Origin of the sequence: Bradyrhizobium sp. JYMT SZCCT0428 (assembly GCF_018131075.1) — a bacterium.
GTDB lineage: Bacteria > Pseudomonadota > Alphaproteobacteria > Rhizobiales > Xanthobacteraceae > Bradyrhizobium.
Window position 1 is genome coordinate 1 of sequence record NZ_JAFCLS010000059.1, and the last position, 42,850, is coordinate 42,850.

36 protein-coding genes, 1 tRNA gene and 2 pseudogenes are annotated in these 42,850 nt (G+C 59.2%); 26 read left to right on the forward strand and 13 right to left on the reverse strand.

Going from position 1 to position 42,850, the window contains the following annotated elements:
* The first annotated feature begins 801 nt into the window (after nucleotides 1–801).
* Together JQ575_RS45895 and JQ575_RS45900 are read left to right on the forward strand one after the other, a co-directional pair.
* On the forward strand, nucleotides 802–1,236 hold the full coding sequence (locus JQ575_RS45895) for a beta family protein (RefSeq protein ID WP_212038220.1): 435 nt from the start codon (nucleotides 802–804) through the stop codon (nucleotides 1,234–1,236).
* Nucleotides 1,194–1,796 (forward strand): beta family protein, encoded by a 603-nt coding sequence (locus JQ575_RS45900; protein WP_283842687.1) that lies wholly within the window; start codon nucleotides 1,194–1,196, stop codon nucleotides 1,794–1,796. The genes JQ575_RS45895 and JQ575_RS45900 overlap by 43 nt, the downstream gene beginning before the upstream one ends.
* Here JQ575_RS45900 and JQ575_RS37530 read toward each other — a convergent pair.
* A complete protein-coding gene (locus JQ575_RS37530) occupies nucleotides 1,746–2,354 on the reverse strand; it encodes a sce7726 family protein (protein ID WP_212038222.1) in 609 nt (202 codons plus the stop codon). The two genes, JQ575_RS45900 and JQ575_RS37530, sit on opposite strands and share 51 nt — an antisense overlap.
* 256 nt (nucleotides 2,355–2,610) lie before the next feature.
* Here JQ575_RS37530 and JQ575_RS37535 point away from each other — a divergent pair, with 256 nt between their 5' ends.
* Nucleotides 2,611–2,823, forward strand: coding sequence for a hypothetical protein (locus JQ575_RS37535; RefSeq protein WP_212038223.1), 213 nt, complete (start codon nucleotides 2,611–2,613; stop codon nucleotides 2,821–2,823).
* A gap of 664 nt (nucleotides 2,824–3,487) precedes the next feature.
* On the opposite strand, the gene JQ575_RS37540 is transcribed toward JQ575_RS37535, so the two are convergent.
* Nucleotides 3,488–3,820 (reverse strand): hypothetical protein, encoded by a 333-nt coding sequence (locus tag JQ575_RS37540; RefSeq protein WP_212038224.1) that lies wholly within the window; start codon nucleotides 3,818–3,820, stop codon nucleotides 3,488–3,490.
* A gap of 145 nt (nucleotides 3,821–3,965) precedes the next feature.
* Here JQ575_RS37540 and JQ575_RS45225 point away from each other — a divergent pair.
* The 9 genes and pseudogenes from JQ575_RS45225 to JQ575_RS37580 form a co-directional block, all read left to right on the forward strand.
* Nucleotides 3,966–4,216, forward strand: a pseudogene (locus JQ575_RS45225) (hypothetical protein); the annotation flags it as partial.
* 156 nt (nucleotides 4,217–4,372) lie between these two features.
* Nucleotides 4,373–7,900 (forward strand): pesticin C-terminus-like muramidase, encoded by a 3,528-nt coding sequence (locus JQ575_RS45905; protein WP_212038225.1) that lies wholly within the window; start codon nucleotides 4,373–4,375, stop codon nucleotides 7,898–7,900.
* 84 nt (nucleotides 7,901–7,984) lie between these two features.
* Nucleotides 7,985–9,121, forward strand: a complete 1,137-nt coding sequence (locus tag JQ575_RS37550; RefSeq protein ID WP_212038226.1) for a calcium-binding protein — start codon at nucleotides 7,985–7,987, stop codon at nucleotides 9,119–9,121.
* A 145-nt stretch (nucleotides 9,122–9,266) separates the two neighbouring features.
* A complete protein-coding gene (locus JQ575_RS37555; protein ID WP_212038227.1) occupies nucleotides 9,267–9,536 on the forward strand; it encodes a hypothetical protein in 270 nt (89 codons plus the stop codon).
* A gap of 426 nt (nucleotides 9,537–9,962) precedes the next feature.
* Entirely contained in the window at nucleotides 9,963–10,208 is a 246-nt protein-coding gene (locus JQ575_RS37560) for a PilZ domain-containing protein (RefSeq protein ID WP_212038228.1), read from the forward strand.
* A 356-nt stretch (nucleotides 10,209–10,564) separates the two neighbouring features.
* Nucleotides 10,565–10,783, forward strand: a complete 219-nt coding sequence (locus tag JQ575_RS37565; protein ID WP_212038229.1) for a hypothetical protein — start codon at nucleotides 10,565–10,567, stop codon at nucleotides 10,781–10,783.
* 24 nt (nucleotides 10,784–10,807) lie between these two features.
* Nucleotides 10,808–11,056 (forward strand): annotated as a pseudogene (locus tag JQ575_RS46730) (DNA-directed RNA polymerase subunit alpha C-terminal domain-containing protein); the annotation flags it as partial.
* 15 nt (nucleotides 11,057–11,071) lie between these two features.
* Nucleotides 11,072–11,260, forward strand: coding sequence for a cold shock domain-containing protein (locus JQ575_RS37575; RefSeq protein WP_212038230.1), 189 nt, complete (start codon nucleotides 11,072–11,074; stop codon nucleotides 11,258–11,260).
* Nucleotides 11,261–11,344: 84 nt separating this feature from the next.
* Entirely contained in the window at nucleotides 11,345–12,181 is an 837-nt protein-coding gene (locus tag JQ575_RS37580) for a calcium-binding protein (RefSeq protein WP_212038231.1), read from the forward strand.
* An 85-nt stretch (nucleotides 12,182–12,266) separates the two neighbouring features.
* Here the strand turns inward: JQ575_RS37580 and JQ575_RS37585 are convergent, their stop codons facing one another.
* The 4 genes from JQ575_RS37585 to JQ575_RS37595 form a co-directional block, all read right to left on the reverse strand.
* Nucleotides 12,267–12,578 (reverse strand): hypothetical protein, encoded by a 312-nt coding sequence (locus tag JQ575_RS37585; protein ID WP_212038232.1) that lies wholly within the window; start codon nucleotides 12,576–12,578, stop codon nucleotides 12,267–12,269.
* 123 nt (nucleotides 12,579–12,701) lie between these two features.
* Nucleotides 12,702–12,980 (reverse strand): carboxymuconolactone decarboxylase family protein, encoded by a 279-nt coding sequence (locus JQ575_RS37590; RefSeq protein ID WP_312016091.1) that lies wholly within the window; start codon nucleotides 12,978–12,980, stop codon nucleotides 12,702–12,704.
* 262 nt (nucleotides 12,981–13,242) lie between these two features.
* Nucleotides 13,243–13,377 carry a hypothetical protein gene (locus JQ575_RS45910; RefSeq protein ID WP_283842688.1) on the reverse strand — a complete coding sequence of 45 codons (135 nt, stop codon included), beginning with the start codon at nucleotides 13,375–13,377 and terminating at the stop codon, nucleotides 13,243–13,245.
* 65 nt (nucleotides 13,378–13,442) lie between these two features.
* Nucleotides 13,443–13,853, reverse strand: a complete 411-nt coding sequence (locus JQ575_RS37595; RefSeq protein ID WP_212038233.1) for a hypothetical protein — start codon at nucleotides 13,851–13,853, stop codon at nucleotides 13,443–13,445.
* Nucleotides 13,854–14,083: 230 nt separating this feature from the next.
* On the opposite strand from JQ575_RS37595, the gene JQ575_RS37600 reads away from it, so the two are divergent.
* Together JQ575_RS37600 and JQ575_RS37605 are read left to right on the forward strand one after the other, a co-directional pair.
* Nucleotides 14,084–14,317 carry a hypothetical protein gene (locus tag JQ575_RS37600; RefSeq protein WP_312016092.1) on the forward strand — a complete coding sequence of 78 codons (234 nt, stop codon included), beginning with the start codon at nucleotides 14,084–14,086 and terminating at the stop codon, nucleotides 14,315–14,317.
* Between the two features lie 11 nt (nucleotides 14,318–14,328).
* Nucleotides 14,329–14,808 carry a hypothetical protein gene (locus tag JQ575_RS37605; protein ID WP_212038235.1) on the forward strand — a complete coding sequence of 160 codons (480 nt, stop codon included), beginning with the start codon at nucleotides 14,329–14,331 and terminating at the stop codon, nucleotides 14,806–14,808.
* A gap of 690 nt (nucleotides 14,809–15,498) precedes the next feature.
* Here JQ575_RS37605 and JQ575_RS37610 read toward each other — a convergent pair.
* From JQ575_RS37610 to JQ575_RS37620, 3 genes are all read right to left on the reverse strand, one after another.
* A complete protein-coding gene (locus JQ575_RS37610) occupies nucleotides 15,499–15,813 on the reverse strand; it encodes a hypothetical protein (protein ID WP_212038236.1) in 315 nt (104 codons plus the stop codon).
* Between the two features lie 34 nt (nucleotides 15,814–15,847).
* Nucleotides 15,848–16,042: a hypothetical protein gene (locus tag JQ575_RS37615; RefSeq protein WP_212038237.1), complete on the reverse strand. Its 195-nt coding sequence runs from the start codon at nucleotides 16,040–16,042 to the stop codon at nucleotides 15,848–15,850.
* A gap of 96 nt (nucleotides 16,043–16,138) precedes the next feature.
* Nucleotides 16,139–17,269 (reverse strand): FAD-binding oxidoreductase, encoded by a 1,131-nt coding sequence (locus JQ575_RS37620; protein ID WP_212038238.1) that lies wholly within the window; start codon nucleotides 17,267–17,269, stop codon nucleotides 16,139–16,141.
* A 639-nt stretch (nucleotides 17,270–17,908) separates the two neighbouring features.
* On the opposite strand from JQ575_RS37620, the gene JQ575_RS45915 reads away from it, so the two are divergent.
* Nucleotides 17,909–18,043, forward strand: a complete 135-nt coding sequence (locus JQ575_RS45915) for a hypothetical protein (RefSeq protein WP_283842689.1) — start codon at nucleotides 17,909–17,911, stop codon at nucleotides 18,041–18,043.
* A 158-nt stretch (nucleotides 18,044–18,201) separates the two neighbouring features.
* A complete protein-coding gene (locus JQ575_RS37625; protein ID WP_212038239.1) occupies nucleotides 18,202–18,777 on the forward strand; it encodes a hypothetical protein in 576 nt (191 codons plus the stop codon).
* Between the two features lie 196 nt (nucleotides 18,778–18,973).
* On the opposite strand, the gene JQ575_RS37630 is transcribed toward JQ575_RS37625, so the two are convergent.
* The gene (locus JQ575_RS37630) at nucleotides 18,974–19,873 is read right to left on the reverse strand and encodes a LysR family transcriptional regulator (protein ID WP_212038240.1); all 900 of its coding nucleotides are present in this window, start codon (nucleotides 19,871–19,873) and stop codon (nucleotides 18,974–18,976) included.
* A 103-nt stretch (nucleotides 19,874–19,976) separates the two neighbouring features.
* Between JQ575_RS37630 and JQ575_RS37635 the strand changes: the two genes are divergently transcribed.
* Both JQ575_RS37635 and JQ575_RS37640 read left to right on the forward strand, forming a co-directional pair.
* A complete protein-coding gene (locus JQ575_RS37635) occupies nucleotides 19,977–20,390 on the forward strand; it encodes a GFA family protein (protein WP_212038241.1) in 414 nt (137 codons plus the stop codon).
* Nucleotides 20,391–20,592: 202 nt separating this feature from the next.
* Nucleotides 20,593–21,594, forward strand: coding sequence for a nitronate monooxygenase family protein (locus JQ575_RS37640; protein WP_212038242.1), 1,002 nt, complete (start codon nucleotides 20,593–20,595; stop codon nucleotides 21,592–21,594).
* A gap of 400 nt (nucleotides 21,595–21,994) precedes the next feature.
* Here the strand turns inward: JQ575_RS37640 and JQ575_RS37645 are convergent, their stop codons facing one another.
* Nucleotides 21,995–23,833: a di-heme-cytochrome C peroxidase gene (locus JQ575_RS37645; RefSeq protein WP_212038243.1), complete on the reverse strand. Its 1,839-nt coding sequence runs from the start codon at nucleotides 23,831–23,833 to the stop codon at nucleotides 21,995–21,997.
* Nucleotides 23,834–23,936: 103 nt separating this feature from the next.
* Complete coding sequence (locus tag JQ575_RS37650; RefSeq protein ID WP_212038244.1) at nucleotides 23,937–26,816, reverse strand: AAA family ATPase; 2,880 nt, start codon at nucleotides 26,814–26,816, stop codon at nucleotides 23,937–23,939.
* Nucleotides 26,817–27,452: 636 nt separating this feature from the next.
* Here JQ575_RS37650 and JQ575_RS37655 point away from each other — a divergent pair.
* Both JQ575_RS37655 and JQ575_RS37660 read left to right on the forward strand, forming a co-directional pair.
* A complete protein-coding gene (locus JQ575_RS37655) occupies nucleotides 27,453–27,671 on the forward strand; it encodes a hypothetical protein (RefSeq protein ID WP_212038245.1) in 219 nt (72 codons plus the stop codon).
* Between the two features lie 862 nt (nucleotides 27,672–28,533).
* Entirely contained in the window at nucleotides 28,534–34,227 is a 5,694-nt protein-coding gene (locus JQ575_RS37660; protein ID WP_212038246.1) for an alpha/beta fold hydrolase, read from the forward strand.
* Nucleotides 34,228–34,794: 567 nt separating this feature from the next.
* Here the strand turns inward: JQ575_RS37660 and JQ575_RS37665 are convergent.
* Nucleotides 34,795–34,869, reverse strand: a tRNA-Asn gene (locus JQ575_RS37665).
* A gap of 270 nt (nucleotides 34,870–35,139) precedes the next feature.
* Here JQ575_RS37665 and JQ575_RS37670 point away from each other — a divergent pair.
* The 6 genes from JQ575_RS37670 (at nucleotide 35,140) to JQ575_RS37695 (ending at nucleotide 42,500) form a co-directional block, all read left to right on the forward strand.
* Nucleotides 35,140–35,319 (forward strand): hypothetical protein, encoded by a 180-nt coding sequence (locus JQ575_RS37670; RefSeq protein WP_212038247.1) that lies wholly within the window; start codon nucleotides 35,140–35,142, stop codon nucleotides 35,317–35,319.
* Between the two features lie 137 nt (nucleotides 35,320–35,456).
* Nucleotides 35,457–36,041 (forward strand): protein-L-isoaspartate O-methyltransferase, encoded by a 585-nt coding sequence (locus JQ575_RS37675; protein ID WP_212038248.1) that lies wholly within the window; start codon nucleotides 35,457–35,459, stop codon nucleotides 36,039–36,041.
* 287 nt (nucleotides 36,042–36,328) lie between these two features.
* Nucleotides 36,329–37,735 carry a TolC family outer membrane protein gene (locus tag JQ575_RS37680; protein WP_212038249.1) on the forward strand — a complete coding sequence of 469 codons (1,407 nt, stop codon included), beginning with the start codon at nucleotides 36,329–36,331 and terminating at the stop codon, nucleotides 37,733–37,735.
* Between the two features lie 369 nt (nucleotides 37,736–38,104).
* The gene (locus JQ575_RS37685; protein ID WP_212038250.1) at nucleotides 38,105–38,857 is read left to right on the forward strand and encodes a PopZ family protein; all 753 of its coding nucleotides are present in this window, start codon (nucleotides 38,105–38,107) and stop codon (nucleotides 38,855–38,857) included.
* A gap of 237 nt (nucleotides 38,858–39,094) precedes the next feature.
* Nucleotides 39,095–41,974, forward strand: coding sequence for a valine--tRNA ligase (locus JQ575_RS37690; RefSeq protein ID WP_212038251.1), 2,880 nt, complete (start codon nucleotides 39,095–39,097; stop codon nucleotides 41,972–41,974).
* Between the two features lie 139 nt (nucleotides 41,975–42,113).
* Nucleotides 42,114–42,500 (forward strand): VOC family protein, encoded by a 387-nt coding sequence (locus tag JQ575_RS37695; RefSeq protein ID WP_212038253.1) that lies wholly within the window; start codon nucleotides 42,114–42,116, stop codon nucleotides 42,498–42,500.
* Nucleotides 42,501–42,850: the final 350 nt, after the last annotated feature.

The window sequence follows — 42,850 nt, forward strand, 5'->3', positions numbered from 1 at the left end:
GAATCGGAATTAAGAGAACGTGGAAGCGAGTAGGCGCAGCCTTCGTAGCGCGGGTCGGGATGCAGGGTTCGAAAGCAGTGGTACGCATGCGGCTTAGATAGGCGAGGGCGCCGAGAATGCGAATCCGCAGTTATGCCGGTTCCTGCGTTCACAAGTGTACTGACGCTTGCTCGCTTCGAGGTCCATATTGGCGCGCGTTAAGGTCAACACGGCTCCAGTCGCTTCCCCGCGCTGGAGCCGTTTTTTTAGCAAGCACCCTCGCCGAGCGGCATTTGTTTTTTGCCACCGCGATTGCCACCGGACGGCTTAGTACAAGCAATAATTAGACGGTACTGCGAGTATGGCCGAAGGCTCTAAAGCTCAACAAAATCACACTGATTTAGACGTGTTGGGATTGGTCGGGATCGGTCAGGTAGAACTGCAAAACCGTGTACACCAGTTCAATTCTGGTCGTGGCCTCCATCCATATATTCAATGACTTAGGTCATTTCGCTCTCTCCCAATATCGAACCATTTTTTAGGATCAGGGACCCTATGGGGCTCCGAGAGAAGCAACGTGCTAGCTACAATCCCGCAAGATCGTTTCAAATTGTCTTGAATTTGCGACCACTGATTACCATCTGCCCATGATGTCCAGCCGGGCATAAAAATAGGCCGAACCGATGCTTGGAACATCGGCCGGCCCTTAACTCCCGCGGGTAGCAGGAATTGGTAGTATCGCTTGGACATCATGTGGGTAAGTGCCCCCCGTCTGTCAACCAACGATTTTGCTGCCCGTCCATCACATGAGGACGAGCAACTATGCATGCGAATTATACCTACCGGCCGCTTTTGCGGAGCAGGACCGGCGAAGCCATCGCCCTGAAGAACCTTACGCCGCCGGCGAAGTCACGCCTTTCTCCGATCATCAGCTTGGTGGCGAAGCCGCCCGGCGGCTTCGCCGAAGACATTGCAGCGGCTTGGGGCGGCGGCCGAATGGCGCTGGACGGCGCCTATAACGTCTCGTTGAGCGGGTCGATTGCTTCGTTCAGCAACCACTTCGGCGCGATTGGCACCGGCGGTGTCCAACTCATTCCCTCGATAGAACTGGGCGAAACTGGCCAGTATCTGCATGCCGTGAAAACGCTCGTTGGCTCATTCGCACCGGGGCTAGTCCTGAAAGTGCGTTTAGAAGAATTGATCAACGCAACGGCATGGCCCGTGGATGGTCCACGAAGGACGTCGATTTGGTCGTAAATCTCAAAGAAGTGCAGGGTCTTGATCCCGGTTTACTTCACCCTGTGGTGGTGTCGGCCTTGAGCAAAAACATCGCCGCCGGCCAGTGGCGCTCGGTCACCCTCGCAGCATCTTCGGCGCCGAAGGACCACGGCGGCCTGCCGTCCGGCCGGTCAACGGTTCCCCGCCGATGCTGGCATGTGTGGAATACGGCGGCGAATGCAATGTCGTTTTCGCTCGATTTCGGAGATTACGCAGCGGGCACGCCGGACCTCACCGATCCCCCCGGCATGGCGATGACCAAGGCCACCGTCAGCGCGCGCTACGCCGTCGATGGCGAGTGGGTCGTTCTGAAGGGGAAGCCGACCAACGGGAAGACCGGCATCACCATGCCGACGCAATACAAGGGTCATGCGGCTGCCTTGGTCGCTGAACCAAAGTTCGGCGGCTTGCCGGTCTGCTGGGGCGACGACAGGATACTGCAGATCAACGCTGGTTCTGCGACGCCCGGAAACCGGACGACGTGGGCATCAATCGGCGCCAGCAGGCACCTGTCGCTGGTCGCCGCGAGACTGCCCTAACCATCCCTGACGGGCCTTTAGCGCCTCGCGAACGTGCGCCGAAAGCGCACGTTCGCTTAGGCTTTGGGCAAGCGCGTCCTGAAGGAAGTCGGCAGATTTCGAGCGCATGCCTTTGGCGATCCCGATCTTTTCGAGGATCAGCAATTGTTCGGACTTCCAAAGCAGCCGGGCGATTTGCTTTTTATCGCGGTAGGGGTTTTCGATCGCCGGTCTGACTTCGGTTAGCGATAAATGGCCATCATGGTGAACGGTGACGCTGGTTAACCCCCAGAAGGCCGAAATTAAAGGCTTGGCCTTGTGGATATGCTTTTCTGCCGCGACCAGAGTGATGCGATCGAAGACTTGCTCGTAGAGTTCGGCTTGACCGTCCAGTCGCGACAGGGTGTCCCGCTCGCTTTTCAACTCAAAGCCGTGCATTTCGCCGTTGATCACTGCGATATCAATGCGCGCCGAGCCATTCCAAATGCCCATTTCTTCGACGATCCGCGTCGTCGGATCGTGAGAATGCTCGTTTAGGAGCGCGCTCAGCACTATGCTTCTAACGTCGGGATCACGCATTGGCGGGACGCTAGCCTATTTCGTTTAAGAAATCTGCCCATCGCTGTCTCTGTCAGGTCGGTCATATCCCCCGACTTAGCACCGTCGTCCCCGGCGGCTGGCGCTGAACGCCGGCGCCGCGGGCTTTTCGTTATCGAGGTGCGCTTCGGCGCGGCGCGCCGCAGAACCGGTAATTCCAACCGGTGGGCGAGGGCTACGAGCACTATGTGATCCACCGCACAGATGCATTCGACACGGGCGGAATATATTGTGGCGCATGAAAGCCCAATTCGTCAGGGAGACCGCGCACGACTTCGCAGAAGCGCTTCGGGTAAACCCCTCGGCTGCGCGGGACGTGCGCGAACTGATCGCTGTGCTGAACCTCAGCTACGCCGACTTCGTTTCGGCGGAAGTACCCGCGGCTAACCTTCAAAAGATCACGCAATATCTAACGGGGCTCGACAGTGGGCAGCCCAACATCGGGCGATGATCGCAAAGCCCCAATGTGAAGCCCGACATTGGTCGACGACAACAGATCATCGAATTTGTCAGGCGGATATCGTTGTCCGGCGGTGTCCGTGATGTGCACTTCCCAACCGACGTCTAGCAGGCCGCGAGCTTTTGTAACGGCTACCAGCGGGTCTAACCGCATCGTCTGCGCGATATGCCCGTCCTTCGACGCGTGGATTGTGAAGGTCATTTAAGCCTCACGCGTCGAGCAATTCGACAAGATAAACCTATCCCGCAGCGCAACGACCAGCAGTCGATCGGCCTATGGTGCAGTGCAGACGCTGCCTGCCCGCGAACAGTGGAAAAGCCGGCGGCGCGATCCGGGGTTTTCGATAATCACGATTTGAAGTCCAGCGTCGTGCGTCAGCGCCTCGATAATGCATTTTGCCCTATGCTTGGCTTCGTTGGTATCGACCTGTCTCTCTGGGTGGGCTTTTTGGCAATCGCAGATTGTGGAAGGGCGTGTACTTGATGCTGGTCGGCCATAAATTCTCTCTCACGCAAAAACGTGCCCAGCGATCAGACGGGCAGCATGGCCGATCCGTTCACAGCCACGACGCCCTGTAGGATTGGAGCGGACGACTATCTGACCCTAGGTCCGGCGGCGATCGCAACGCGCTAGACGCCGGCCGGGAGACCGATGCTCATGGCCTGATTTCTTCGACGTCTAACCGACGCGTGAATTTAACGAGCCGCATCGTTATATTGTTGGCCTTTGCGAGACCGCGCGCTGCGGGCATCATGCTTTCGAGCCTCGCGGCATCGGCCGCGATCAGCGGCGCATAGTCACCGGTGGTCAGCTTGGCCTGCGCCACGACTTCCCGGCCGGCGTCGTCGACGTATGTCACCAACCAGAGTTGGTCTAGTCGCTGGATGCCGTCGGGCGAGGTCATCTTGAAATCGACCTGACGTTGATCGCCTGAAGAACTTAGGAACGCGGCCGTCGTCAACATTGCGAGTTGCGGGATGATATTCATTGCGGTTGCCTCTCCGGAAGACGACGGCCAAGGCTAGCTTAGCGCGCTTCTTTTCCACAGCCACGAAGTCGAGTAGCGAGAGCCGCATTCGTCCCTACTAATAGAGCCGTTTGCCTAAGCTGTCGGGCCGCGCTTTGATGGCGGGATGGCCCCGAAACATCATCCGACCCCGCTGTCTGGCGGCGACCGTAAGGCGCTCTCGAAAGAGTTGACCAAGGCGCGCGCGATGACCGGCATATTGGCGCGCCAGTCGGATGAGAAGCGCGCGGCCGGCGCCGCGCTGATCCGGGAAGCCGACTACCTCGCCTGCCAAGCTGAAACAAACGGATGTGGGCTGACGGCAGGCCGATCGACCCGTCGCCGACGGTCGATCAGGCGATCAATGATGGTACACCCGTGGCGAAGCCCACCTACCGACATGGCTGCTAACGGAATGCCCGGAACCTGTGCTCCCGTGAAACCCCGGTTTTGACAAGCGATGCTGCCTGTGGGAGCGTCAACGCTATTTCGCCTTTTAAATTAATTGGTTCGTCAATTTGACCAGGTGGTTTGATGGCTTATCCAAATGCATTTCCAACTCTCACCGCAAAACCAATAGTTCTGACGGCCGGCTCGACTTATTCCTTTTCAGAATTGTTCACTTACACCTCAGCCGTTGGCAACACCGGTGATCCGATCGCATATGTTGGTGCATACACAACTGGTAGTGGTAATTATACAATCACCGGCTATCACACGTATGACGGTTATTATGCCTATACTATTGAGGGAAATAATACCACGTTTCGACCGGAATGGGGCTCTTTTTGGAGCGGGTCAATAACAGTCTCCAGCGGAGCGGTTGGCTCGATTTCTTTGGGTTTCAGTTACAGCCTTGGTTTCTTTAACAGCGATTACAACAACAGTCCTTGGCTTTACGCAGCGGGAGGGGGTGGCGGAAGCTGGTCGATTTCGGCGCCCTTCTTCACTACGAGTGCTGACACAGTCAACTTTAACAATCTTGCTGCGACGCAGATCGCAGCTGCCACAACGAATTCAAATTCAATTTACAACGCCCTCGACGGCAACGACAACGTCGCCCTCCCAAACTCCACGACCATTCCTGGGGTGACTGGCGTTAGCTGGAATTTCAATACGCCCTTCAACGCCGGCGCCGGAAACGACACAGTTACTGGTGGCTTGGGCAACGACAATATCAACGGCGGGCTTGGGAACGACATCATCTACGCTGGCGGTGGAAATAATACCATCGACGGAGGTGGCGGCACAGATACGATCATTCTAGACGGCAACGGTCATGACAGCATCGTTTTTAGTGCAAGCAATCAGGTCGTCAAGCTCCAACGCGGAACCGCGGGCCCGATCGTTGCAACGATCAATGGCTTTGTGGCCGGTGACGAGATTGATTTTAGCAATAGAGCGAACCTCACGCTTTCGGCTGCATATGGCATCCCAGGCGAAGTCGACGTTTATTCGGGAAAGACGCTGGTCGCGACCCTCACGTTCAATGGTAGCGTGGACGTAGACGCTTTGCAGCCGGTAAGCGACGGGAACGGTGGCACGAGAATTATTGTCGATACGACCAACGTCCCCCTGAATGATCCGCAGCCAGCCGGATATTCGATTAACTGGAGTTTTGTGCATTCCCACGAGGGCGGAAACCTGCTCACGCCTTACGTGCCATTGTCCAGTCCAGGCGTGGTCGCCGGTCGGTCCGGCATTACGTTGGGCATAGGCGTTGATCTAAGCAGCGGCATAATTTCTCAGAGTGACTTCGCTTCGTTGTTTCCCGATTACGCGAGCAACCCCAATCTAAAGTTTCTCTACGGCGCGACGAACGCTAGTACGAGCAAGTCAGCTGCTTTGGCCTATTTGGAGACAGGAGAAGTCGAGAAGAAGTCTCGTATCGAGACGTCCATGTCGGTGAGCGTCACACAGTCGCAAGCCAACAAACTGACTGCTTTCGCAGAGAGTGAAACGCTAGCGGATTTGATCACTGCTTGGCAGGGGTCCTCGCTATGGGGTGGAACTGCAGTCGTTCCAATAAGCGCCTTGCCCGCCCAAGCGCAAACCGTTCTGGTGGACGTTGCATTTCAATACGGCCCAACAAATTTGCGAACAAAGACGCCCTCCTTTTGGCGTGACATGATTGAAGCCGCGAAGACGATCTCGGCTGCAGCGCCCAACGGGTCAGCCAGCGCGTGGACTACCGTGTATAGTGAGTTGACGCATTTCGGCGACGACTATGCCAGCCGGCGTCTCGACGAAGCCGCGCTTATCCTGCAGATACCTGGCATCACCATCACTGTTCCACTGCCTGCCATTATTGAGCCAAATCTTGTCGCATCGAACGTCTCGAGCTTCTCTTTCGCGATTGCGGACGCAACCACCCAATATGCGTTCGATCCACTCGGTGACAGCGTTTATACGCTCAACGCGGAGCCTGGTTCGCCAGATTTCAGTTCGATCGAACTACCTGCTTCGAGCGCCGCCCAGTATTCTGTGATGTATCAAATTGCATCGACGTGGTCCGCCCCGCAGATCGCGCAGCCGCTTCAAACCATCAATCTGCCGGCGGGCGTTCGGGCTCTTCGAGTTACACTTCTCGACGCGAATGGGTTCACAGAAACTGATCCGGAGAGCTTTACTTTTTACACAACGTTCGCTTCAGCTGGAACGTTCTCGGGCGCAGTTACCTCGCAGGTCGCGGTGTCTCCGACCGCGACGTTCGGACAACTTCGCTTGGGCTCCGCCGGTGCCATCACGTTGTCCGGTGGCGCGTCCGCACTCTCCGGCATTGCTAGCGTCGTCGCCCAAAACAACAACATTGACCTAGGCGTAGCTACGTTCGGTGCGGATACTTGGAGTTTTCAAGGAAGTGTTTCCGGGGGACTGGATGGTATCGCGGTGAAAGTGACCGACGGGGGGAGTTCGACAACAACCGTCGGTCTAATTAACCTTCAGACACTGTCATTTGGTGCCAGTGGAGTGACCGCAAACTTCACCGGGGCAGGAATTGCTGGCACAAATTTCACGATCGATGGCGGAGGTTTTGGCAATGACCTTTTCGTTGTCACGGGAACGTCGATCAACCTGGCTGGCCGCGCCTTTGTGAATTGGACGGCGACCGACAGAGTTTACCTGATTGGCTCGGCATCATCCTCAAACTCGCTCGTCGCGGGCTCGACCAACACCTTGATAATTGGAGGTGCCTTGGCTGACGTCCTTAGCGGCGGAGGGGCCAGCGACAATATTTATGGTGGCGACGGCAACGACACCGCCAGCGGCGGCGGAGGTAACGACGTCCTTGTGGCGGGCAACGGAAACGACACCGGCGACGGCGGCGACGGCAACGATTACATTTATGCGGGTGGGGGCATAGATGTGCTGACGGGCGGCGCTGGGCTCGACGTGCTGCTGGGTGAAGGCGGCAATGACAGCATCTATGGCGGGACCGGCTTCAATTACCTGTTCGGCGGCGACGGCAGCGACATTCTAGTTGGCTCAGGCGGCGCGGGACCGGGTGACGTCAATGTTATGCTCGGTGAAGCCGGCGCGGACGCGCTCTATGGCGGAGCCGGCACCAATTATCTCTACGGTGGCGCCGGCATCGACAATATGTTCGGCGGCTCGGGCCTGAACATCTTCATCTCGTCTGGTGAGACCGACGGCAACTTAATCTACGGCGGTTCAGGCCAGAACTATGTCTATGGTTCCAATGGCGGCGATACCGTCACCGGTGGCGCGAGCGTTGACGTCTTCCTCATGGGAACGGGAGCGGACTTCATCACCGGCGGTGGTGGCGTCGATTACGCCTGGGGCGGCGGCGGCTCTGACACGTTCACAATCAACGATACCACGTCAGAGCTTATGGTGATCCAAGACTTCAACACCGGTGGCGTGAACGACGTGCTCAGCTTCGTCGGCACGTCCCTTCACTCCTTCGCTGACGTACAGGCCGCATCGTTCTATGCAGCGGGCATTAACACCACGATCATCATCGATGCTGGGGGGAACGCGGCGTGGCTTATCGGAAAAGCCCCGGGCGACCTCGACACGACTATGTTCAGGTTCGGCTAAAAAACGCGACGTTTTGCGTCATTCGTACGCGATTGCTCAGACATAAACTTCACCCGTGCAACTTGTTATCCATTGGGGAATGAAATGGTTACGTACATTGGAACACTTGGAAACGACAATCACATCGCAACCGAAGATATCCAGTATGGGCTGGATGGAAACGACACACTGGGCCTTTCGACTTTTGGCAATACCGTTCCGATTTATCTGTACGGAGGCTTAGGAAACGATCAAGTGCTTGGAGCCGGTAGTTCGCAACCCAACCACTTATATGGTGAAGACGGCGACGACATCATCCAAGGAAGTGGCGGTCAAGGATATATGTATGGTGGCGACGGTAACGACGTAATCAATACCTCTCTTGTGAACTCCGCTACCATTATTGGAGTTTTGGGCTACGGCGGAAGTGGTGACGACGTCATCACGGGTGGACGCGCATTCGAACACCTGATGGGGGACGACGGCAACGATGTGATCTACGGAATGAAAATGGATGACACGTTGGATGGAGGCGGCGGACAAGACATTTTGTATGGGGGCGACGACAACGACATACTGACGGGAAATCTTGGCGACGATCTTATCTACGGAGATATCGGAAATGATCTTTTGTATGGAGGTCTGGGTAACGACACGCTGAGAGGTGGTGACGGCAACGATACCTTGGTCGGTGATGGCGGCGTCGAAATTGGCGCGCAGGGGGAAGCGGGTGACGACGTCATTTATCTTGCGTCCGGCGATGGATCGCAAGCTTATGGCGGCTCCGGCAACGACGTCTTGATCGCCACTCAAGGCCGGGTCATTCTTCAAGGTGACGACGGCAATGATGCGTTGTTTGGAGCCGCAGGCAACGATTACGAATACGGCGGAGCCGGCAACGATATCATGTACGGCGGTGATGGTGTCGACGTTCTGCTTGGCGGCGCCGGCAATGACTACTTCGACGGCGGTCAAGGCGTGAACTATTACTTTGGTCAAGGCGGTAGCAACACATTTGTTGCCAATGACATCGCGAGTGTTCAAGTCGTTCAAGATTGGAATGCTGCCACCGACAGCGTGTTGCTGACCGGCTCCGGCTTCGCATCGTTTGCCGACGTGCTCTCTCACTTCTATCAGAACGGTGCATACTTCGTGGTTCAGATAGACACTGACACCGCGGTCTGGTTGAACGGTGCGACAGCTGGAGCGTTGACGGCTTCGAACTTCTCGATCGTGAGTTAACGGCAAGCAATACCCGCCGGGGCATGTCCCCGGCGGGGTCTCTCTTGCCCGGTTAGCTAACTTTAACGGTGTGTGAGCGGCTTCAAAATGGTTTAAGCTTTACGGATTGGCCCCAAGTTTAACGAGTAGAACATGGGTGCCACCGATGGCGACAATTGCAAAGGCGGACGCGGAAGCGCGCAAGGCTGCCCGCAACCGAGTTCTCGAAACCGGTTTGATCAGGTTCGAACAACTATCCGTGCCTTGCGTCCTTCGCAACTTCTCGGAAGCCGGCGCAGCCTTAGACGCCGGCCCGTACAGCCTAATCTCCGACCATTTCACTTTGATCGTTGTCGGCAAAAAAGAAATCCTACCCATGCAGCGTCATATGGCGAAAGGGAACGCGCCTCGGCGTGTCGCTCTGCTGATCGGGTGACCGGCGGCGAACGATGATGCGCTCGACGAGCAGACGATGGACGGCCGCAAAGGATGCCGCGCTGCGCACCCTCGGGAAAGAGGCGGTCGAGATCGCCTCAGTACTTGACACCGCAGGCAATCTACGCCCGGCTACAGCGTCTTTATCGCAGGCTTGAGGTATCGCGCGCGGGGGAGCGACTGGGTGACAGCCTCAATTTAGATACTGGCGGATCAGTATGAAACGCAACGCATGAGACGATGACTGTCGACAATTGCAAGCGCCAGCTTCCTTTCCGCCTGTTTTCGCGCCTCCGCCATGATCATGACCGCCCTCAAGTGGGGCGCGTTAAGCTAACAAATCAACCTTACCGCGCGATCAGTGAGGAGACGTTCTGACGTCCATGCTATGGAATTATTCCAATTCTTCGAGCCCATTGATGACGTCATGGCCAACGACAAGAGCCAAAACGGATCACGAAGCCCAAAGCTGGGCCTGATTTGCTTTGGTCAATCGAAAATCGATTGTACAATCCTCAGCCTTAGCACGTTTGGAGCAGCGCTCGACGTGGCGTCGTTCAACGAAAAAATTCCCGACGAGTTCACGCTGCTCGTTTTTGGTGAATATATCGAACGACGATGTGCCATCGTTTGGCGCAGAGACCGTCGGATCGCTGTGGTTTTCAGCAGATGAACTGTTCGGAAGCGGTTGCGAAGCTGGGCGACGGCCGAAGCCGCCGCCTCCAGTGTCCGGACCCGCTACGCTTTGACGCGCGCGGAAGCGGCGATCTTTGCAAACCGTCCTTCGCAATCTGAACATCGCGGCAAAGGCCACCAAGCCGGGAATTTCCGTGTAAAAAGCGGTGGCCTACCGCGGGTGACAAGCTTCACCGACGACGTCGCGGTTGGTCGGACAACGCGCAGCGCCCCAAAAACATTGTCAAAAAGATTGGCGCTACGGAACAGGCTTTCCGAAAACGCATTTATCGAGTACGAGATCAAATATTGCGCTTTCGCGATCTGTAACTATTGCCCATGAGCGTTTAATCGATGCCCTTCGAAAGCAAGACTGCTTTTCAACTTCAGCAGATGATCGCCGAAATGGTTGGCTTTCATCCGGACAACATCGACGTTGTCAGGCTGGGCAACGACGGAGGCTTCAAAGCTATGCTGATCGGCAGCGTGGGCGCCGTCAGCAGGTCGAGAGCGCAGGCGGACATTGAGAGCGCTTGTCGTCAATTGCGCCTGAAATATCGATTGACCCTTTAATGAACGAAGTCGAACCGGCGCCGGAACTGCCAGAATACGCAGATCGACCGCGTCAGGTTTCCGACGCGCATACGCAATGCCTTGAACGCAGCCGGCCTGAAGACGATCGGCGAGATACGCGAAGCGTCGGACAGAACGCTATTAAGTTTTCAAGATCTAGGCAGGGGGTCGCTCGCCTATCTTCGCAAGACGTTGGACCTATCATCGTCGCGCGGCGGCGGGCATTTTCCGGCGGCAGGTCGCCCCTTGCGACCCGCCCAGCGTTCGGATTAGGCTGGTGGCGGTACGGTGAAATGGTTCAATCCGGTGAAGGGCTTCGGGTTTATTCAGCCCGACAGCGGCGGCAAGGATGTTTTCGTGCATATTTCGGCCGTCGAGAAGGCGGGCTTAGCACGCTCAACGAAGGCGCGAAGGTCAGCTAACGAAGAAAAAGAAAACCGCGGTAAGACATCAGCGGAAAATCTCAGGGTTGGATAGTCGCGAGTACCTTTAAGCGAGATCGATCTATTGGCGCGCGTCGGGCGAAGCCGCCCGACCGCGACGTTGAAGGAAAGTTTCTTCATGAAATTTTATGGCGGCTCCGGAAACGATACGCTGATTGGTTTGCCTGAAGACGATGTGCTAATCGGATTTTCCGGCAACGACTTTGGCTATGGTGGAGCGGGCAGCGATTACATCTATGCAGGCGAGGGCAACGATGTTCTGTCCGGTCAAGGTGGAAATGACGTATTGCTGGGGGAAGACGGCAACGATTACATAAATGGTGGTGAAGGCGTCAACTATCTGTTCGGCGGCGTCGGCAATGACACCCTGCTAGGATCGGGCGGAACGACGGCCGCAGACATCAACGTGATGCATGGAGAAGACAGCGGTTTCGACGTCATGTTCGGTGACGTCGGCACCAATTATTTTTATAGCGGGGCTGGTCTCGACAGCATGTTCGGCGGCGCCGGCTTGAATATTTTCATTTCATCCGGGGGCGCCGACGGGAACCTTGTTTACGGCGGATCGGGCCAAAACTATGTTTACGGCTCCGATGGCGGCGATTGGGTTATGGGAGGCGCGAGTGTCGACGTATTCGTACTGGGTGCGGGGGTAGATTATATCGTTGGCGGTGGCGGCGTAGACTACGTCTGGGGCGGTGGTGGCGCCGATCAATATTATATACACGATGTGCATCGAGAAGTATTGGTTATCGAAGACTTCAACAGCGGCGGTGTCTTCGATGTAATAAACTTTTTTGGAACGTCATTGCACTCATTTGCCGACGTGCAGGCGGCATCGTTTTATGACGCAGGCATTGATACCACGATCATTACAGACGCGGCCGGAAATGCTGCTTGGTTGATTGGTATCGCGCCTGACCAATTGAATGCGTCGATGTTTAACTTCACTTAGCAAGAGCGCATTTCGAATGCGTCGAGATTGAATGTCGACTACGCGGCGGTAGCGTGGGAATAAAAGCCATCAGCGACACTTTCACTCATCGTCGGTTCGCCCGGGCGCGGTGTCGATCGATCGCGGCTCCTACAATCCACAACAACAATGCGATAATGATCACGCTGACAGCGAAGAACACCGCGTGATTGCCGTAGTAACCAAACTTATCCGGCATAAAGATCGAATGTCCCGGGTTGCTGGTGGGGCGGAGCGCGAGGTCGAGCGCCGTAATTGGCATCACGACCAGCATCAGCCCGAGATTGGCAAGTCCGTCCGGCGGTAGCCGAGCGAAATCAAACCACGCAAGCAGTGCAATTACGAGGTAAAGCGCCGGAAGGACAAGCTTGAATTTCATCGTCTTGGAAATCTCAGGCCGTTAGCCTACCGAGCCTTCAACGTTTCATCCGCTGCCAAGAAGGATTGGCGCCCAGCTGGGGTGCCGCAGTAGGCCGTGATGTGGACCAGCACTTCCTTGAGTTCATCGACGCTGACACCGCTGGGCAAGCGCGGCGTTTGTGTAGATGCCGAGTTCCTGAAAGCGGCCTAACCCTGCGAGGATGCCCAAGGTCAAAATGCTTCTTGATTTCTGGTCTAGGCCCGGCCGGCTCCAAGCGTATCCCCAAGCTAATTCGATAACGGCCCGTTGAAAGGTCATCATGAATTCATCGGAGCCAGCGATGTTGGCCTCGACATACTCTTCGCCCAAAACATGCTTTTGAGCTTTCAAACCTTTCTGAAACAATTCGTCGCCAGCCATTGCGCCCTCCATTCCTTTGTTGATTTAGGACCGAATTTCCTCTGACAGCTTTTGCGATGGGAAATGCTCGCCCCGCTCCCAAAGGTCGCGTATTTGCGCTCCGTCGTCATACGGCCCCAGCGCGGGGATGGACGCTGAGGCCGTTGTGCGGCGACGCTATCGGCGGTCTAGCGTCGTACCGAGCCTAAGCGCGATGGACCGATTTTCAAATTAATTCGATCAGCGCAACGCGCCCGGATGAGTTTTCACAACGTAACTGTGGCTAGGGATCGATGGGAAGGGTGCTGGCGGGCCGGTTGCAGACAGCGCAATAGATCACGTCGCCCAGCGCTGTTTTGACGATTTTGAAGCCCTCAGGCAGGCGCTGAACCGTGTCCACGACATCGTCGCTGGTCATGCTGGCAATGTCGGTCAGTGCGCAAACGGGGCATCTAACGGCTACTGCCCACCGATGCGATATTTTCATTTTGCAGCGGTCGATGGCTGACGTCGCCTTGCACGGACCGCCCTCACGCGTCGCCTGCGGCCGACGATGTGCATCGGTAGTGGTGCGGAGGTTGAATACGACGGCAGTTCCACCGCAGGGGCGCTTTTCGGCGCCTCAACAGCCGGGGCGGCTGCGGCCGGGTTCTCGATTAGGGCTAGCAGCGTCCGGCCGGCCTCAGTGATCTGCCACCCTTGGGCATCCCGGATGACCAGCGACTGGCTGAAGATATCCAAGCCGGGCGCCCGCGCCAGCAGGCGCTTCGTGCGATCGGTCCATTCCGGGCCGCTGCAAATGAGGATCGCCACCGCGCGTTTCAAGTCGTCGATCGACAAACGGCCGCCCGGATGGCCCGCCAACACTTTCAATACCGTGACCTGAAAACTCACGAAGCGCCTCAACGCCGATATATGCGCCAAGGTAGTCCGACTGGATGGGACGCGTCTACACCTCGCAAAAACATATGGACGATGGAACAGAGCCTGTTTGCGATCGGAACTTGCGGCAACCACGTTATGCCGGGAACATTTACAAGGCGTCCGCCCGTGACTAAAGGGACGGTCCAGATTACAGGAGTTTTCCCGCTGTGCTAATGGATCGGAAGCTAAGGCTTTGGTCGATGGCCGCGCTGTTCGCGACGGCGCTCGCGGTCAGCGGCTGCTCGACGTCGATAACGGACCTGCCAAGCGACGCGCCCCAGCGCCCCAAGGAAGCGCGCGGTTATCTTCCCGTGCACGATATTCCGCCTGACCGCGGCGAGGCGGCGTTGAAGCCGAAAGAGCAGGAAAAGATCGAGGCCGACCTGATTGCGGCGCGGGACCAACAGGCGGCCGCGGGCGCCGCCGCCAAGTAAGCGTGGGACCGATGCCGACCCGCGCTGAACGCCTTGCCGACCATTTCATCCGCTGCGCCGGGATCGCTGCGGTTCACGTCGACGCGGCCGGCGCGATCGGCGCTGTCGACACGGCGACCATGTTCGACCCGGGCGGCCGCGTCGTTCTGTGCTGCGCCCGCGGCAACCATATCAAGGTCGCCACGCTGGCCGCGGCGAGGGCCGCGCTGGGATCGGGGCACGCCGCAGCGCGGGCGGCCGTCCATGCGGCCGCGGCGGAAATGGGCGTCGGACTGACGCCGCTGTCGACCGTCATCCAGCGGGCGTTTGCGGCCGTCCAAATGGTGGACGACCAGATCGTCGATCTGCAGCAGTCAGGGGGGATCAAGGAACTGAACAAGGACTTCAAAGCCGCCCGGACAGCGGGTACGGCCGTGCGCTACGTCGATTTTCTGTTCGAAAAGAAAATGAGCCTGCTGGAAGCGATCGCACGGGCCGGTCATGGCGGATAGGCGAGGGGCCAGAGAATGCGAATCACTCGTCACGGATCAAGGCAAAACGAGCCGAAATGGAAACGGCCCCAGATTTGTATTCTGGGGCCGCGAACCGCCAACTAGGGGTTTTACTTCTCTGGGGGGAAGGTGTTCCGCGAAGCTCATACCTGACTCTCTATTGCTGATATCGTTCCGAAAATTGGTGCTGCCGCGAAACAACTCGACTTGAAGATGACGCAACTTTTGGGGTGATATTTTCCAGCGCGCGCGGGCAATTTTATTCTTGTGGCCCCTAACGTGGCCCCAAACGAAATGGGACTTCGGCGCCGTTTTAGCAAACCCGTGTAAGGGATTGAATTTGCTGGCTCCCCCGGGCTGGACCAAGGGAGCGAGCGTAAGACGATGATAGCTCAAGGCTCTATGAGGTACGGAAATCGAGAGGCCAGCAATTGGGCCAGCAAGGGTAAGTAAGGCTTGTGCCAGATGTCTGCACACGACATTCTGTCGTCATATTGTGACAAGAGATGCCTTTATCTTATTGTTGTTGTTCAATAAACCTTTGTGCCAGTTGTGCCATTCGGACAGTTTCAAATGGCACAAGGTGCGGCGACGGCCGATAGGCGGTGGCGCGTCCGGGCGGCTGGCCGAGATTGACCTCGTAAGTGATCCGGAAATTGAAGGCCGGAATATTCGGAGCGTCTTGCGGCTCTACTCGTCTTCGTCCGGCGGCTCGGCCATCATCTTTTGATAGTCCGCTTCCATCTGGGCCAGTTCGAGTGCCTGCTCGTCGTTCTCGTCTTCCGGCTCCGGTTTCAGCAGGATGTAGTTCGGCAGAGCCACCTCGCGCGCCTCGTGCTCCTGATAGCCCTGCTGCATCAGGCTGATGATCTCGTCCGTCGCCATGTTGGCCGCCGCGTTCGTCTCGGCCTCCAGCATCCCGGTCGCCTGCAACTCCTTGAACTTCTCCGGCAGGAATTCCTTCCAGTGCCGGAGCGCCCGCGATCTCCGTTCCAGTCGGCCCATTTCGTGTCACTTTCATCGGTGCGAGGCGGACCGTCTACGCCCACTTGGGCAAGGGATCGCAGAAACACCTTGCGTCCGCGAGCGACCGCTCGGCGAACTCGATGTCTTGTGCCTTGCCGTCGTAATCCGGCCTTTTTCGGAGTTCGATCAGATACAATTGCCATTTTTCGGGGGATTGGATCGCATCCGGGCCGTCACCCATCCTTATTGGCAGATACTTGGCAGTCATGAATTCCTCGCTGCGCGATCTCGATGGCCCGTACCTGACCCGGCTTGGACGCTACTGGACGTCATCAAAGTGAGTCTGACCGGGAAACCGGCCGGTTCAAATAACCTTCAGGCCCTTTCCGCCGCTCGTGCGCAGTCGCGACGGATCGAGCGGCCGGAGCCGGGCGGGGTCGAAGGGACTCAGATCGGTGCTGCGCGCGTCGCCATTAATGAGTAACTCCGCCAGGGCTTCCCCGGTCGCTGGCGCGTTGAGGATGCCCCAGACACTGTGTCCTGTGGCTACGTAAGCGCCCTCGATCTGCGGCACTTTGCCGATCAACGGCAAGCCGTCCTGGGTGATCGGGCGGAAGCAGGCTTGCCGAGCGATGACCTTCTCCGGGCGGAGCGCCGGTGACAATCGCGCGCCGATGACCTGAAGGCGATCGACCTCGTTCTGGTCTGTCATCACGGCGGCCGGGTCGATCGGCAGTGGAGGCTCGTCGGAGAGGGCGGTCACCAGGGTGTGTCCATTGGCCCTTGGGAAGACTTCGACCGTAACGGCCTCGCCGGTCTCCTCTTGATATTCGAGGAAGAGCGCATCCGCAGGGATGTCCCCGCCGGTGTCGTAGACGAGGCTGGGGCTCCTTCGCCCGTAGACGGCGGGCAGAACTATCCATTCGGCGGCCATCACCGACCAAGGCCCCATAGCCACGACCACGGCATCTGCTTCAAACACACCGCCATCGACCTCTACACCTCTCACGCTCGATCCATCCGCAGTCCGAACGATGCCGGTGACTCGCCCGTGACGCAGTTCGGCACTGTTCTCCACGGCGGCGCTCATCATGGCGGCGGTGAATGCGCGCGGGTGAACGATCGCGGTCGTCTCCGTCGTGCCGAGCCGAGACTCGATAATTGCACCGGCGGAGAGCCAATCGAGCTTGGCCAGCAAGTGACGACGGCGGTCGCGCTCGGGAACGACGATACCGCTGTAGGCAGTCATGCGGCGATAGCCCCAGTCGCCGGCAATCTCGCTGGGCAGGGCGGCGTGAAGATCGAAGCTCCGCCGAGCCAACGCATCAAGCGGGCTGCCGGCGCACCAGTCGCGGGCCAGGAAGCCGCCCGCCTTGCCTGATGCCGCAGCGGCCACCTCGGTCCGTTCTACGACGATGACGTCAATGTCGCGGCGAGCGAGGAAATAGGCGATGCAGGCGCCGATCACGCCGCCGCCGCAAATCACGACACGCATGGTTTTCTCCGGGCGAGGCACGTCGAGTTGAACAAATGTATCAGTCAATTGTTACCGAGGGCGACTTCACGGGAGGAAAATCTATGCGCGCGCTTGTCCTCGCTACTCTTTTGTTGGCCTCGTCGAGCCTGCCCTCATTCTCCCAGGGGGAAGGGAAGCCTCCGATTTCGCCATCGCAAAGCGTGCCTGCTGAACCCGCTCCCTCCGACCTGAATGCCCCGCGACCGCCGGATCAACGAAGCGACCGGGGTCAATCCAGAAGCGATGATCGTGAAATGGGTCCTGACTGGAGGATGCGCCGGGGTGACGGGGACCGCACGGGTCGGGACGACCGGGCAGTGGGTCAAGACATGCGGCGCGGGAACCGTGAGGAATATTGGGATCGGGACAGGGATCGCGGTCGATACGGCGATCGGGATCGCCGGAGTGACGGGGACCGCATAGGCCGGGACGACCGGGAAGTGGGTCAAGACATGCGGCGCGGGGACCGTGACGAATATCGCGATAGCGACAAGGATCGCGGTCGATATGGCGATCGGGACAATTGGGACTGGGATCGCGCGGACCGAGACCGAGAATATCGAACCCACGACGACGAGCGACCTCGGCGCCGCGTGAAGGTCTGCATTGAATACGACAGTGGCGACGAATATTGCCGCTATCGGCAAGGCCGCTGATCGCAAAGCCTCGGCGGGCGATGCGGTTTTGCGCGAGCCCGGTTTCATCCTTGGGGTCTGTGTCGCCGCCGCCAACTCATCTTCGGTATGGAAGTGAGATGTCCGCTATTGAGGTTGAAGCGGACGAGGAAAGGGCGCTGATCGACTTCCGTTTTTGACCCTGAACGGACATGCATCGTCCTTGTCGCCGATGGCGTTGTCCGCTTCAATAGGCCGCAACGCTAGGCGTGCTCTGAACGTGTGGAGGGATTAGAAATGAACCAATCCACGGCAATCAATGCCACCGATGCAATAAGCACGTACATTGAGGCAAAGGATACTAACCGTCCTCAATTGATGATGCGGGCCTTCGCGGGAGACTGTGAACTCGAAATGGCTGTAAGAACTGACGCTATCTCATTCCCAAGCTCAGCAAAGGGACTGGAGCAGATTACTCAGGTGTTGGTCACAAATTTCGGAGACCAGTACGTGAACGTCCGCACGTTTTGCCTCTCGCGTCCCAACTCAGATTACCCTCCGTATTTCCGTTGCAATTGGCTGGTCGGGATGTCGGCAAGAGAAGGAGGCGCGGTTCGTGTTGGATGCGGACACTATGCTTGGCATTTCGGTTCCGATGATGATCGCCGCGTGAAGAAGCTCGCGATCGACATGGAGGTTATGTGCGTGCTTCCAGCCGAGGGGGCGAAGCCGATTATGCAATGGTTCGCGGTTTTGCCATATCCTTGGTGTTCGAACGCCAAAGCTTGCGAAAGTATTCCAGCTATTGATGCCCTGCAACCAATCGAAAACTTCCTCCGACGGATGGAAACGAGCAACGCGCCGATCGCTTGAAGGCGACGAGCGACTACCTTCTGACGTCGGGAAATTGGCACTTCCTGACAGGTCTGGCTAACGACGCCCGTTGTTGAGGGCAAAGCGGACTTCCCAGTTGCGCACTCAGACTTCGGAGTTTGACCCAAAGCGGACTCGCGTGCCGTTTGGGTTGATTTTCGGAACAACGAGGAAAGCTCATCCGAGCCCATTTCGATCACGGGAATTTTGCAACCGCAGCCAATCGACTGCGCAGCCAGCGATGGGCCTTATCCCTGTCGTTGCGCGGATGCCAAACGGCAATCACTTCGAAACCGGGGGCCTGGAAAGGAAGCTCGCGCACGAACAGCCGCTTGTTGTTCTGACCCAGCAGGCGAGATGGAACGAGTGCCACAAGATCGTCCGTCTGCAATATCTCCGGAATGAGCAGGAAGGTTGACAGGGAATAGCGGACCTTGCGCCGTTGCTGAAGCCGCGCAAACGCCTGATCGCCCTCGAACGATCCGCCCGTTGGCGACACCACAACGTGATCGTAATCGCATAAGCGCTCGACCGTCATGGCCGCATTGCTCGCGAGCGGATGCTGACGGCGAACCGCGACGACATAGCGGTCGCGATAAAGCAGCCGTGACGGCAGATCGGACATCGCAAACTGAGCCGCAGTGATCGCCAGGTCGATCTGTCCGCGTGCGAGGGCGTCGCCGAGGCCCTCGATAATCGGTGGCACGATGGCCAGCCGGATCTGTCTCGCCTCGCTTCTGAGCGCCTTTACGAACGGGGTGAGAACGGCGTGCTGCATATAGTCGTTGCTCGAGACCCTGAAGGTGACCTCGGCGTGGACCGGATCGAATGCATTGCGTGCGACGAGATGCCGGCTGTCATCGAGCAACTGTTTCAATGGAACGGCCAGCGCCTGTGCCCGCGGGGTCGCCAGCAGGCCGCGCTGGGTGCGTACGAACAGGGGATCGCCAAACAAGTCGCGGAGACGCATCAACATGCCGCTGACCGTCGGCTGGGTGTAACCTAGCCGCGCGGCTGCTCGCGTAACATTTCCTTCTTCGAGCAGTGCGTCGAGCACGACGAGCAGGTTGAGGTCAACTTTCCTGATATTGGCCATGGCAATATTAGAACCATAATATTGCGATTTGAGCAATGTCAGGCCGCTTGGTAGTCTTGTTGCACGGATTTGCGCTCGGGAGTGAACAGCAGGGAGAGATGCGATGCCGACGATCGAGGGAGGGTGCCTCTGCGGTGCCGTACGCTACCGTTCTGACGCCGAGCCGCTGATGCAGGTGGTCTGCCATTGCGAGACCTGCCGCAAGAACTCGGGCTCCGCTTTCTCGATGAACGTCGCGGTGCCGCAGGACACGCTCCGCATCGAAAGCGGCAGTCCGCGCCGCTACGAGGATCATAGCGGCGCGAGCGGCAAGGCGTTCTACCGGTTCTTCTGTGGCGATTGCGGCTCCCACGTCTACAGCCACGGCGCGGCATACGGCGCCATCGTGTTCGTCAAGGCCGGCACGCTCGACGACTCGAACTGGCTCGCACCCAACCTGCATATCTGGTGCGCCGAAAAACTGCCTTGGGTCGGTATTCCCGAGGGCGCGACCGAAGTACCCGCGAACCCGGGCTGAGCAGGAAAGCAATTTCCCCCATCGAACCAGCGAAACCGATCAACGTCTTCATCGTCGTCTGCCATCCCGCGCCATCGTCTAGAGTATCTGCGCGTGCGCTTTGGTCGCTAATGGCATTTTTCGAACGTGCCGAGCACGTCAACTCGGGCAGTATTGCCCTACGTTTGGTCCAGAATGCGCATTTTGCTGATGGAGTGACCTAATGATTACGGCAGGTTGTGAACGGCTTGGCATCGAAGTTCCAATAATTCAAGCGCCCATGGGTGGGGCAGTCGGCCCCGCCCTCGCTGCTGCCGTTAGCAACGCTGGCGGCCTCGGTACACTTGCGCTGTGGGGGGCGGACGTACCGAGATTGCGTCAGCTGGTCCGCGAAACGCGCGCTCTCACGACTAAGCCGTTCGCCGTCAATCTGAACCTGGAGTTTCCGCAAGAAGAGCGCCTTGACGCCTGTTTGGAGGAGGGCGTGCCGGTTATCTCCTTCTTCTGGCGCGATCCTTCAGACCTTGTGGCCCGCGCAAAGTCTGGTGGTGCCACAGTGCTCCACACCGTCAGCACGGCTGCAGAAGCGCGGCACGCGGTAGCGAGCGGGGTTGACGCCGTTGTCGCACAAGGATGGGAAGCCGGGGGTCATGTGCGTGGTAAGGTCGCAACGATGCCACTCATTCCCGCAGTGGTCGATGCGGTCGGACCGGTTCCCGTCTTTGCAGCGGGGGGTATTGCCGACGGCCGCGGGCTTGCCGCTGCCCTGGCACTTGGCGCTTCGGGGGCATGGATCGGGACCCGTTTTCTTGCGAGCAATGAGGTCGCCATTCATCCGCGCTATCGCGAGCGAATTTTGCAGGCCACCGAAGACGATACCGTTTATCTCGAAGAACTGTTCGACATCGGCTGGCCTAACGCACCCCATCGTGTATTGCGCAATAGTACTGTCGCTGCGTGGGAAGCCGCCGGACGTCCGGCAACGGGCAAGCGCCCGGGTGAGGGTGATGTGGTGGCTACTTCGAAATCACGCGGGCCGATTGTGCGCTATCGATCGTACACGCCCGGTACTGATGCCGAGGGGGATATAGATGCGTTGTCGCTCTGGGCTGGCCAGAGTGCTGCCCTTGTTCACAAGCGACAACCCGCAGCAGAGATCGTGCGCGAGATTGCTGGCGAAGCCCAAGCTATCTTGTTTGGATTAGCTCGGCAGCTGAGAAACTGATCGTCAAGGCATATGCACCTTTGAGACATGGTGACTGGCTAGGCCAGTGTCCGCTTCCGAAGGTAGTACGGAAGTGCGAAGGCGCAGCAGCCAGCCGCCCGATAAGCCGGCTTCCTGCCTATACCGAATACCCTTAATCGACAGCGCCAAACACATCGGTACCGACGGGCACCGTCACGGTGAATTGATACGTAGCTCTGGTAACCAGTGGCCCAAGGCTTTCGGAGTATCAGCTGCCTTCGGAGGAGCGATGCTCCTCGAGAAACCATTGTTCTGTTGCACGCGCCAAATGGCGGGCGACTACGGCGACGTTTGTACTGGCTCCGGATTCCCACACTCAAAAACACCCCGACGCCCAACCTCCAGCGCCAGCACGGTGCCAGTCGTCCTGTTGCACTGTTCATAGCGTCTTGAGGTATTCAACCAATGCGCGGCGCTCCTCGTTAGTCATGCCGGCGGTCCCGTAGTCGTGGCCACCATTGTCGTTCCCCGGTATGATCTTTCCGCTGGCATCACGCACGCGAAACTCGAACGGGCCATCGGCAGGACCCGATTTGAAGCCGACGTCGTCGGGGTCGAACTCGGTCCCGCCAACCCAGAACGAAGTCTTGCGTTGGCCTGGGGGTAGCAGAAGCTCATATAAAGTCGATACGGACCCGTTGTGCAGATAGGGGGCTGTGGACCAGATGCCATTCAATGGTCGTGGCTTGTAGGCCAGGGTTGCGTCGACTTCGGAGAGGCAACGCTGCGCGCGCTGCGCCTTAACAGGGTCGTCGTATTGTGGCGGACCGCCGACCCGTTCCGGAGCGGCAGTTGTGGCAGCAACGCTGCTCGTGCGCAAATTGCGTTGGGCGTTCATGCCTGGTTCCGAGGTGGGAGCCTGCTGCGCTCGGGCAATCATGCTAAGGCTCATGTTTACGAGCAGTTGAAACGTCGGACCAACCTCGGCGATTGTGCCGAAGCCTGGACGGCCCTCGAGTAGACCAGACTTCGACTCATGCAGGTAGGCGTTGCAGGCAAGCCAGATGTCGGTGCCGACATCTTTGAGTGCGGTCATGGTAATCGTGACTTTTGATTGCAACTCGGTGGCCGGGTCGAGAACCGTGTGGCAATCGTTGCACTTGTGTTTTGTGTAAAGCGCGCGGCCTTCGTTGGCCCGGTTGACGTCAATTGGCGGCAGGAGTTGTTGCGGCCAGCGCGGCGACTTAAGACGCTTCACCAGGTTCTCAAGGTCGATCATGTTTTCGAAGCGTAGGCTCGAGGCGTAACCGTCCTTGCCTGGCTCCATGGTGACGTCCACCGAACCAAAGACGCCAATCAACTCGGTAGTGTTGCGCAGCATGGCGCCGAGATCGAACGTCTTGCCATTGAAGGTTTGCTCTATAATAGGCTGTGGCGCGATGCCGTTCCACTGCACCACGGGCTCGTGCTGGGGAGTATTCCAGAGGAACGGGTAGCTCGCCGGCGCATCGGAGGGAAAGTGAATTAAAGGCTCGGAGGCGCCAACGCTGAGCGCGATCTTGTTCAGGATATGCCCCTGCGCATCAAGCCGGCCGTGTCCGTAGCGGATGGGAGCGGCATTCTTCGCCGCTAGTCGCGTGAACCACGCAATCTGTCCGTCCAGATCGGCAATGAGCGTTGCGCGATCCGTCGGCGAAGGGGGCGCGCCAAGTACAGCAATCACGAATCGATCAAGCTTCTGCACGTCGGCCCGTGTCGCGACCAGGGAAGCCAGCAAGCCCTCCATGAGGCCCTGGAAATCTGCAAGCGTCGGCGCACCGTCGACCCGGACCCGATGCCGACCGTAAGTGAACTCGCTAGTATGGCAGGCAGCACAGGTCATGCCTATCCAAGGTTTTTGGCTGCCGTCCGGGGCAGGCCCCTGATCAACCACGAATCCGAGCGGCAAAGCGTTTCCGGTTGTCCCGCCCGGCAAGTAGCCAAGCTTTCGGACGTTAGCGTCGGACAGGAATTTTTCTGTGCTGTCCCCCTGCTCGAGGGCCGTCATCCATGATAGGGGCACCAAGCGCGAGCCTTGCGTTGTGGTATACCACCACTGCTTCTCAGCGTCGGTCCAACCTTGTTCGACGTAAGTTACTCCCCCCTGCGCCAAGGTCGGCGCGCAACCCATAACTAGAGTCGCAAGGCCCGACAGCGACGCTGCGACGGCCAATGCGCAGACTCCCGTAAAAAGCCGTCCGCCGTTGGATGAGGTTTCGCCACCGAATGAGTGCGCCATGGAAGGACCCTCCGGGAGTTAAATTCCTTATATCCAAGGTTGCTTGGACTTTGTGAACCAGCACACAAATCCCGAAAAATAATCAAGCGGTATCGCGCTGCTCTCAACCTTGGGTTTGGCGACGCCTCATCTCGGCAGCAATCATCGACTCATCCTGGCGCAAGGAAAGCCGTTGAGCAATCGCAAGAGCCTCGTTCCAAGCAACTAGCGCCTGGCTTTTCTGACCATCCAACCAATGCGCCACCCCGGTCCACAGCCCGTATTGGGCCCCGCCCAGGGGAAAGACACGGCGATAGCGTTTCAATTCATCGAGTGCTTGGCGTTCCCAATATGGCCACTGATCGTATTCACGCGAAAGCCCGGCTTCGCGGCCACGCAAAAGCACTTCGGTTACGCCCGAGATTCCGACCAGTGTGCTGTGAGAAGTCGGCCGACGCAGCTCTCGCAACAAGTCCAGCGTTTCGGTCGCGGCCTCGATGCTTTCGGCATGCTGGCCGACACGAGCGAGAGCAAGGGCGAGCGCGCCCTTTGCGGAGATTTGTGCGGCAAGATCCACAGATCCCAGCATTGCAGACGTAATCAATCGAAGGATGTCAACCGCTTCGCGAGGGCGATCTGTGTGGAGAACGCACAACGCCTTACATCGAAGTGCCCAGATCTCTTGCTGAATATTCCCTGCGTTCTGTGCGCGTGACAACAGCGCAAGCGCTGTTCGCTCCAAGGCGCTTCGATCGCCGCGATAATAGAGGGACCAGAAGCGGATGCCTTGGGCATTGCACCAGCCTAACTGGTCCCCAGCCCTCGTGGACAGCTCTTGAGATTCATTCAAACGGCGGTCGAGCATCGACCAATCACAGCGGCCAATGCGCCAAAGCGCGTCCAGGATACACACATGAGAATGAACTGCAGGATCAGCTAAAGCGATGGCGACCCGTTCCGCCCTAGAAATGAAGTAGTCACAGGCGCTCTGCCAGCCCAAAAAGGAAAGACCGCATCCCAATTGCGAAGACGCGACGGCCAGCTCGACGGAAGGCCCGACGCGTTCCGCATGCGCAACTGCTCCAATGAGATTGCACATTCCGCGGGCATAACGGAGTTCAAAATAATCAACCGTGGCTGCCTGGTTGAGGCAGCGAGCTAACTCTCTTTCCCAAGCGCGCCGATCGGGGCGCTCCCACTTCGAAGACGGAGCAAAAACCTGCTGCAGCGCCAGCTGTATGCCTCTTCCTACAAGACGGATTGCGGTCGTCGTCGGGAAGCGGGGCACGGGTTGTCCGGCCACGTTAAGCGCGCGTCTTACGGCAACACCCTGAGCGTGTATGTCGCCACGGCCGTAATGTGCTTCCGCAAGCTGTCTCCGCCAACGTACGGCTTGGAGCTCTTGTTCAGGACCGCGAGCCTGCTGACGCGCTTCATGACTAAAGCAGATCCCCAGAAACGCCTCGACCTCTCGAAACGCTCCGACCTGGAGTGCGCGTGTAGCGGCTAAATCCGCATACTTGACAGCCTTTTCGATGTTTCCAGCAGCCTCAAAATGCTGAACAAGCGCTGAGAATTCTAATGGTGCAGTTGCCGATTGATTTGATTCGATCCAGTCAGCCAGTAGTCCATGTAGGCGCTGCCGGGCGTCAACCGATATCAAGCTGTACACGACGTCGCGAATTTGATCGTGACGAAATTCGTATTCGCCTGGACCACTTCCGTGCCTCACAAGGTGTACGGCCAACAGTGACTCGATAGCGTTCTCGACGGCACTACTAGTTAGCTGATCGCTAAGCAATATCTGAAGGGCAGTGATGCTAAATGAACGGCCAATTACGGCAGCGGCTTTGAGAAAGTTGAAAGACGCGGTGTCCAAGAGATCGACGCGCTCGCGGATAACCCGTTCGACACCTTCAAAGTAACGAAGTTTGTCGAGCGGCCGAATGGGGCGCCAAAAACCATCACGCACCGCTACAAGCCCCTCACTCTTCAGGGCTATTGAAATTTCCTCGGCAAAGAAAGGATTACCCCCGGCCAAAGCTGCAATGCGGCCTGCCAAATCTTGATGCGGCGGCACCCCTCCCAGAGTGCGAGCGACCAGTTCGCGGATGGACACGTCGCCGAGTTCATCGAGATCAAGGACCTGGCAAAACCGAGCCGGGTCGTCGGCTTCCAGCCGATTAGTGTTCATCCGAGCTGTCTCGGCGCGTCGGCGTAAGCTTTTCAGTTCGTCTGGAATTTCTTCAACGCGCACACACACGATCAGTAATAGCGATGAAAGGGATCCGAGTATCCATTCGATCAGGCGCCACGACGCTGAATCGAGCCACTGACTGTCTTCCAATATCAACACAAGCGGGTGTGGTGCCAGTGCGCCTATCAGATCCCCGAGAAGGCGCATTGTCGCGTCTGCACGGTGTGGTCCCTCTAGATGCCGCGTCCCGTCGTTTTCCTGGATCGCAATGCCCAATACGCCACCAAGCAAGGGCAGTCGCCCGACGATGGCTGAAGTCTCGTCGACACGGGCTCTAACGTCTTCGAGCACGATAAATCCATTGCAGTCGGGAGGCAGACCAAGGAGGGATGCAAGCACCCGTCGCCACGGCAAGAGCGATGTTCGCCGATCCTCACGCTCCGCCCGCGCAACCGAGACTGGCGTCCCGGTTAACCGCAATTCGTCCATGAAAGCCGTGACTAATGCAGTTTTCCCAACTCCCGGCTCACCCAAAACAGCCAGCAAACGCGTGCCGCCGCTGCGTGTTTCTTCGAATAGTTGTTTCAAGACCGCCATTTCACTTTCCCGACCAATTAGCGTGGAAGGGACAGTTACAGTGACGCGCGGCTCCAATGGGCGAAAGACGGCGGCCATATCCCCCAGTCCGTCGAGCTGCAAAGTGCCTTGCTGCTCAAAGGAAAACGCTGTTCGATTGGCTCGTTCCGTCGGTGCATCGCAGACAATGTCTGCCGATACGGCAGTCATCAATCGCGCTGCGCGATTCATGGCTGCACCATGGACCATCAATTGACGGCGTCGCGCACTTCCAACAACGCAGAAAAGCACTTGGCCTGTTGCTACACCAATAGACGCGGAGAGGCCCAGCCCCCTAACTGTCTCATCCATCGCGCGAGCGGCGTCGACGGCGCGGTAGGGATCATCGCGATGAAAGTTTCCACGGGCTCCGAATGCGCAGCTGAAAATTAGACCCTTTTCGTCAAAGTACAGTTCCCCCGGTGGTCCGCCTCGTGCTCGCAGGTTCTCCTGAAGCGACACGCAGAGTGTCTGCAACTGAGAGAGGGCGGGAGGGGCGCGCGGATCCAAACCAGTTATTCTCGCGAAGACGGCCGAAACGGGTCGTATCTCGTTGATACCACGGAGGAGGGCATCAACTTCTCGACTGAGGTCGATTGCGGAGTTGCGATGTCCAATCACGGAAACATGACCGGATGCAAATGCTGCGTCATGGAGCTGTGGCGGGAGAAAGCAGGACAGCCAATCCAAAGAGGGAAGCGGTGAACGAAGTGCAGGCCGCATTTCGATGGTATCACCGCTGTGCGTTCCGGAATGCGCTAATGCTTGCTTCGCAGCGTCGGATAGGACGTACTCCCGAGGGGGAGCAAGCACTTGGGAAGTTGCCGCTTGCATAAGGGCGTCGCCGCCCGCGATCAGATTCCAAACGGGCTGGCCGCCAAGGGCCGCAGCCCAGAGCTTCCCGGCGCCCACGCCGACGTGCAGGGCCGGGTCGGTTTCGCTGGTCGAAGCGCCTACATTATGATCACCGCAGATCGCCTCGGCGCAAGCTGCAGCGGCCTGAACTGCGTTTCCCAGATCGTGGTCAGCGGCCCAATAGGCGACTAACGAGTCTCCTTCAAAGTACAGCACTTCGCCGCCACGAGCGCAGATTTGGTCCGCGCACCGTCCGTAGGAGAGACTTAGCAGCTCCGATATTTTCTCAAGTCCTTCCTGCCCACGTCGAGCTAGCTGTTCAACCAAGGCCGTATACCTGGAGACGTCAACAAACAGGACGGCTGCTGTAAACTCTACGGCCGCAGGCAGGTCACCGCGAGGCCCGTGAAGCCTACCGAGCAACTCCAGCGGCAAGAAACTCTCGAGCAGTCGACCGGTCTCTTGCACAACCTCTTTCCTCATCGTCGAACCAGAAAGTGGTGAAAGGAGCGCCAAACAAGCCAGTTGTTCGCGCCCGCCCGATGACGGGCGGACAACAACTCAAATATTCCCTAAGCGCCTTATCCTATCAAATCTTTCGCACGAATTCATCGAATGCCTTTGGCGCCGCGGGACTGAAGTTACCGGGCGCTAGCGGGGCCTTGCGGCGGGTGCCAACGAGACACCAGATACCTGTCTAAATGGATGTTTTCGCTGAGCAAAGAATAGCCATACCATTCCTATAGCAAAGTTTGCGAACCGCAACGGGTGCGCCTCGACTGGAGGTTTGAGGACGTCGGCCAAGAATCAACTACACAAGCTGGCAAAACCCGCTAGATTGGCAGTGCAACTACACCGTTCAACGCACCTTTTGGGGGCGTGTTATGCCGCAAGGCGAGAACGAGAGCAGCCTCGTGATTTACGAGGGCATCGGGAGGCATCAGGTCGATCGCCCTTCCTCCTCCATTTCTCGAAAGAGAGGCAGATAATGCCAGGGGGCGGGGGACTTGACACGGACTCGGGAACGGCCTGGATCTCGCAGGGCTTTGAGCGCTTGATCCATCGCGTGCGCCATGCGCCTACGGAAGTACATTTTGACGTAATTGTCATCGGCAGCGGCTACGGCGGCGCGATTGCTGCGGCCACGTTCGCAGGTCGCCGGCAAGGCGGAGCGGCGATCACCGTTGGCGTGCTCGAGCGTGGCAAGGAGTATCTTCCAGGCTCGTTTCCGACCGGCTTGGGCGAATTGCCGGGGCATATCCGCCAGGAACACAACAAGGAGGGCCTCTTCGACATAAGGCTCGCAGGAGAGGTCACCACGGTAATCGCAAACGGGGTTGGCGGCGGCTCACTGATCAACGCAGGCGTCATGGAAGTGCCCGCACCGGGCGTTTTCACGAACGGTTGGCCAAGCGCATTAAAGAACTTGTCGACCTGGACGTCGTATTTTGACCGCGCGCGAGATTTGGTCGGTGCCAGCATCAATGGCATTCCCAACACGATCGCCGATCATGTTGACGGCCTGCCGAAGAAATATCAATCGATCCGTGCCATCGCGCCCACTGGCAAATTTCACCCGGCCGCGATCACGGTCGCGATGAAGAATTCGACGAGTTGGGGCAATGTCAACCTCAACAAGTGCGTCCGCTGCGGCGATTGCGCCACCGGCTGTAACTTCGGTGCCAAGAACTCACTCGACGTCAATTTGCTCACGCACGCGCAGCAAGCCGGTGCGGAAATCTTCAGCGGAGCGACCGTGCTCAGTATCGAGAAGGAAGGCAGCACCGCATGGGTCGTCAACAGTGTGCATACCAACGCCAATCTGCGCAAACGCGACGGTGAGGTACTCAAAATACGTGCACGGAAGGTGGTGCTGGCCGCAGGCACGCTCGGCTCAAGCGAGATACTCCTACGCTCGCGTGATCTCGGACTGCAATTGTCTGACATGCTCGGCAAGCGTTGCTCAACCAATGGAGACATGCTGGTCGTCGACTACGCGACTGACGCGGCGGTCAATACAGTCGCGGACGAAACTATTAAACCTTCTACTCGCGAGATCGGCCCGACGATCACCGGCGTCATCGACCTGCGGGCGACGGCTGGCGTCGTAATCGAGGAAATGTCGGTGCCGGCAGGGCTGCGCCTCGCTTTCACTGAGACCTTCGCTACGGTCAACATGTTGCACGGCCTCGCCGAGGCGGATTGCTCGAAACACATTCAGGAATTTCCGACCAGCGACCTCTGCGCTGTGCCTGCCTCGCGCGTCGAGCATTCCGCACTTTACGCCGTCATGGGCGATGACGGCGCAGCCGGCAGCATCGAGATCAATGGCGATTTGACGACCGCGGATCGGGACGGCATCGCGCGGCTCCGTTGGGACAAGCTACAAAACCTGCCGGTTTTCGAAGAGCAATTGATGACCCTTGCGGGTCTCACGAAAAACACGGGCGGGCGCGTGATTCCTAATCCCGTCTGGAAGCTGCTTCCGACGGAAATGACCTGGTTGCTCAAGGATCAGCGCGGGCCACTGACGACTGTACATCCGCTCGGCGGGTGCACGATGGCCGACACGGGCGCCAACGGCGTTGTCGACCACATCGGCCGGGTTTTCTCGGGCAGCACCTCCAGCGTTGTGCATGATGGTCTCGTTGTGCTCGACGGTTCGATCATTCCGACGGCCCTCGGCACCAATCCAGCGCTCACGATCTCGGCCGTGACGCTTCGCGCGGCCGAGGCGCTCGCGATTCAGTGGGGCTACGTGGTCGGTCCCCCGCCCACGGTAGGCGTGCCTCTGACGCGGCCTGTATTTCGTTCAACTGATGTGGCAGCTCCGCCTCCGGCAACCGAGGTCGAAATCATCGAGCGGCTCGTCGGGCCGGTGAATTTCCAACCGAGCGGGGAGCAGGCACAGACGCGAATCGTCGAACTGACCCTGCGTTTCAGCCCGACGGCGCTCGCGCAGCTCACGCCCAGCAATGGTGGCAAGCCCACCGTCCAAGTCGCAACGAACATGTCCGAGTTCACGGTCCGCAGCAGGATTCGGATATTTCCACGGACCGAGTGGGATTTGCTTGAGAACGGTTGGACCCCTCCGCGTTTGCTCGAGCAGAAGCTGGACGCGATCGCGTGCTACAGCGCTCCGCTTACGGGCAGCCTGCGGATCTTCGAGCGGCAGAAATCTTGTTCGATTGCGCGAATTTGGAAGGCGGGTAAAGCATGGGTTCTGAATCGCGGATTGCGTGACACTTATCAAGCAATCGTCGATGGCGACGGCGGCCCGGGACTATGGTCGCGGATCAAGTCGGGGCTCGCAATCGCAAGCCGCTCTGGCGAGATCCGAGCGTTTCGTTACGACCTCACGATCGGTGCGCCTGACCCCGGCGCCAAAATCGTACTTGATGGCAACAAGATTGCCGGGACCAAAACCTTCACGTACGAGCGCCGCTGTAATCCCTGGCGTCAGCTCATGGATGTGACGCTCGAAACGTTCCCCGGGATGAGTGGTAGCGTCACCGAAAGGTCGTTGAAGCTGGATGTCCGTTACCTTGCGCGAATCGGCGTCCCTCTGTTTCGAATAACGCGCCAACGCGATGGCGTGAGCGCAATTGGCGAACTTGTGACCTTCCTCGGATACGTCACGCGTCTGCTGCTTAGCCTGCACATCTGGAGTTTCCGGGCGCCGGACAAGGACACCGACCCGGGGAATGATGTCTTGAACCTTCTGCCGCCGCTCGCACTTCGCCTTTCTGACGGCCGCTCCATCGCCGCAGAGATCCACCACATCCCGATTCCTGCTCGATTGCCGGAAGGCGGGGGGGTGGCCGTGCCGGGCGAAGTACGGCTCACGCGTTACCCGAATCCCGCTACCACCAAGCGGCCTGTCGTGATGCTCCATGGCTACAGCGCGGGCGGGACGACGTTTGCGCATCACGCGGTGAATCCGAATCTTGCCAGCTATCTATGGGAGGCGGGGCGCGACGTATGGATCGCCGATCTGCGAACCAGCTCCGGTCAGCCGACTACCGCGACTAAGGCCTGGAGCTTCGACCAAATCGGCAAAGAGGACGTACCGGAGGTGTTACGCACCGTTTCCCGTGAGACGAATGACAGCAAAGTTGACGTGATTGCACATTGCATGGGCACCGTCGTTTTCAGCATCGCGGTGCTCGATGGCAAGGTGGACGATCTTGTGGATCGCGCGGCCTTCACGCAGGTCGGGCCGCTCGTTGCGTTCACGCCCGCGAATGTGTTTCGCGCCTACGCGATGCGGTACCTCATTGATTTTCTGCCGGACAGCTACAGCTTCAACCCCACGAAACCGACGCTCGCCGATGATCTCTGGGACCGGCTGCTGTCAACGCTGCCCTATCCCGTCGAGGAGTTCGATATCGAGAGCCCGCTCTGGCCATGCAAACGAACGCCTTGGACACGCACACGGCATCGCATGGATGCGCTTTACGGCCGGGACTTCAACGCAGCTAACATGGAACCGGAGATGCTGCGCTTTATCGATGAGCACTTCGGCGCTCTAAGCTTGAAGACTGTATCGTCGGCTCTACATTTCGCGCGCTACTCCATGATGACAGATTTTCACGGTAAAAACCAATTTGTCTCACGCCGGTTGTTTGAAAGCCGTTGGAACTTCCCGACATTCAGCGTTCACAGCGGCGACAACGGGCTTTCGCACGTTTCAACCGTTGACCGCATGGGGCAGATTCTCGACGACGCCGGGCGCAATTACCTTCCGCCGTTTATTAATACTGGCGCCGGTCACCAAGATGCGCTGGTTGGAACGACGAGACATAAGACGTTTCAGAAGATCGAAGCGTTCTTGGACGCTAACATTACGCCGAACTCAGGTGTGCCCAACGCAAAGAAGGTCGCTTTTCCGCCATGGATCGGACCAATCATTACCGAAGAGCGGCCTGAAAGGCCGACACTGGTGGTCCGCGTGGGCGCAGCGCCGTCACTCCGGGAGGCGGAAGCCGTGCTGATGCTCCGCATCGACCTCGTCGGCAACCAAATTTTGAGGCCCGACGACCACACGAAGGATTGGGATCTACCTTACATCGTCAACCATATGGCCGTCTTGACGTCAGCGCAGCTCAAGGATGGGTGGATTGCGTTCGAAGCTCCGCTGCCGCCCTTGATGCCCGGCTACGATCCCACCCATCCTGGCAACGCGTTGTTGGTGCTGCTGGTCTATGACGAGGCTCCGTCACTACCCCCGCAATTGTTTGCGCCGCTCTATTATTTTGCGATCGCCGACACCAGCCAGCAAAAGGTCTTTTGGCTGCGTCCAAGCGGTCCCGCTGACGACCCGCCCATCGAGGCGCTCAAATTTGAGTTCCGTCGATTTGAAGCAATGGCCGATGCCGCGCGGCGTGCCCTGGCCCCTTATAATGAATGGTCACGAGGCGGCGCACAGGGTGCGCCTCCGCCCCTTGTTTACCGTGGGCTGGAGCGGCGTGCGCAGGTTACCCGCAACTCGGCGGCGCTGCCCGAGATCACGGACACGACCGCGATGTCAATGTTGTTCGGCTATGGGCCAGAGGGCGAGGCCGTCCTCGAGAGCATGAGCGAGCAGGATACTGATCTTCTGGACGGCGTAATTCCATACGATCCGCCGTCACAGCCACCCGAAATACCAAATCCGGGCGGCACGAGCTTCGCTCTCGCGTCATGCCAATACCCCGCCGGATTCATAGATGATCGAGTCGCGTATCGCTCCTACAACGACCTCGTCAACCGTCTGGATGCAGGTGCCGGAAACAAGCCGCGGTTTGCGCTGTTCGTGGGCGATCAGGTATATGTCGACCCCACCGCCGGGCTTTACGATCCTGCTGGGAAGGATGATCAATATCGTTTGCCCTACGAGGCGTGGCTGCGCCAGCAGTACGTTCGCGGTGCTTTGCGCCGCATTCCATCATTCATGCTGCTCGACGATCACGAAATTGACGACAACTGGGAGCCGATCGCCGATCCCGATGATCCCTCGAATGCAAAGAAGAAAACGGATGGATTCGCCGCGTACAAGAAATATCAACGCGGCATCGATCACGGGTTCGGGACATTAGACATTCTAGAGACATTCGACTTTGACGGCTTCCATTTCTTCCTGCTCGACACGCGCAGCAAACGGAAGCATCGCAAGGCGGATGGCAGCCTTGCGGGTGCAGAACTGTTCGATCCGATGACAATGGGCAAGTTGAAGCAGTGGCTGCTAGACAGCCCGGCTCCGAAATTCGTTGTATCGCCGGCCATGCCGCTGCCGCGTCATCGCCGCGCGACACAACGCGATTCAAGTCTGGACCCGTCGAACCTGAGCGCCCTGCATTCCGATGGATGGGATGGATATCCGGATGCGCTTCGCGACGTGTTGGCCTACATCGCTGAAAAACAGATACAAGGTGTGGTGTTTTTGTCGGGCGATGAGCACCGAAGTTGCGTGGCGACGGCGGATATCTGCGACACGTCCGGAACTCTAATCACGCGAGTGCATTCTATTCATACCGCCGCAGTCTACGCGCCTTACCCCTTCGCTAACAGCTTCGATGAGGATATCGTTCCCAACGAGACAATTGATATTGTGGATTCAGGTGGGACTTATCACTACCGCTGCGTTGTGAAAGTGGTGCGGCCGCCGGCCGGCGACGGCATGACGTTCTTGTCCGTCCGTCACGATGGGGCGGTTTGGCAACTCGATTGCGAGTTCGCCAATGGACCGATGCCGACGCTCACCCTTTAGTCTTTTTTGGACGGTTTATCAGTAGGCCATCGCTTTGCCGGCCGACGTGGATGCCGTCAAGCGGTGCTGCACGCCGGACCAGGAAAAACCTGCCGGTCACGCAAGCCGAGGGCGCACTCTTAAATTGGCCTTGGTGCTTCCCAGGCCAAGGTGGTCTCACAAGCTTACGGGCGTGCGCTTGAGCTACGAGACGCGGCACAGGCGCTTGGGTCCAAGTCGGACCAACCCTTAACCAGAGGCGGCTGCTCGCTAGTGGCGGCTTACCCACGCGAGGCCAACGGCGGGACGCATCGGATAAAGCGATCGGGAACGGGCGCACCGACGTGCTTTTCACTACAAGCTTAGGCCGAAGGACGAGATCAGGAGCGGTGCGCACCGAGGCTGGTCTGTCCGCCGCATGCGAGTTCTCACACAAAGAGCGGGACAAGGCTTTCAAGACTATCAGTGCATGCTGTCGGCAAAATCCCAGACCCACGGGAGCCCCGCCACAAGTGGCCCCCAAAGTGGCCCCGCACGACATCTCGCCAATAGGGAATTTCGAATCTCGCGACAGGTCGTTGATTTTGCTGGCTCCCCGGGCTGGATTCGAACCAGCGACCATTCGATTAACAGTCGAATGCTCTACCGCTGAGCTACCGAGGAATAGGCGAAACAAATGTTCGCGAGCCGGGAGCGTATAACAAAGCCTTTCGGGCTTGCAAAGGACCAAATGTCCATCCCCGGCGCCATGGTGTATGGGGCCTGAAATCCCCGGCGGCTCAAGGATTTGCCGCCATTTCCGGTCCGGCGCGGGGCATAACCGGCAACGCACCGGTGCAAACCCGGCATCCGCGCGGAGCATGGCGCAAGCCGCCAATTCGACTCAATCCGATCCGAGCTTTGAAACTGCCGGGTTTCACGGGAGCCGAATCGATGTCAGCCATTACCACCGACCTGACGAGAGCCGTGCCGTCGATCGTGCCGAGCGATATTCCTGATCTCAGCGATGACGAATGCCTGTTCCGGCTGGCGCAAGCGCTTGTGGAACATGATTCCGAGCATCTGGACGAGGTCGCGCAGCTGATCGGCCGGCTTGCGGTCACGATCGAGTAGGGCGCCTTTCCCTTCTGAATCCTGCGCGGTTTGGCGCGCACGCCCGGCGTGTTGCGTTTTGCCGGAGCTTGTATCAAAGATGACCCCGGTTTCAGCTCTCCCGGCGGCAACGCCGCTTGCTTTCAGGGTCTTCGCCAATGTCCGGTTTTTCGACCGCGCGCCAGAAAATGGTCGATGGTCAGGTGCGTCCCAGCGACGTCACCGATATCCGCATCATCGACGCCATGCTGGCGGTGCCGCGCGAGACCTTTGTCCCCGAAAACAAGCGCGCGCTGGCCTATCTGGACCTCGATCTCGAGGTCGGCGAGGGCGGTTCGGAGAAGCAGTTCCTGATCCAGCCGGCGGTGCTGGCGAAGATGCTGCAGGCCGCCGAAATCAAGGAAACCGACAATGTCCTGGTGGTGGGCTGCGCCAGCGGATACGCCGCTGCCGTGATCGGCCAGTTTGCCGGGCAGGTCCACAGCGCGACGGGCGCCGACGGGGATCCCGCCAGGGCGCCTTTCGACGTCATCGTCCTGAACGGCGCGACCGAGGTCGTGCCGCAAAAGCTCTATGGGCAACTCCGGGACGGCGGCCGGCTGGTCGGCGTTTTCGCGATGTCGCAGCCGCAGCGGGCTACCATCGTGACGCGTTCCCATGGCGATTTCGGGAACCGGGCGCTGTTCGACGCCGCCGTGCCGGTGCTGACGGGCATGGAACGGCTTCCAGCGTTCGTTTTTTAGAAGCGCGTTCGAGCGAAAGCCTGCCCCGGACTTGAGCCGGGGTGGAACCCGGTTCGCGCCAGGAAAACACGTCTAAACGAAAAAAGACGCCCGTTCAGGCTGTTAAAATCCCGTTCTGAATCAGAAGTGTGGCCCGTTTGCCCCACGTGAAGAGTTTCGACTGCTTTCGCTTGCTGGGTGGTTCCGTCGGAGCCCTGTGCGGAATAAGGTGAGCCGGGACTCACTTCGACTGAAGCGGCGTCCGGTTATTGTATTGGCCGGCGAACTAAATGATTGGATCACCATTGATGCGTGGGGTGAAGGTTTTTGCCGGAGCTGCGGCTTCGGTCCTTCTGTTGACTTTGATGGGCCCGACGCCCGCCCTTGCCGATACGATCGAGGCCGCGCTTGTGCGCGCCTATCAGAACAACCCACAGTTAAACGCGCAGCGCGCCCAGGTGCGCTTCACCGACGAAGCCGTGCCACAGGCGCTGTCGGGCTATCGCCCGAGGGTCGCCGTCACCGCCAGCGCCGGTTATCAATATACCGACACCCACCTGACATCGGGCGGTGACCCGAACAACATCGTGCGGACCGGAGTTCACGGCACCAATGCGCCGCGCAGCGTCGGCGCCACCGTCACGCAGAACGTGTTCAATGGTCAGCAGACCGCCAACCGGACCCGCGCCGCCGAAAGCCAGGTTTCCGGTGCGCGAGAAGCCTTGCGGGCGCTGGAGCAGACTGTGTTGCTGTCGGCTGCCACGATCTACATGGACTATCTGCGCGACTCCGCGATCGTCGAGGTTCAGAAGAGCAACGTTCGCGTGCTCGAACAGACGCTGAAGCAGACCAAGGACCGCTTCAATGTCGGCGAAGTGACCCGCACCGACGTTGCGCAATCGGAAGCACAGCTGGCCGCCGGCAGGACCCAGCAACTCACCGCCGAGTCCAACCTGAACACGACGCGTTCGAACTTCCGCCGCATCATCGGCAATGAGCCGGTGGCGCTGGCCCCGGGTTCGCCGGTCGATCGCTATTTGCCGGCCTCGCTGCCCGGCGCCGTCGAACTCGGGCTGACGCAAAATCCGAACGTCACCGCGGCGATGTTCGGCATCGACGTCAGTTATCTCCAGGTCAAGGTCAATGAGGGCGCGTTGTTGCCGACCGTGAACCTGGTGGCATCGGTGCAGCAGTCCTACGAACAACAGATGACGGTCTTCAGTACGTTTGGGGCGTCGGCTGTCGCGCAGCTCAACGTCCCGATCTACAATGGCGGCGCTGAATATTCGTTGATCCGCCAATCCAAGGAAACCCTGGCGCAGCAGCGCCTCACTCTCGAACAGCAGCGGGATCAGGCCCGCGCCAACGTCGTCACCGCCTGGGGACAGCTGGTGGCCGGCAAGGCGCAGGTGCAGTCGGCGCAGGCGCAGGTCACGGCGTCCGAGATCGCGCTCAACGGCGTGCGCGAGGAAGCCAAGGCCGGACAGCGCACCACGCTCGACGTCTTGAACGCGCAGCAGGCGCTGGTCAACGCACGCGTCGCGCTGGTCACCGCCCAGCACGACCGCGTCGTCGCGTCCTACTCGGTGCTCAACACGATCGGGCGCTTGTCACCGATCGTGCTCAAGCTGCCGACCACGACCTATGATCCGAGCGTGCATTATCATCAGGTGCGCGACAGCTGGGCCGGCGTTCGCACCCCCGACGGCCGCTGATATCCCGCCACCCGCATGCGTGCGGGGATGACAAGAGTCACTTCGGGATGACAAGCGTCACTTTTGGAGATGACAACGTCATCCGGCCGGAATGATTCACCACCCGACGGGGAGTACGCCGGGTGTGTTGTTGCAATCACTTGTTGCCGTGACATAACTTTCTTGGAGGCAGCAGGGCGATTCGCACAGCTTTTACGTCTACGGGCCGCGAGCCGGGTTGCTTTTGGGGAGCGGAACCCCGCGCGACGCATCGTGTGGGGTTGATCTGGGGACAAGTCTGGCTTGCGCGATGAAAATCCCGGCCTGCATATCCGGAACCGGCAAATCCCGAGTGGCTTGGTGTAAAATGGTTTCGATGTGGAGTCGGCGATGACGCAACCTGCAAAGGTCCAAGAGCCCTCGATGGAGGAGATTCTGGCGTCGATCCGTCGCATCATCGCTGACGACGAAGCCAAACCTGGTGATGCAAAGCCGGCTGCAGCCGAGAGGCCCGCCAGCCCGCCGCCATCAGGGAAGCCCGAGCCTCCGGCCGCCAGGCCGACGGCGATGAAGGATATTCCGCCGTCGGCGATCGCGCCCAAACCGGCCGTCGCGCCCAAACCCGCGCCACCGCCGCCTGCGCCGGAGCCCGCCGCCACCAACAACCAGGACGATATCGACGCGATGCTGGCAAGCCTCGACGCGGCGACGCCGGAGGCCGACATCCGGCCGGCGCAGCCCGAGGCAGACGTGTTCGAACTCACCGATGAGATGGCGGTGCCGGATCCGCAGCCCGCGGCATCCTCATTCCACAAGATTGATCCTCAGGACGACATCGAGTTCACCGAGACCGCCGCCGCCAAGGCGCTGCACCGGCAGCCGGCCTATGAGCCGCCGCCGTTCGAGAGCGCCGCCGCAGTTGCACCGGGACCGCAGATATTGTCGCGCTCGACGGTGTCCGCGGTCGAATCGGCGTTCAATTCGCTGGCCAACACCGTGCTCAGCAACAACGCCCGGACGCTGGAAGATCTGGTCAAGGAAATGCTGCGGCCGATGCTGAAATCCTGGCTCGACGACAATCTGCCGGGATTGGTCGAGCGGATCGTCAAGGCCGAAATCGAGCGGGTTTCGCGCGGGCGTTAACCAGCTTGCAGCCGTTTGGCCCTTATTCAGCCACCCCCATTGGGCTTTATCGTGCTTTCGGCATACAGGTCCGGTTGACTCGGTGCCTTGCTGCGGCTTTCTAGGAGCCAGTAACGTTCCTGGTCGGTTCAGAATCGGGCGCTGGTCTGTTGTTTTGAACGCGTTTTCCTGGCGCGAACCGTCTCCAAAACTCGCCCGAAGCCGCTATCGCTTCCTCAAGACCCCAATTGCATTGTCATGATCGAGAAAAACTACCAGCCCGCCGATATCGAAAGCCGCATGTCGGCCATCTGGGAGGAGAGCGGCGCGTTCAAAGCCGGCCGCCCCGAGCGGCGCGACGCCGAGCCCTTCACCATCGTGATCCCGCCGCCGAACGTCACCGGCTCGCTGCACATGGGCCACGCGCTCAACAACACCTTGCAGGACGTCCTTTGCCGCTTCGAGCGGATGCGCGGCCGCGACGTGCTGTGGCAACCGGGCACCGATCATGCCGGCATCGCGACCCAGATGGTGGTCGAGCGGCAATTGATGGAACGGCAGGAGCCGGGCCGCCGCGAACTGGGGCGCGCGAAATTCCTCGAACGCGTCTGGCTGTGGAAGGCGGAAAGCGGCGGCGTCATCGTCAACCAGCTGAAGCGGCTCGGCGCCTCCTGCGACTGGTCGCGCGAACGCTTCACCATGGACGAGGGCCTGTCGCGCGCGGTCGCAAAAGTGTTCGTCGAACTGCACCGCGAAGGCCTGATCTACAAAGACAAGCGCCTGGTGAACTGGGATACGAAATTGCTGACGGCAATCTCGGATCTCGAAGTGCAGCAGGTCGAGGTCAAGGGCAGCCTGTGGTACCTGCGCTATCCGATCGAGGGCAAGACCTTCAGCCCCGACGATCCCACCACCTTCATCGTGGTCGCGACCACGCGGCCCGAGACCATGCTGGGCGACACGGCGGTCGCCGTGCATCCGGACAACGAACGGCGCGGACACCTGATCGGCCAGCACGTCATCCTGCCGCTGGTCGGCCGCCGTATCCCGATCGTCGGCGACGACTACGCCGATCCCGAGAAGGGCTCGGGCGCGGTCAAGATCACGCCGGCGCACGATTTTAATGACTTCGAGGTCGGCAAGCGGCACGGCTTGCCGCGGGTCAGCGTGCTGGATCAGGAGGGATGCCTCGCGCTGGTCGAGAACGAAGATTATCTGCGCGACCTGCCGGAAGGCGCGTCGCAGTTCGCGGAGGAATTCCACAACGTCGAGCGCTTCGCCGCCCGCAAGCGGATCGTCACGCGCCTGGAGGAATTTGGGTTCCTCGAGAAGATCGAGCCCAACACCCACATGGTGCCGCATGGCGATCGTTCCGGCACCGTGCTCGAGCCCTATCTGACCGACCAATGGTATGTCGATGCCAAGACGATGGCGCAGCCCGCGATCGCGGCGGTGCACAGCGGCGCGACGACGTTCGTGCCGAAGAACTGGGAAAAGACCTATTTCGAATGGATGGAGAACATCCAGCCCTGGTGCATTTCCCGCCAGCTCTGGTGGGGCCACCAGATTCCGGCCTGGTACGGGCCTGACGGAAAAGTGTTTGTCGCCGAGACCGAAGAGGAGGCCGTCGGCAACGCCCTCGGCTATTACGTCGAGCAGGAAGTCATCACGCCGGAGCAGGGGCAGGCGATGGCGGAGGATCCCGCCCAGCGCGAAGGCTTCATCACGCGCGATGAAGACGTGCTCGACACATGGTTCTCCTCGGGCCTGTGGCCGTTCTCGACGCTCGGCTGGCCCGACGAGACGCCGGAGCTTGCGCGTTACTATCCGACCAACGTGCTGGTGACCGGCTGGGACATCATCTTCTTCTGGGTCGCCCGGATGATGATGATGGGCCTCCACTTCAAGAAGGAAGCGCCGTTCTCGACCGTCTACATCCACCGCCTGGTTCGCGACGAGAAGGGCGCGAAGATGTCGAAGTCGAAAGGCAACGTCATCGATCCCCTCGGCGTCATCGACGACTTTGGCGCCGACGCGCTGCGCTTTGCTCTGGCGCGCGGCGCGGCGCATAGCCATGACATCAAGTTGTCGCCGCAACTCGTTGAAACCAATCGAAATTTCGCGACCAAGCTGTGGAATTCCTGCCGCTTTGCCGAAATGAATGGCTGCGTCATGCCGGCGGGTTTTGATCCCACGTGCGCCAAGGAAACCTTAAACGAAACCCTGAACCGCTGGATCGCGCACGAAACCTCGCGCGCGACGCGTGAAGTCACCGAGGCGATCGAGGCCTATCGCTTCAACGACGCTGCCAACGCGATCTATCGCTTCGTCTGGAACGTTTATTGCGACTGGTACATCGAACTCGCAAAGCCGATGTTGCTGGGCGAGGAGGGCGCGGCGAAAACCGAGACCCGCGCGATGGTCGCCTGGGCGCGCGATGAAATCCTGAAGCTGCTGCATCCGTTCATGCCCTTCATCACCGAAGAACTCTGGGCGGTGACGGCGAAGCGTGGCGGCCTGCTGGTGCTGGCGGAATGGCCGCGCAAGGCAGGAGCGGCGACGGCGGATCAACTCGCATCGATGGCGTTGGCGGGCCCGAACGATGCGCTGATCCCGCCGATCATGGCCGCACTCGACGCCGGCGATTTCAGCGATCCCGCGGCGGAAGCCGAAATCGGCTGGGTGGTCGACCTCGTCACCGCGATCCGCTCGGTGCGCGCGGAAATGAACATTGCGCCGGCGACGCTGACGCCGCTGGTGCTGGCGGGGGCTTCCGCCGAGACCAAAGATCGCGCGCAGCGCTGGAGCGATACGGTCAAGCGCATGGCGCGGCTCGCCGAGATTTCGTTCGCCGACCGCGCGCCGGAAGGCGCGGTGCAGCTATTGGTGCGTGGCGAAGTCGTGGCACTGCCGCTCAAGGGCGTGATTGATCTGGCGGCCGAGAAAGCCCGGCTCGACAAGGAAATCGCCAAGGCCGAAGCCGACATCAAGCGCGTCGACGCCAAGCTCGGCAACGAGAAATTCGTGGCCAACGCGCCCGAAGAGATTGTCGAGGAAGAGAAAGAGAAGCGCGAGGCGGCCGTGGCGCGAAAAGAAAAGATTCTCGAAGCGCTGGAGCGCTTGAAGAACGCGGTTTAGGGCGCGCAGCGCCTGAGGACGATTACTCTCCGTCATGGCCGGGCTTGTCCCGGCCATCCACGTCTTGCTTACTGTGGCCAAGGACGTGGATGCCGGCACGCCGGGCGTGACGAGCTAATTCATGGCGGAGCCAACTTCCATGCTGGACCACGTCTCCATCACAGTCTCCGACATCGCCGGCGCCGAGCGGTTCTACGACGCCATCATGAAAGCGCTCGGAATCGTCAAGGTCGGCCGTCGCGACGACTGGCTCGGCTACGGCGAGCGCGCACGCCCGGCGTATCCGGACCGGGTTTATCTCACGATCCGCAAAGGTCCGAAGCCGGAGGACGCATTCGGCCGCCACTGGTGCTTCAAGGCACGATGGCAAACCCAGGTCGATGCGTTCTGGGACGCCGGCATTGCCGCCGGCGGCACCGACGACGGACCGCCGGGCCTGCGCGACTATCACGCGTCCTACTATGCGGCGTTCCTGCGCGACCCCGACGGCAACCGCATCGAGGCCGTGTGCCATCATGAGTTGTGAAAAGCGAGCTACCGCCGCGACAAACTGACCCGACTGGCAAATCACTTCTGATTGTCAGAAGTTGTGTCAAGCCCCGAAATAAAAAATATTTCGCTTTCGCCGTCGGGCAAATCATCTCTACGAGTTTGCGTTATCCCGTCCCACTCAGAGGGGCGTCGGCCGTCGTCACGACGAGGGGCGGGTTGCGATGGACGTAACAGTTGCGATTGACGGTCGCGGCTGAAGCGTACGGCGAAAGCGTGTGGTCCTGGCGCCCGTAACGGCGTCAAGTCCTTCGGGAGCTAACGCTTCCGAGGGGCGACGGTGGCAATAGAGGCCGTCTCACCGGGGAGAGCGCGTCATAAGCCGTA

Excerpts from the sequence above, each read along its gene's own strand:
- JQ575_RS37585 (WP_212038232.1), bottom strand. The coding sequence starts at position 12,578 with ATGAAATTCAAGCTTGTCCTTCCGGCGCTTTACCTCGTAATTGCACTG.
- JQ575_RS45900 (WP_283842687.1), top strand. The coding sequence starts at position 1,194 with ATGGCCCGTGGATGGTCCACGAAGGACGTCGATTTGGTCGTAAATCTC.
- JQ575_RS37640 (WP_212038242.1), top strand. The coding sequence starts at position 20,593 with ATGATTACGGCAGGTTGTGAACGGCTTGGCATCGAAGTTCCAATAATT.
- JQ575_RS37590 (WP_312016091.1), bottom strand. The coding sequence starts at position 12,980 with ATGGCTGGCGACGAATTGTTTCAGAAAGGTTTGAAAGCTCAAAAGCAT.
- JQ575_RS37680 (WP_212038249.1), top strand. The coding sequence starts at position 36,329 with ATGCGTGGGGTGAAGGTTTTTGCCGGAGCTGCGGCTTCGGTCCTTCTG.
- JQ575_RS45905 (WP_212038225.1), top strand. The coding sequence starts at position 4,373 with ATGGCTTATCCAAATGCATTTCCAACTCTCACCGCAAAACCAATAGTT.
- JQ575_RS37650 (WP_212038244.1), bottom strand. The coding sequence starts at position 26,816 with ATGAATCGCGCAGCGCGATTGATGACTGCCGTATCGGCAGACATTGTC.
- JQ575_RS45895 (WP_212038220.1), top strand. The coding sequence starts at position 802 with ATGCATGCGAATTATACCTACCGGCCGCTTTTGCGGAGCAGGACCGGC.
- JQ575_RS37530 (WP_212038222.1), bottom strand. The coding sequence starts at position 2,354 with ATGCGTGATCCCGACGTTAGAAGCATAGTGCTGAGCGCGCTCCTAAAC.
- JQ575_RS37630 (WP_212038240.1), bottom strand. The coding sequence starts at position 19,873 with ATGGCCAATATCAGGAAAGTTGACCTCAACCTGCTCGTCGTGCTCGAC.
- JQ575_RS37690 (WP_212038251.1), top strand. The coding sequence starts at position 39,095 with ATGATCGAGAAAAACTACCAGCCCGCCGATATCGAAAGCCGCATGTCG.
- JQ575_RS37675 (WP_212038248.1), top strand. The coding sequence starts at position 35,457 with ATGTCCGGTTTTTCGACCGCGCGCCAGAAAATGGTCGATGGTCAGGTG.
- JQ575_RS45910 (WP_283842688.1), bottom strand. The coding sequence starts at position 13,377 with ATGACCAGCGACGATGTCGTGGACACGGTTCAGCGCCTGCCTGAGGGC.
- JQ575_RS37685 (WP_212038250.1), top strand. The coding sequence starts at position 38,105 with ATGACGCAACCTGCAAAGGTCCAAGAGCCCTCGATGGAGGAGATTCTG.
- JQ575_RS37625 (WP_212038239.1), top strand. The coding sequence starts at position 18,202 with ATGAACCAATCCACGGCAATCAATGCCACCGATGCAATAAGCACGTAC.
- JQ575_RS37535 (WP_212038223.1), top strand. The coding sequence starts at position 2,611 with ATGAAAGCCCAATTCGTCAGGGAGACCGCGCACGACTTCGCAGAAGCG.
- JQ575_RS37555 (WP_212038227.1), top strand. The coding sequence starts at position 9,267 with ATGGCGACAATTGCAAAGGCGGACGCGGAAGCGCGCAAGGCTGCCCGC.
- JQ575_RS37600 (WP_312016092.1), top strand. The coding sequence starts at position 14,084 with ATGGCCGCGCTGTTCGCGACGGCGCTCGCGGTCAGCGGCTGCTCGACG.
- JQ575_RS37635 (WP_212038241.1), top strand. The coding sequence starts at position 19,977 with ATGCCGACGATCGAGGGAGGGTGCCTCTGCGGTGCCGTACGCTACCGT.
- JQ575_RS37605 (WP_212038235.1), top strand. The coding sequence starts at position 14,329 with ATGCCGACCCGCGCTGAACGCCTTGCCGACCATTTCATCCGCTGCGCC.
- JQ575_RS37580 (WP_212038231.1), top strand. The coding sequence starts at position 11,345 with ATGAAATTTTATGGCGGCTCCGGAAACGATACGCTGATTGGTTTGCCT.
- JQ575_RS37695 (WP_212038253.1), top strand. The coding sequence starts at position 42,114 with ATGCTGGACCACGTCTCCATCACAGTCTCCGACATCGCCGGCGCCGAG.
- JQ575_RS37565 (WP_212038229.1), top strand. The coding sequence starts at position 10,565 with ATGCCCTTCGAAAGCAAGACTGCTTTTCAACTTCAGCAGATGATCGCC.
- JQ575_RS37670 (WP_212038247.1), top strand. The coding sequence starts at position 35,140 with ATGTCAGCCATTACCACCGACCTGACGAGAGCCGTGCCGTCGATCGTG.
- JQ575_RS37560 (WP_212038228.1), top strand. The coding sequence starts at position 9,963 with ATGGCCAACGACAAGAGCCAAAACGGATCACGAAGCCCAAAGCTGGGC.
- JQ575_RS37550 (WP_212038226.1), top strand. The coding sequence starts at position 7,985 with ATGGTTACGTACATTGGAACACTTGGAAACGACAATCACATCGCAACC.
- JQ575_RS37620 (WP_212038238.1), bottom strand. The coding sequence starts at position 17,269 with ATGCGTGTCGTGATTTGCGGCGGCGGCGTGATCGGCGCCTGCATCGCC.
- JQ575_RS37615 (WP_212038237.1), bottom strand. The coding sequence starts at position 16,042 with ATGACTGCCAAGTATCTGCCAATAAGGATGGGTGACGGCCCGGATGCG.
- JQ575_RS37610 (WP_212038236.1), bottom strand. The coding sequence starts at position 15,813 with ATGGGCCGACTGGAACGGAGATCGCGGGCGCTCCGGCACTGGAAGGAA.
- JQ575_RS37645 (WP_212038243.1), bottom strand. The coding sequence starts at position 23,833 with ATGGCGCACTCATTCGGTGGCGAAACCTCATCCAACGGCGGACGGCTT.
- JQ575_RS37540 (WP_212038224.1), bottom strand. The coding sequence starts at position 3,820 with ATGAATATCATCCCGCAACTCGCAATGTTGACGACGGCCGCGTTCCTA.